Below are 57671 nucleotides of genomic sequence, written 5' to 3'. Positions count from 1 at the left end.
CTGAAGTCTACTTACAAGTTATGCATGAGGTACTAAAACAAGGCAAGCAAGTTCTCGTACTCGTTCCTGAAATCGGCTTGACGCCACAAACTGTTGCTCGATTTAAATCACGATTTCATTGTGATGTGGCCTTACTCCATTCAGGGTTAAATGACTCGAAACGATTACAAGCATGGCAACATGCACAGACCGGCAAAGCATCGATTGTGATCGGTACACGTTCCGCAATTTATACACCGATGCCAAATCTTGGCTTGATTATTTTGGATGAGGAACATGACCTCTCCTTTAAACAGCAAGAGGGCTTCCGCTATCACACGCGAGATGTCGCATTATATCGAGGACATTTACAAGGTTGCCCTGTGATTTTAGGTTCAGCAACCCCAAGCTTAGATAGCTACCATCTCGTAGAATCAGGCAAATTACATTTGCTTGAGCTGAATCAGCGTGCAGGTATTGCGGTATTACCCAAAATGCATGTGATTGATTTAAAAATCGCAAAGAAGCAGCACGGCATCAGCCAAAACTTGATTGATCAAATCAAACTGACGTTAGAAAAAAAAGAACAAGTGCTGATTTTTTTAAATCGACGTGGCTATGCGCCGATCTTGATGTGTGAAAGTTGTGGTTGGCAAGCAAACTGTCCACATTGTGATGCACATTTTACATTGCATTCTCAGCCTTATCATTATTTGCATTGCCATCATTGCGGTACAATTCATCGCCTACCTGATCATTGCCCTGAATGCCAAAAACAAACCTTAAAAAGTATCGGTGCAGGCACAGCAAAACTGGAAGAACATTTGCAGGAACTGTTTCCGCATCATGATGTGATTCGTGTGGATCGAGACAGCACCAGTCGGGTCGGCAGTTGGCAGAAGATTTACGATCGTATCCAACAAAATAAGCCGAGTATTTTATTGGGCACACAAATGCTAGCGAAAGGGCATCATTTTCCACATGTCACTTTAGTTGCGATTTTAGATATTGATGCAGGTTTACTGAGTGTTGACCCTCGCGCACCTGAACGTACAGCACAGTTAATTGTCCAGGTCGCGGGGCGTGCAGGTCGTGGAGAACATAAAGGTAATGTTTATCTACAAAGCTTACGTCCAGATCACCCGATGCTGACTACATTGATTGAGCATGATTATCGAACTGTAGCAAAGCAAATGCTGGCTGAACGTAAAATTGCCATGCTGCCGCCTTATCGATATGCAGCATTGGTGCGAGTCGAATCAAAAAATCGAGAATATAGCCAACAATTCTTGAGTGAAGCAGCACAGCAGCTGAGAACAATGGCCGCTGAAATTGTCGATATTTGGGGCCCTATCCCTGCACCAATGGAGCGTAAAGCAGGACGTTATCGTGCGCATATGGTGATTTTATCTGCCGATCGAGCAAAACTGCATTTTTATTTGCGTCAATGGTGGCAACAAGTGGTACATTTACCTCGTCAGCATCAGCTCAGGCTATCGATTGACGTTGATCCACAAGAGTTTAGTTAAATTCTCTATTTAAAAACATAAAAATTTGAGGCAATAAATGTCTTTACTGCTACAAATCATTTTTTTACTGATTGCGACTTTAATTCTTGTTCCGCTCGCAAAACGCTATAGCTCAACTACCGTTTTAGGTTATCTAATCGCAGGGCTGTTGCTTGGTTCTCAAGGATTAGGGGTCATCGACGACCAACAGCTTATTCAGCCAATCATGTATCTTGGAATGATCATGCTGATGTTTTTTGCTGGCTTTGCTTTTCGTCCACAAAAACTATGGATAGAGCGTCGTAGTATCATTAAAAATAGCGGTTTAGCACTTGCTGTTTTATCCCTCCTATTCAGTAGTTTAAGTTTTGCGCTCATCCATGATTTATTCAGCAGTATTCTGATTGGATGTATGTTGGCATTTGCCTCCACCAATATCGTCCAACAATTATTACAGCAAAAACAACAACTCAATACATCCTTTGGGCAGGCATCTTTAGCTTCGCTACAATTTCAAATATTTGTGACCGTGGTTTTGATCGCTCTGTTTCCTCTGCTTGAAGACACAGCCTCGACACGTCATGGAATCGCGTATTTTGCAGCAATTATTGCCACGATTTCAGGCTTATTTCTCGCCAGTCGCTACATTGTTCGTCCTGCATTTCGTTATTTAGTTCATCGTAAAAGCATTGAATTAATTCCTGCACTCGGCTTATTTGTGGTTTTGTCGGTGATTCTGCTCATGGAGGTTTTAAATATCCATGTGTTGATTAGTGCATTTCTTGCGGGATTACTTTTGGCTGAAACTGAGTTTAAAACCGAAGTTGCAAGGGTTATTGAACCCTTTAAAGACATTGCAATTGGCTTATTTTTTCTTGCGATTGGTTTAAGTATTTCATTAGTTCCATTGTATCAATCGCCTATTTTTATCTTCATTGCAATCCTTGTGCTGGTTTTGGTCAAAGCACTCGTGATTGGTACGATTTATTATTTCCAACATCGCCGAATGGAAAACAGTCTGCTTGTTGCCATCGCTTTGGCGCAGTGTGGTGAACTTTCACTCATTTTGTTCAAACTTGCAGAAGATGAGCAGCTTCTCTCCAAAGATCTGCTACAACCTATGTTCTTAATCGTGGTAGGTTCTATGTTGCTAACGCCACTCCTTTACTGGCTCATGCATAGCAAAATATTACCCACCATTCAGAAAAAAGCACCTATCACAGCAGCAGAAGTTCCTCAGCATCCTATAGTCATTGTTGGCTTTGGTCGATTTGGGCAAGTGATTGGGCGGGCGCTGCATGCTCAAGGTCTAAAATTTAGCGTCATTGACAGTAACCAACCTGATGCCGAATTTATTGAGCAATATGGGCATTATTTTTTAGATGCTGATGTCACTCAAGTTGAGAACTTACGCGCAGCTGGAATTGAATATTGTAAGCTTTTGATTTTAGCAATCGACGATGTCGAAGATTGCATGAATCTGGCAAGACATTTACGTCTTAACTACCCTGATCTGAATCTTTTTGTACGAGCACGTGATCGCCATCATGCTCATCTATTAGATAGCTTAGGTATTCAACATGTATGGCGAGAAACTTATGCATCATCACTTGAAATGGCAGCACAAGCTTTAATTGAAACAGGCTTATCTGCAACTGATGCACACGCACAAATTGAACGTTTTCGCACAGAAGATCAAAGGTTACTGGAGCAGCAACATGGATCACATCAAGATGATGATTCGGTTGAGACTTATCCAAATGCAATCGCTGAACTTGAGTATTTATTTGAAAATACAAAAACTTTGTCTCAGGATCGTTTGAACAGTAACCAAAACGAACAAAGTGATGCAAATTCATCCAATGAAACAACTTGAGTTTTGCTAAACAGACACCATTATTGACTGCATAACCATTCACCTTCTTATAAAGCTGAAAGAGCTTTTCAAAGCAAAGCGTTGCTTTGTTTTCCCTATACGGGGTATTGGAGAAAAATATGTCTGATTTACGCCAACGCTTTTATATCGAAGACTGCCCTGTTCGCGGTGAAGTGGTTCATTTAGAAGAAACACTACAAACTATTCTTGCACAACGAGATTATATGCCTGCGGTACAAAGCCTGTTAGGTGAAATGCTCAGTGCAACCGCATTACTCGCAAGTACGCTTAAAATTCGTGGCCGAATTAGCTTACAAATTCAAGCAAATGGCACATTCAAGTGGGCAATGGCTGAGTGTAATCATCTCGGTGAAGTTCGTGCACTTGCTGATTATGAAGAAGATCCACGGTTTTTAGAGGGTAGCGATAGCAGAACTGTACTTGCTGCACTTTCAAATCCTGTGCTGTTCATCAATATTGAACCTGAACACGGCGAACGCTACCAAGGGATCGTACCGCTTGACCAACCCACATTGGCGGGTTGTTTGATGCAATATTATGATTTGTCTGCACAAATCCCGACTCGGATTGTATTGGCAACTAATGCTCAACGTTCAGGTGGTTTACTGATTCAGCTATTGCCTCGTAATGATGAAGAAGAGCAAAAACTTGTTGATGAAGATCTATGGCCGCGTTTGACCATGCTGACTGAAACGCTAAAACCAGAAGAACTAACTGATCTTTCGGCGAATGAAATCTTGTACCGTCTCTACAATGAAGAAGAAGTCCGTCTTCCAGAGATTGAACAATTAAAGTTTGGCTGTACTTGTTCTAAAGAGCGTTGTGCCAATGCCTTGATCCAAATTGGTGTCGATGCCGTACATGAAACTTTAGAAGCACAAAATCCAATTCAAATGGACTGTCAGTTCTGTAATACCCGTTATGAATTCACTGCTGAAGAAGCATTGGGTTTATTTGGTGAACATCTGAGTTAATCAATTATGGTGGAGAAAGTACATTTTGCTTTCTCCATCGCTTCAATCCTTTATCAATATTAAAAATAATGTGCGCAATGGCATTATAAATTATCCATCTTTTTAAATTGTTCAACTAAAAAATCTATAAAAACACGAATCTTGGGTGCTAAGTGCTGTCTTGATGGATAAATTGCATATTGTGTGACCTCCGTTGTTGACCAGTCCTGTAATACCTCCTGCAAAATGCCAGTTTGTAAATCCTGTTGTACATACGGCCGAGGGATTAAACTGACTCCAAAACCCGCCCTTAACGCATCTCGAACCGCTAAACTGGAGGTCACAGAATAACGCGCTTTCACTACAACCTCTTCAATTTGCTCATTTTTACGAAATGTCCATACATCGGCTTGGTGTCCATAGGGAAAACGGATGTGTTCCAAATCCCGTAACTCCATAGGCGTTTGCGGTGTACCGTGTATTTCAAAAAAATTGGGGGTCGCACATAACACCAATGGCATAACCGTCAGCTTTCTTGCAACCAAACGAGAGTCATCCAACTGACCATAACCTCGAATTGCAAGATCAAAACCCTCCTGTACGAGATCAACTCGCCGATCATCCAAATGCATCTCAAGCTTTAAGTCAGGATAAGCAGATAAAAAATCAGGAATGGCTTCAGAAAGATAAATTAAGGTTGTAGTCATGGGAGCGCTGACTTTAAGCACGCCATGCGGTGATGCTTTGGCATTAAAAATCATCTCTTCAGCTTCAATCAAAGCATCAAGCCCACGAACTAAGTGTTCTAGATAGATTTTACCTTCCTCCGTTAAAGACATGCGACGCGTCGTTCGATGAATTAAACGAACACCTAAATGCGCTTCTAACTCGGCCACGCTTTTACTAATTGTTGGAGCGGATAGGCCTAACTGACGTCCTGCTGCTGCAAAACTCCCCTGTTCTGCAACCTGCCGAAACACTTGAAATAATGTATATCGATCCACCCTATTATTTCCAATGAGTAAATAGTGAATTTTAAAACTACCCAATTGTTCACTAATGAGCAAGTACCTATACTTTTTTTATTCTTTTGAATTGAGTAAATCACTATGCAACAAGCTCTCCAACTCATTGAACAACGTGTTTCTGTGAACCGTTTTGACCCAGACCACACCTTATCGCAGCAAGAAATTGAACAACTTGCTCGATTGGCGACTCGAGCACCGACCGCATTTAACCTACAAAATTGGCGTTTCATCGCAGTTCAAAGTACAACGCTCAAACAACAACTATTTACCTTGAGTTATGGGCAAAGAAAAGTCATGGATGCAGCTGTCACTTTTATCATTTGTGGTCAGCTTCCAAATGCGGAACATCTATCTCAACGCCTAGAGCCATTTCTAGAAACGGGCCTCATGCCTAAAACCATGGCGAATGATTGGCAAGAGAATGCCCAAGCACTTTACAGTCATCCTGAAACTGCAAGAGATGAAGCAATACGTTCAGCAACTTTAGGAACAGCAACGCTGATGTATGCGGCAGAAGCAATGGGCTGGAGTTCAGGCCCTATGATTGGATTTGATCACCAAGCAGTCAGCAACCTATTTTCACTTGGAGCAGATGAAATTCCAGTACTGATGCTCCCAGTCGGGCGCTCAGCAGACGGTAATTGGCCACAAAAACCACGCCGCCCACTCAGTGAGGTGTTAGATATCCTATGAAAACGCATCATGCCAATCTTTTAATCACAGCAATTGCCCCATTGATATGGGGCAGTACCTATATTGTTACGACAGCGACTTTAGCTAACTTCTCACCGATGGTCGTTGCTATGTTGCGTGCTTTGCCTGCTGGATTGTTGCTCCTACTACTGACTCGGCAGCTTCCAACAGGTCGTTGGTGGTTATATGCATTTATTCTCGGTGCTTTAAATATCACACTTTTTCTTAGCTTGTTATTTGTTGCTACCTATCGTTTGCCTGGTGGTGTCGCAGGTACAGTGCTCTCATCACAACCCTTGATCATTATTATGCTCTCGGCTGTTTTGCTCTCAAGCAAAATTCGACCTTTAGCCATTTTTGCTGCACTAATCGGAATGGGTGGCGTTTCACTGCTCGTTCTTACAGCAGATACCACACTTGACCCAATCGGTATTGTTGCAGGTCTTGCGGGGGCGACCTCTATGGCTCTCGGTATGATTTTAACTCAGAAATGGCAAGCGCCTGTTTCAGCCTTAACCCTCAGTGCATGGCAGCTTACCGCAGGTGGTTTACTGCTATTACCACTGATTTGGTTGTTTGATCAGCCCATTCCTATGCCTTCTTCCCTTAATCTCCTAGGATTAACATGGCTTAGTCTCATGGGAGCTGCATTTAGTTATAGTCTATGGTTTAGAGGTCTTCAATTTTTAAATGCTAATGTGATTTCCTCACTCTCACTGCTTAGTCCATTCACAGCAGTTTTACTAGGTTGGTGGTTCTTAGACCAGTCCCTTACAACATTACAGATCATCGGAATCATACTGGTTTTAGTGAGTATTTGGTTTAGCCAATACGCCAACAATCAGCATCGCTAAACAACAAGTCTTATACAATCGTAACTATTGAAATTGCTCGGATTCGTTTCATAATGAACGAAACACATAATTATCTTAATTAAATATCATGGCAAAAAATTATTATGAAGAGCTAGGTGTTTCCAGAGATGCCTCAGCAGATGAAATTAAAAAATCATATCGGAAACTGGCCCGTAAATATCATCCAGACGTGAGTAAAGAAGCCGATGCTGAAGCAAAAATGCAAGCGATTAATGTTGCCTATGACACGCTAAGCGATGCCACTAAAAAGGCTGAATATGATCAAATGCTGGATCATCCACAAGGTTTTAGTGGCTTTGGACAAGGCGCAGGAGGATTCAACCAAGGAGGAGGCGGATTTGATGGTTCTCAGTTCTATCGCCAAAGTTCTGGTGATGGTGCTGATTTCAGTGGATTTGAAGATTTATTTGGCCGTTTTGGTTCTGGCTTTGGTGGCGGTCAACAACGTTCTCAACGCCAGCAACGTAGTTACAAGGGTGAAGACCAACATGCCAGTATTCAGGTTGATTTAGACATCGCCTATCATGGTTCAACTCAACAAATCACCTTACAAATCCCAACCTATAACGTATATGGTGAACCTGAAGTCCAGCGTAAAACTTTAGAAGTTAAAATTCCAAAAGGAATGAAAGAAGGTCAGCAAATCCGCTTAAATGGACAAGGTCAAAGTGGAATCAACGGCGGTGAAAATGGTGATCTCTATATTGAAATCCAATATAAGGATACCGATCGCATCCGTGTAGAAGGCGCTGATGTTTATCAAACCATTGATGTAAGTCCATGGGAAGCAGGGCTAGGACAAAGTATTGAAGTAAATACACCTGCTGGGCATTTAAAATTGAATTTACCGAAAAATGCCAAAAATGGACAACAACTACGTTTAAAAGATAAAGGGATTCCGAATAAAACTGCTGGTCATCTCTATCTAATTATTAATATTGTTTTACCGCCAGCGCACAGTGAGCAAGAGCAGCAAGCTTATCAACAATTTGCCGATGCATTTGTTTCATTTAGACCACGTGCCTCATAAGGAGTAAGATCATGACAACCATTCAATACAAAGAAATTCAATATGACGGTCACTGCCAAGTTGAAATCATTGATGAACAATTGGCACTTGATCTTGAGCACTTCGCAGAAGCTTGCGGTCAAAGTACTGACTGGGTGTTGAAGTTAATTGATTATGATATTTTGCAGATCAAAGTTGATCCACAAAATTATCAATTCATTGGTGAAGATGTCAGTCGCGCAAGACGTGCCTATCGTTTACAACGTGACTTTGATGCGAGTTTATCTGCTGTGGCGGTGATGTTGGATTTAATTGATGAAGTACAGCAGCTCCGTAAACAACTGAAGCATTTTCATTAAACTCATATAAATGGCTAAGTGATATCTACTTCAACTTAGTCATTTTCTCCACTTCTTTTAGGGTTTGCTTAATCGGTTCATAATCTAAAAACCAAAGTAGGTTTAAATTACGCTGCTTATGTTGTTGCGCTAGCAGATCAATCACACTACGCTCTCCTCGTCCAACCAGATGTTGCTGATAAAAATAGTAAAGCAATAACACCGTACTCAGAAGCATCACAGCCAACATAATCCAAAACCCAACAGGTGATTTTAATCCGGGAATAAACTCAAAGTTCATTCCATAAATACCCGTGAGTAAAGTTAGCGGTGCAAACACAGCCGTAATAATCGCCAAGATACGCATATTCTCATTGGTTTGATTGGCGATGGCAGAAAAGTGTAAATCTATAGCAGACTGAATCGCATTTCTCAGCCGTAAAGTATGTTTTTGCACACGCTCCACATGACTCATTAAATCATTTAAACGTACCAATAAAATGTCTTGGGATTTGTGCTTATGCTCACCCACGACATGATGATAATTATCAACCAACTCATCCCGAAACTCTTGTAAGGTTTCAATTTGCTCTTCGCATAAATTTTCAATTTGTTGGAATGCCATATCCTCATGGAATAATTGATGCCATTGTTTAAAACGACGATTTCCTTGCAATAATTGTTGTTGCCAATGTTCAACACGTCGCGTCAATGGCGTGCGTAAATTCAAATAACCATCAATCATGCTATTTAGTAACCGTAGACACAAATCAGCGGGTGTATTCGGTAACTTTCTTGGTTTGTTTTGTTCAGCTGTCGGACGCTCCATAATCGTTTGGATTCGTTGAATATAATTTTCGACCGCTTTATTACCTTGTTCTCTGAGACTAATTAAAATATTTTGACTGAGTACAAAACTCATCGGCGTCGTCGCTAAACCAAAAACACTTTCATGTGACTCTACTGAATTATCATTTTCATAGATTTGGTCATCAGGACTGATCAGTTTCCTAAAAACCAATAGATCATATTCTTCTACCGTATCGAATGCACATGGGTGCTCAATATTGAGTAGATCCCGCATATGGAATTCGTTTAACGTCAAACCTGTATGTTGATAAATATTCTGCTGCCAAGTCTCATTATGATTGACAAGATCTTGCCTTAAACTATCAACCCAAAGAAACTCAAGGCTATGCTCTGTTTGTTGTTCTGCACTAATAAAAATTGTGTTTTCACTGTTATGACGATAAAAATAATAAAGCTGCATAACGATAATATTCAATGTCTTAATTAAAATAATAATGCCATAAAAAAAGCCCTGAGCAAGCCAAAGCAATTGCTTTGGCGATGCACAAGGCGGGCTTTTTTTATATCGAAACGATTAAGCTTGTTCGATATCTTTCATTGTTAACTTGATACGACCACGGTTGTCGACATCCGCAACTTGTACTTTTACTTCTTGACCTTCTTTTAATACGTCAGTCACGTTGGCAATACGCTCATTTGAGATTTGCGAAATGTGAAGTAAGCCATCAGTACCCGGTAGGATATTTACAAATGCACCGAACTCGACGATACGAATTACTTTACCTGCATAAATCGTTCCTGGCTCAACTTCAGCAGTAATCGCTTGGATTTTTGCAATTGCAGCTTTAGCCGCTGCTTTAGTTTCACCAAATACGCGAACTGTACCGTTGTCTTCGATGTCAATCGCAGCTTTAGTCTCTTCGGTAATTTGACGGATTGTTGCACCGCCTTTACCAATTACATCGCGGATCTTGTCTGGATTGATGTTGATTACTTCGAATGTTGGCGCGTGAGCACTAATTTCAGCACGAGCACGTGAAATGACTTTGTTCATTTCATTTAAGATGTGCATACGACCAGCAAATGCTTGGTTTAATGCAACTTCCATGATCTCTTCAGTAATACCTTCGATCTTGATGTCCATTTGAAGTGCAGTAATACCGTTTGCAGAACCTGCTACTTTAAAGTCCATATCACCAAGATGGTCTTCGTCACCTAAGATGTCAGAAAGAACTGCGAAACGCTCGCCTTCTTTTACAAGGCCCATCGCAATACCAGCAACTGGTGCTTTAAGTGGAACACCTGCATCCATAAGCGCAAGAGATGCACCACAAACAGACGCCATAGAAGATGAACCATTTGATTCAGTAATATCAGATACGATACGAAGTACGTAAGGGAAACGATCAACTGGTGGAAGAACCGCTTGAACACCACGACGTGCTAAACGACCATGACCGATTTCACGACGCTTAGGACCTGATTCACGACCAGTTTCGCCTACTGAGTATGCAGGGAAGTTATAGTGCAACATGAAGTTGTCAGTTTTCGTACCCGCTAAGGTATCAACCATCAATGCATCACGTGTGTTACCTAAAGTTGCAGTTACAAGTGCTTGTGTTTCGCCACGTGTAAATAATGCTGAACCGTGCGCACGACCTAATACACCCACTTGAACGTCAATACCACGAACGGTTTTAGTATCACGACCATCGATACGTGGCTTACCAGACAAGATGTTGTCACGCACGGTACGGTATTTAAGATCTTCGAATAAGAAATCAACTTCGTCTGCGATGCCATCAACATCTTCTTCAGGAACGAATTGAGTTTTTGCTTCTGTATAAAGTGCATCTAAAGCTGCATAACGATCTTGTTTTACTGCAATCGTATACGCTTCAGAAATTTTTGCTTCAAAAGCTTCTTTTAATTTTGCACGTAATTCTTCGTTGTGTGTTGGAGCAACCCACTCAGATTCTTTCGCACCAACAGCTGCAGCAAATTCTTTGATTGCTTGTACAGCAATTTGCATTTCGTCATGACCGAAAAGTACAGCACCTAACATTTGGTCTTCTGAAAGTTCTTTCGCTTCAGACTCAACCATAAGTACTGCTGATTCTGTACCAGCAACGACAAGGTCAAGGTCAGATTGTGCAAGTTGTTCAAGTGTTGGGTTAAGAACATATTCACCATTGATCAAACCAACACGTGCGCCACCAATTGGACCACGGAAAGGCGTACCTGCAATAGACAATGCAGCAGATGTACCTAGCATTGCAGCAATGTCAGCATCCATGGTTTTGTCAGAAGAAACAACAGTTGCTGTTACTTGGATTTCGTTGAAATAACCTTCTGGGAATAATGGACGGATCGGACGGTCGATCAAACGTGAAATTAAAGTCTCAGCTTCAGATGCACGACCTTCACGCTTGCCATAACCACCAGGGATACGACCAGCTGCATATTGTTTTTCTTGATAGTTAACAGTTAATGGGAAGAAGTCTTGACCCGCTTTTGCTTTTGGTTGTGCAACAACAGCAACCAGAACAGTTACACCACCCATTGTGATTAAAACTGTATTTGCTTGACGTGCAACGCGACCCGTTTCTAAAACAACTTGATGTTGACCAAATTGGAATTCTTTACGAACGATATTAAACATTGACATGTATTGTATTTTCCTAGTTTCTTTTAAAACGTTATTCTAGTGAGACCCCTAAGGTTTGGCATTCAGACTACAACAATATAGATAAATGACAAAGCTTAGAAGCCATCACACTAGACCAAATATTTTAAAAATATTAAACGCAAAGAAGGAGCGAACAAGCGCCCCTTCTAAAGTCATCTAAAGTAAATTAGATGAGACTCTCTTTTCAGCAATAAAGCATAGCAACATGCGAAATACCGAAAACAAAGTAAAATCGAATTAACGACGTAAACCTAATGCGCCGATCAAAGCAACATAACGACCGTGATCTTTACCGTTTAAGTAGTCAAGTAATTTACGACGTTGGTTAACCATACGAATCAAACCACGACGGCTGTGGTGGTCGTGTTTGTGTGCTTTAAAGTGACCTTGTAAATCATTGATTTGAGCAGTCAATAAAGCAACTTGTACTTCTGGTGAACCAGTGTCGTTTTCAGCACGAGCAAATTTAGCGATGATCTCTGCGCGATCTGCGTTAGTTAAAGCCATTCGATTTCTCCGAGATGCTTAAAAAATAAAAATGATAATAATCAGTTGAAGCCAACTGACTGCCGTGCATCACTACAGCAAGTCGCCTATTTTAAGTGATCTATCGTTATATTGCAAAAATGTTTTGTGTTTGCTGGCAATTCGGCAGCTGACAGCATTGAACAAAATAGGCACACTATCACGATTCTGTTTTCAATTTATGACAGAGACGAAAGAAAACGAAAAATATTGCGAGGGAATCGTGAAAATTTTATCAACAAATACCTGTTATGTACCACATGACCTCAATCAAGTGATTCGCTCAAAAGATGAAGTTGCGGCAGCATTAGGTGGGATGACTGAAAGACAAGTTCAAAAAATTTGGAATAGTGTGGAATGTTTATATAAAACAGGAAACTATCCACTCATCACACTATGTTTACGTCGTCAGGGGCAAGTCGTTTTAAATCGCAGTATTGGCTATGCACAAGGAAACTCTCCTGATGGCTTAGCATCTGATGCCAAAATTGCAACGCCTGACACGCCTGTATGCCTATTTTCAGCATCAAAAATGGTTACAGCGATGTTGATTCATATGCTAGATGAACGCGGTGATCTGAATTTACTTGATCCGATTAGCTATTACATTCCTGAATACGGTGTAAATGGTAAACGTCGCGCCACTATTTTCCATTTACTCTCTCATCGTGGTGGAATTCCACGTATAGAAGGCGAAGTCACGCCTGAACTTTTATTCGATCAAAATGAAATTTTAAAACGTCTTTGTGCAGCTAAACCCGTTTCTCCCTCAGGTACTCACCTTGCCTACCATGCTGTTACAGCAGGATATATCTTAGGTGAGATCGTTCATCGTGTTACAGGGCAAAGCGTTCGTGAATTTTTAGCAGAACAAATTGAAAAACCAATGGGATTGGATTATTTCAACTATGGTTTAAAACCTGAATATCGTGCAGATGTTGCAATGAATTATGCAACTGGTGTACATCCAAGTTTAGGTACAGATCAATATCTCAATCATGTACTCGGTGGTGGTTTACAACTGGCAGTTGATGTGACCAATGACAACCGTTTTATGGATACTATTTGCCCAGCAGGGAACATTTATACTAGTGCTGATCAGGTTGGTCGTTTCTTTGAAATGCTGCTCAGTGGTGGTGAATATCAAGGTAAACAAATCATGAGTGCCAAAACTGTGTTCCGCTCTACGCTGCCAACCTCTGGTATTAGTTTAGATCGCACACTCCTTGCACCGATGCGCTACGCACTTGGCCCAATGTTAGGTAGTAATCCTGTTGGTTTATTCGGACCAATGACAGGGCAAGCATTTGGTCATATTGGTTTCTCGAATATTTTATGTTGGGCAGATCCAGAGCGTGATATCAGCGTATCACTGCTGACGACAGGAAAATCAGTCGTCGGTACGCATTTACCTGCCTTAGCCAAAACGCTATATCAGATCTCAACCAACTGTCCAAAAATCCCAAAAAATCAACGTCGTTCATTGTTTGCAACAGACCGTACCGAAGCCGATTTAGTTTAATCATATTTGCAAACACGCACAAAAAAGCCCAAGTTTTCGCTTGGGCTTTTGCGCTTAGTTTTTATCGTTATAATTTTAGTTTATTTTTATTTTTTGTCTTTTTATTTAACAACACTCGAACCCTCTGGATGCTTCTCACACATCATTATCTTTTTACTTTATGTTGTTGTAGAGCTTGTTCCCCTCTCTATAGTTGCTATTCTGTCAGAATCAATTGTGGAGAAAAATAGCATTTTTCTTATCTCTGTGTAAGCAAAAACGTACAGGTCTGTATAACATTTAACTTAATAATGAAAAAAAACTGTCTAACAATAGCCTTATAACTTTTGAAGGTTCTGATACATTTCCACTGAATAGCAGATCAATACCAGTAAATCTTTGTCGAAATATGGATCAATTTTTTAAAGTGAAATCAGATTAAAATGGTTAAAATTAATATGATGAATATCAGCATGTTGTGATTAAATTTTATAACAAATAAAAAAGCCCTGTAGTCTCTCCCAAAACTACAAGGCTTAGCGGCTGTAAGTTTCCTCTTTTATCACTTACTTCACTGTAAGTTCGCTGTCTACTGACTTTATTATTATATTTTTGCGATTTACCTAACTTTCCTTGCTAGGCTCTTTGTGTGTACATAATCTCAAAAACACCTGTCTCACTCTAGCGACAATATCTCGAATCCATGTAAGCTTTTACTTACAAAACAGTGAATTTTAAAGAATAAGTTTACAATCTGTCCAAATTGATCTTTTGCACTAAACCACTGCGTCGAACAGTGCGGATTGTCAGCGCTTGTTGTAGCGCCTTTTGATCAGCCAAAAGTGTAACCACTTTTTTCGCACGCGTAATGGCGGTGTAAATTAATTCTTGGCTCAATAATTTCTCCGCATGTGCATCTAACACAATTGCGGTATGGGTAAATTCTGAACCTTGTGATTTATGAATCGTTAGTGCAAAAGCCGTTTGCATATGACGAGGCAAACGATGTGCTGCAATCCATTTATTTAGACTAGGAAAGAAAACTTCAAATTGTTGAGCTTGCGTTCTGTGCTTAAAACAAATCCCAACGTCACCATTTGAAATTCCTAACTGATAGTCGTTATACGTCATCATCACAGGACGACCAATATACCAATCCCCAACTGGGATTTGTTTGAGTTGCTGATTCAGCCACTGTTCAGCATAACGATTCAGTTGCTCTAGCCCTAACGGCCCATGTCGAACAGCCGTGAGGATTCGATAATCATCAAATGCCTGTATCACCATCATCATGTCTTGTTCAGTATCATCGGCTTTTAGATACGCCTTTAAGGCATCTACATAGCCCTGAAAACCATACATCAACTTTTGTTGATATTGTTCAGCATCGCTCTCTAGCTGTTCAGGTAAATATTCCAATTGAATCTGATCAGGCATCCCCAGCGTTAATGTGATGGCTTGGAGTACAGTTGGTGTGACGATGTCGCGTTCGAGTTTTTCCAACACCGCATGCTGCTCAGTCGAATCTTCCTGATCTTGGATAAATCTTGCAAATTGTCCAATCTTGGCATCCCCTGAAAATCGACGGCTGCTCATCAGTTGGACACGGTTTTCAGCCAAAGTCTCAACGTGTTGTAAATCTGCCAATACAGAACCCACATCCACAGAGGCTAACTGATTAGCATCCCCCAATAAAATAATTCGACAATGTTCTGGAACCGCTTCAAATAATAATGTCGCTAGATTCAAATCGAGCATTGAAGCTTCATCCACCACGATCACATCATAAGGCAACGGTTGTTTTTGATTAAAACGTGGTGTTGGCCGATTCCCGATTCCCAATAAACGATGCAAAGTCTGCGTATTTTGATGACGAAGTTCATCCGTGATCAGACCTGATTCCAAAAGCTTTGGATCATTGAATGAGTTTTGCAGCGCTTCTTGCATTCGTTGTGCAGCTTTACCTGTCGGTGCTGCCATTGCAATTCGGATATCTGGAATCGTTTGGTTGAGCGCAGCAATAATCCTTGCCAGTGTATAGGTCTTTCCAGTCCCAGGCCCGCCCGTAATAATACTAAGCCACTGCTGCATGACCATAGTTAAAGCGGCTTGTTGATGTTGATCATTGAGTAAGGTTTGAAAAATAGAAACATCAATATGAGGCACCATTTGTCGCTTTAATCGACAAATCTGATGAGCGAGGCGTTGCTCTAGCTGCCAATATCGGTATAATGCCAAGCCCTGCTGATCATAGACGCATGGAGCAACTTGGGTTGTTGCGATATCACTAGAAATCGCCAAATCACCCAGCGCTTCGAGCTGTGTTGAATCAACATCAATACAACTATTGCCTTGCAGGCTCGCTTCAACCAATTGTTGCAACACCTGTGCAGCGGTTTCTGGTTGAGCAGACTGAGTAAATGGTGCTTGTGTGAGGTAGTGACTCCACATATTTAACCAAGTCATTTGCTCCACTTGAGCATTACTTTTATTGTCCACAGAGTTATCCTCAAACTTACCCACACGCTTGTCCACAAGGTTATAAACACACTTATTCACAAGATAAGCTTTTGTTTAATTTAAAAACATCCACTTTATCTACACCACTTTTCCTGATTTATCTTCAGAGAAATATCCAAGAATTGCGTCCAAACGCAGGATAAACTCATCCTCAGGTTTCCAGTAAAAATAGCCTTGCTGGGCTTGACCATTCATACCACGTAAATAGAGATAAGATGCGCCACCCAAATGTTGCTCAATCTTATAATCTTGCAACTTAATGCTGAGATAACGATGCAACGCAACTAAATATAAAGCGGCCTGCAACCAATAACTCGAAAGCGACATGCTTTCTGCAATCTGTGTTGATTGATAATCAAGTTGCGATGCACCTAGATAATTACTTTTATAATCGGCAATGTGATAACGCTGCCCGTCAAAATAAACTAAGTCGATAGAACCATTGAGATAACGCGCAGACTTTGCCTCAAGTAACTCAGGCATTTCGATTCCATATTCCTCAAATAGCTTTTGCACCCGTTGCATCGCGAGGACACGATCGGATAACGCCAAATAGAATGGACACTCGGATAGGTATTGCCCTACACGGAGTTGCTGCAACTGAAAATCTTGATTCAATGGCGTTTGTACAACCTCAGCGATCCAGTCTGCAATCCACTGATAGAGTGGTTCACTATTTTGCTGATCTGGAAAATGTTGCTGATAGGTTTCCAACAAAGCTGTCCATAAACTTTGATAGGCATTTTTAAAACGACGACGAATTTCCTCACCCCAAGTTTGAGGTTGTTGAAAATCAATCTGTTCAAAGATTTCATGTAGAAAATTACCAGCTAAAGTCCCTTTCGGGAAATGCTGCTTAATCCATGCGATTGATTCAGTTTGGGTTATCTGTTGTTCTACAGCGGAAATATCCAGCTCATCCTCAGCCTGCTCAACCGCTGCATCCATATTTGCCAATACATCAGTACGATTGACCTTATGCTTTAAGTGCTGTGCCAAATAACTAAAACTGGTTTTGCCACGTGCATAAAAACGTTGTTCTGGTAAGGGTTGAGCATTCAATATGATTTGCTGTTGCGCTTGCTGTGTTCGAACTGCGAGAGGTCGCTCTAAAATTAAAGCTTCATCAGCACTATAGGCATGTTGAAAATGCTCACCTTGGTTTTTCCAAAAAGCGAGACCTGAGAACTTATTTTTCTCCCCTTTTTCAGGCTCAAATACTGCATAAACACGATGACTGGCACGGGTCAATGCCACATACCACAAGCGATTTTGTTCTGCTAAAGCACGTTGTTGATGCTGATCAATCTCAGTTTGCTGTAGGAAATTTTTATCCGCAATCGCAACAACACGTTGAGTTCGAATTTGCCCCGTTTCAGGCAATTGAACCTCTGTCATCGAAAAATTTAAAGTCTTTTGTATTTCTGAATAGGGTTTATTTGCGCCTAATAAAAACACAATTTTAAACTCTAAACCTTTGGACTGATGTATCGTCATGAGCTGAACACCAGCATCACTAGAGAGCTTATGTTCAAGTTCCCAATCACGATCACTCGGTGAGTGCAGTTGTTTTAAATACCAATGATAAAGGTTTTGAATGCCTTGTACGTGCTCACTATGTTGACTCAAAATATCGGTGAGATGACGTAGATTCACTACGGCTCGCTCATTGTCTCGGCTTTGTGTCGCAACTAATTGCTGCCAAATACCAAACTGATTGAGACAGCGTTGCCATGCAGATAAAAATCCCTGATTGAGCCAAATTTCACGAATCTCATCGAACTGCTGAATATAATGGCTTAAACCCTCTGCACTGTGTTCTAACTCCATCAATCGTTTTAGATCGAAGCCAAGTAGACGACTCAGTAAAGCACGTTTCAACTTCGCCTCATCATACGGATGCAGCAAGGCCGTGAGTAATGCGCCCACATCCTGCGCAATAGCGGAATCAAATACACTGCGTTTGGCAGGTCGATTGACGCGAATACCCATACGTTGCAACACATATTGCACTTCATCCAGTTGGCGATGACTGCGCGACAACACCGCAATATCATCTTCAGCGATTGCTATCGGCTGATCATTGTGTAAATACAGTTGTTTTAAATGCGCTTGATTCAATAGATGCTGAATTTGCCAAGCGACTTGCGTGGCTTGTTCATTCCCCTCTTGCAACTGCAACCAACGTAAAGGCTTTAGATTGGATTGCTGCTGTTCAATCAAAGCAGGATGGAGTCGTGAACCTGCTTGAATCGGGTCATACATGACCTGCTCACCAAAATCCATCTGACGCTGAAATAACACATCGACCACTTCCACCAGTTCTTTGACCGAACGATGATTATGAATCAGTTTATATTCATGCCCTTGCTTCGCCATAATATCTTGGTAGGCATTCAGGAAGGTCAGCATATCGCCACCACGGAAGCCATAAATCGCCTGTTTACGATCACCGACCATAATCATGCAGCCTTTCTGGAAACGCTGCGGATGTCGCCAAATACTCGCGAGCATATCATCCTGATCTTGGTTGGTATCTTGAAACTCATCGACCAAAATTAAGGGATAACGTGCTTGCACAAACACTGCAAAACGTTGCCCTTGCTCCCCTTTTAAAGCATCAGATAAGGTTTTGATTTGTTGGGCAAAGGTGGTTTCGCCTTTGTGCTGTAACACTTGCGGCAAGCGCGTTTTCACTTCAATACACAAATAAGCTTTTAAATACACATCCAACTGTTCAAACTGTTGTTGTGTTTGCAGCACAGATTGAAATAACGACTGAATCTGCAATACCGTTGCATGTTGATAAAAAGTATCGCTAATGTCTGCTGGGCATTTTTTAAAGATTTTTTGCTGTTCAAGCTTATCTAAAAACTTAAATACCGAATCTCGCGCGTTGGCAAAATACGCATCAAATACCTGCACATTTTCAGCACTTGATAATGCATCTAATAGTAATGGTAGAGATTCTACAAAGAGTTTGTGAAAGGCATGATTACGGAAAGAGGTCCCATTAATATGTGAATAATATGCGCCATCCAATGAGAAATAATCAGACAAGGTACTCAAATCAATGTGCTGTGCCTGCTGCTGCCAAGCTTGCAATTGAGTTAGCTCAATTTCAGGTAGATCAGGTAATTTAAATTGCGCCGAACTAAAGTTTAGCGAGCTTTCCACCATCCCCACAAAATGATCAACACTTTTTAAACTGCCGACACTATAAAGTGCATCAATCACTTGCTGCGGTTGCATTTGAATCCATTCACGCAATACATCATGAATCAATTGTCGTGTGTAGGTTTTCGCATCTTCTGTGATTTGTGCTCTTTCAATTTTGCCACTTTCAAAAGCAAACTCTCGCAATAACTTTTGACTAAAACTATCCAGTGTCCCAACAAATAACTCATCGAGTTGATCAATCACCAACTTGAGCCGTTCAGAGGCATAGGCAATCCGTGGCGCAAAATGCTGTAGCACATGCTGTTTCAATGGATCAGATTCTTGTGCTGCCTGAACTTGAATATCTCGCTCGAGTACATCTCGGAAAGGTTCTAAATAATCTAAAGTTTCAACGAGACGCAAGCGAATACGCGTTTTTAACTCAGCAGCAGCAGCACGAGTAAATGTGGTTGCAATCACCTGATTCGGTAAATATTTTTCTAAAAAAATGCGTACCATCAAACTGGACAAGGTATAGGTTTTACCTGTTCCTGCCGATGCCTCAATCAAATGTAACCCTTGAAACTGAATATCACGAATCGGTTGATAAGACACTGGATGTTGAGAACTCATGTCTTACTCCACACGCAAAAATTCAAACATAGGTTGATACAAGGCAAATGAATACTGATCACAAGCATAGTTCAATAAAGCAGTCGCATCTTGTTCTTGTAAAATAAACTGCCAATCTCGATGTAATTTACACGCTTCATTTTGTACCATGTCAAAACCTGAAAAATCACCTGTATCATTCCAATCTTTTAATACTTGTTTTTGACTATTTTCATCCAAAATCTGTCGAGTATCTTGCTCAATCCATTCATAGGATTTGGCTTTTTCCAAAGGTTTTAATAATAGTGCTGCTGGCAAAACCACGGGTTGTTGTTGCCCATTTTGCCAAAGCTCTAACCATGCTTGTAAATAATCTTTTGCTTGGGTTGAACTTACGCCTTCACAAATCACCGTTTGATTACTGAACACCACGATACGGCGTTTCTCAGTGGCTTCACCCTGATTTGAGACAACCAGCCAGAGCAAATATTCCAACCACACTTTAGCCAAACGTTTGGCACGCGCACTAGAAGCATCTAAGCTGACCCAATCCTGCACATCTTGCTTGGGGGTGATACAACTCATTTGCAAATGCTTAGAAACTCGCCAAATACGTTGCGTAGTTTCCGTCGGCGCGGCTGCATATTGCTGTAAACGTTCCATTAAACGTTGTTGTTCTAAACGGCTTTGCTGCCATGCACTGTGCAGTACCTTGCCGACAGGCAACTGATCTTGCAAGATGCTGGGTGAAACTTTTTCATCGTGCTGCTGTAAAAAATGTCGAATCGCATATTTGCCTAGACCATCTAATAACAAAGGCTCGGCTAGATCGACCAATTCAGTAGCACTTAAATTTTCCACCCCTAGCGTTTTTAAATATAGCCGTGCTGGAAAGGTCACATCTTGAATCCATTGCTGACTCTCCAAAATGGTCATTTCACTCTGTTCAACTGGATAGGCTGCATTCACCCATGCCTGTCGTTCACCTTTCGCTTTCTGAATCTGTGAAGCAACCTTAAACCATTGATCTTGGAAACGTACAGGTCGATCCGTGGTAAAGCCGAGCGGATCAAAAGGTTGCAAACGGTGTACATGATAGAGAGAATAAAGTTGAGGTGGACAAATCTCCCCTACCCCCTCTTTGATAAAGAGAGGAACTTCCCCACTCTCCTCCCTTTCATACATGGGTGCTGAGGGGGATTTAACAATCAACGCCAAATGATCTCGAAATCCTTGCAACACACTTGAAGGCTCTCTCACTTCACCATCATTGATATCAAAACCATTATAGAACAGCCACAATTGCTCCTGCGCTAACAATACTGCATCTAAAAATGCGCCTTGATCATCCTCTAAACGAGAGCGATCACCCAATTGCTGACGCAATTCATCCATTAAGTCAAAAGGAATATGGCTGTCTCGATTTGGGAACTTACCTGTATCTAAATTCAACAGCACAATCAAGCGATAAGGAATTGGACGGATTTGCCCAATCTGACTAAAGGTGATTTGTCCTGTCGGCTCAACCTGTGCAGACTGACTTTCTAAAGTTCGTTGGATTTCTTCAATAATATAAGGCAATGGCAATGAAATTTGGCGCAGCTCAGTTTCAGCATCTTCATAATAACTGGCCAAAGTCAGCATACGCTCTTGCTTTTGGATGATTTCACGTACAGCTTTTAACGCGACAATCTCCGCTTGCTCAAACTCCTGCACATCACCTTTCAGTCGTTTTAACCATGCCTCAACAGGCAAACGCTGACCGTGTTCATGTGCCATCAGCCAATGTCGTCGCGCGGACAAATCTTGATAAATCTGAATCAAAATTCCAATCAGCTCAAAATCACTAGACTGAACCATTGCATAACTAAGCGTCTGTTGCACCATCACATGCGCAGGTACTGCAATACCTAGCGCCAAACGATCTAAGGCGAATTTAAAACTATAACGATAGTCTTGGTCAGTTTCACTCAAACTTTGTTGCAGGTGCTCTGCATCCAAACCACGCTTAAAGCCCGCATCATTGAGTAAATCCAACATTCGTTGAGCTTGGCTATAATCCAAACCATAGCGCTGTTGCGTTGCAGATAAATTTAACCAGTCTGCGAAATCATCTTGGGTAAAGCGACCTTGTGTCAATTGCAAACGACCTAGCACCGCACGCCAAGCATTCAAAGCATCAAGCTGGGCGACACCTGCAATTTTGACAGGTAAAAAAACTTCCTGATCATTGGCAACCGCAGGAAATACACTACGAATCAATGGTTCTAGCTCAGCGAGATTTGGCGTTAAAACCAACACATCACTTGGACGACGCGGCATGACATCAGACTGAGATAGCCAATTGACCAATTGCTCTTTAAGTACCTCAAGTTGACGTAAGCTGGAATGGCAAACATGCAATTGAATCGATTGATCATCAATGGCAAGTTCATATTGCGCAGCTTGAGGTTCAGCGAGATAGAAAATATCAGACTGGATTTTCCCTAATAAAGTTTCAGGAAATTGCTCAACAAAAGCATCCACCCACTTGCCTTCCTCACCTGTTGCAAGCTGGGACAATAAAGAGAAATGGTCACGCGCCTGCTTCCCTAAGCGAGTCAGCAAAGGATGACGTGACTCGCGTGCTTGCGCATTAAAGAACAGCGTAAATTGTTCAAAAAACGCCGTGATTTCCTCATCCGTTGCTTTGGGATTTTTGGCAATAAAGCGCTCTTTCACCCCTAAATCGTAGCGTTGCTTCCACAAAGGATCGACACTATCCGCCCAATACTCTTGAGACGGGTTATAGTGCAAAATAACCACATCTAAATATTGTCCTAAGCGGCGTAAAAACTGCAATTGGCTCGGTGGTAAATCCAAAATGGTAAATACAATCACCTGATTGGGCAGTTGCGCTAACGCTTGATCACGTTTGTGCGGTTGATCAAGAATATGCCAAAAGTCAGCATCAATACTCTGCATCTCGACAAAGTCATCATGGAAATAGTTCTGCCATAGCCAACGTTGCCATGCCTCGAGCTTTTCTGTTTGCTCTAAGCTAAATGCCGAGGTTTGTTGATCTGTGATTGAGATGAGTTGTTCGATATTCAAGGCTTGGTTTCTGCCCCAAGCCGATAACCAATTACCTGAACAGGTACACTCGCCCTCACATGCACGTTGGCAAGTCCCACGATAAATCATGTAGTTGTTAAACAGTTGAGAGACTTGCTCAGCTACCCAATACAACATACTTTGTTTTTTTAGCTGTTTCTCTTTGCCATGTTGTAGTTGATCAGCACTATCGTAAATACGCTGTACGATTGAATATAAAGGATGATCTTCAGCTAGACTGATTTGATCTGCTTGAATAAAGGGTTGTAAGGCTTGATGAATGCGCCATTTTAAAATCAATCGAGGAATATTGGCTTTACGTACTTTTTCTTTATTTTCTAAGACTTGTTGATAAGCGTACCACTGAAAACCGCGAATACGTTGATGAAATTGATAATTGGCAGTCATGCCTTGTTGTTCAGCAATTTTCTGCGTGAGCCATTGCTCCTGCGCGGGACTCGGTACAATAAAATGCTGTGTTTTAAAGACTTGAAATGGCGAGTTGCTCGGCTGAGTAATTGACGCCATCACACCTTGCAATAACACATCAAGGCGTTGACTTTGAATAACATGAATCCCCATGCGTAAATACAACCTCGTCAATAAATCAGCATTGTGTTGCACGAAACCGTACACAATCATCACTATACAACTTCATCGAACTATGTCACGTTAAACACACAAGGAAATAAAAAAATTGTTTTGAAATTCACCACTCAGTACGATTGAATGTACTATCGAGGGATAGACTTTAGGTATAACTTTATGAAAATTGAAAAAATTCCTGACTCAATTGATCCGAGCTTGAACTTGGATCAAATCCGCGAAGAGTGTTTAGAGCTTACAAAAAAGCGTGCGTATTGGTCAGCAGGTGCAGCGATTGTTCCTATTCCATTTTTTGATGTTGTGGTCGATTTAGGTATGTTGACCCAGATCATTCCTTATGTGAATGCTCGCTTTGGCTTAGCACCTGAACATATCAGTGTCTATGACCCAGAAACCAAGAAAGTACATTGGGATGAATTACGTAAACGTGGCTTTGAGTTTTCAGGTTTTGTAGTAGCACGTACTGCGATGAAAAAATCGTTTAATGGTTTTTTTACCAAGATTGCGACCAAACAAGTGACCAAGTTTATTCCTCTCGGTGGTCAACTTGTGGCAGCAAGCCTTGGTTATTTCATGATGCGTAAAATTACCGAAGCACATATTCAAGATTGCTATAACTTGGCAAAACGTATTCAGCAGAAAAGCCGTAATACCATTGTGGCTTAATCACTTTTAAACGTAATGCTTTTATATCTTTCAGTTGAAAGCTTAATCCGCTTTCAACTGTTTTAAAATTGCCTTCAGCACTTCGATCCTTGCAGTATTTTTATCATCAGTCGCAATCACATACCACGGCGCGTAATCAGTATTCGTTCGTTCAAACATATCCGCAGCCGCATTTAAATAATCATCCCATTTTTCACGGTTGCGCCAATCTTCTTCAGTAATTTTAAAGCGTTTATGTGGCGTTTGTTCACGCGCTTTAAAACGCGCTGCTTGCTCATCTTTACTAATGGCGAGCCAAATTTTCACAAGTACGGTTTGGCTATCGACAACACTTTGTTCAAAACGATTAATTTCGTCATAAGCACGTTGCCATTCGACAGCACTGGCAAAGCCCTCGATTCTTTCAACTAAAACACGTCCATACCATGTACGATCGAAAATTGTGATCTTGCCACTATCATTTAACTTACTCCAAAAGCGCCATAAATAAGGACGACGTAACTCATAACGCTCAGGTGCAGCAATACTATGAATTTCATATTCACGAGGATCGAGTTTTTTTACGATGCGCTTAATCGCACCACCCTTTCCAGCCGCATCCATTCCCTCAAAAGCCACCACCACTTTACGTTCGTCATAACGCAACGCATCAGCCACTTTTTTGGTCAGTTTGTTTAGCTCTTCCTTATATTCATCTTTATCTAAACTGTCTTTGGAAGGTTCAAGTAAGGCTTTCGGAACTTTAGCTTGTTGCCACTTTTCTGTAATTTTGGTTTGGTGATCAGGTAGCTCACGCAACGTTTGCAACACATATTGTGCAAAGCATTGATCTCTTACTTTTTCATCCTCACCATCAATCACAAACCAATCATCTGTAAATTTTTGACTTAAACTCGCCAAGGTATCGTATTGTTTTTTATTGCGCCAATCTAAACCATGTAATTTATGCCAGTGCTGTTCTGAAGCATCAATTTGATCTAACCGTTTCTGTAATGATTTCCATGACAAGTCAAACCAAACTTTAATTACATGCACATTGTTGTGTTGTAAGTCATGCTCAAAAGCTCTCATCTGCTCAACATAGGCATCAAACAACTCTTCATTTAAAGGTTTTGATACATGCATCGCAGTTGAAAGTAGGTCGCTGTACCAATTACCAAACATCACCACGATCTGCCCTTCGGCAGGAATAAATCGGGTATACGGCTGCCAAAATACTTGGTTCGATGAAAGCAGCGTTGGAGCATCCGCCTTCACTTTTAAATATCGCGGATCGAGCCATTCTCGCAATTGCTTGACTGACTCGCCCTTGCCCGCCATTTCAATGCCACTGACCAAAATCAGAACACTTTTGGCATTCTTCTTATCTCGACTATCTTTTAAAGCGTATTGTGCTTCAATCAGATCTAAAGACAGTTCATCTTCATCTCGTATTTCAAATTTTGGTTGTTGTGCGCTCATCTTTAATTCTAAATGGCTAATTATTAAGAATAAGTATAATGAAATCGATTTAGAGCTTTACAGAACCCTTGTACAGTTTATGTAGAGTTAAATCAGTGAATGACAACAGTGACCAATTGTTAAACATTTTCGGTTTATGCTGTCATGGTTCTTCGTTATTATGCAGCCTATGATTTTATGGTTTTATTTTCTTTGAGTTCAAACATGTCAAAACTCGCTGCATTTGATCAACTTTTATTACAATACCAATCTTTGAACTATCACCAAAACCCAGCGATTGCCCAACGTCTGCACGAAGTACAAGCATGGATGAAAGAGCGTATTGCTCAAACGCATGAAGAATTTTTTGCCCGTCCAGAAAATCAACTTATGGCGCAATATTTTCTCAATCGTTTATACGGCGGCCCTGATTTTGATGCTATGGCTCAGCAAATCGAACGCCTATTAAAGTATGCTCATAAAGCAGAAAGCTTACTCCCTGAAAATGCAATTAAAACGGGTACCAAGTCTGTCAGCCTTGCAGTCCTCGCAACTCAACTGGATGAGCAAGTTGCAATGCAACTTTTGGAAGATTATCCATTAGAAACGGCATTGACTGATGACATCATGCGTCAGACCCTTGTGAAACTTGATCAAGGTGAGGCTCGTTATGAACAGCTTCACTTACTGGATGAACTGGGTCAAACACTTGATAAATACATGCGTTCAACCATGATGTTTGCCGCCTTTAAAATGTGTAAAGGTATTGCACATAAATATCAATTCGATCAAATGTATGAATTCATCCAAGAAGGCTTTGCCGCAATGAAACCGATGAAATCAGCCGCGGTATTTATCAAATCATTTACCGAAAAAGAGCGTGAGATAATCGACAAAGTACATGCAGGCCACCCTGATCCATTTCGTGCATAAACTCGTTACTCAAATCCCTCTTCGCTTAAGAGGGATTTTTATTTAAGAACTCAAAAAACCAAAATGAAAATACTTTTGAGATCGTGACTTTCTGTATATTATTCACAACAATGATATGCTAAGCCCTGTAAAAAATTACAAAATCTGTCATCATGCATGCTGATTCGTGCCGCTAGAGCAAAAAGTTTAGGAGAACACAATGTCTAACGAAAACCAACAGCCTACCCAAGAAGTTGAGCAAACTCAAAGTTCAGACAAAGTTAGCCCATTCCTAAGCGCACCGCTTCCTCAAGGCACACCTCAAGGTCAGCAACAATCTTTACAACAAAATATTGCGTCTACACCAACAGGTGCGATTCCAAAATACAATCTACCTCGCGGTGCGAATACAGGTAATGTTGGAGAAACTACACACTTCGGCTATCAAACTGTAAGCAGTGATGATAAAGCCCAAAAAGTTGCAGAAGTTTTCCACTCAGTTGCAAGCAAATACGACATCATGAATGATTTGATGTCATTTGGTATTCATCGCCTTTGGAAACGTTTTGCGATCAACATGTCTGGCGTTCGTCGTGGGCAACATGTCCTTGATATTGCAGGCGGTACAGGTGACCTTGCCAAAGTATTTAGCCGTGAAGTCGGTCCACAAGGACACGTTGTTCTTTCTGACATTAATGAATCAATGTTAAATGTTGGTCGTGATCGCCTGATTGATGCGGGCTGCACCAACGTTGATTTCGTTCTTGCCAACGCAGAAACATTAGAACCATTTGCAGACAATAGTTTTGATTTAGTGACTATTAGTTTTGGTCTTCGTAACGTGACGGATAAAGATGCGGCACTACAAGCGATGTATCGCGTGCTGAAGCCAGGTGGCCGTTTATTGGTACTTGAATTTTCAAAACCAGTGTTTGAACCATTTTCTAAATTGTATGACCTTTACTCATTCACGGCACTTCCGATCATGGGTAAACTCGTTGCAAATGACTCTGAAAGCTATAAATACCTTGCTGAATCGATTCGTATGCACCCAGATCAGCGTACTTTAAAAGGCATGATGGAAAATGCGGGCTTCCAAAGCTGTGACTATCACAACTTAACAGGTGGTATCGTTGCGGTTCACCGCGGATTCAAACTTTAAAGTTTTGACGTTAAGGAATTTGCAATGTGGTCGATTTTAGCACTCGGTGCGGTTGAACGACTCATTCATCATGTGATTGACTTGGATGCGATTACTCGCATTCAACTCAATCAATTACAAGGTCAACTGTTACGCGTGGTTATTGACAGTCCACAACTTTCAGTTGATGTGTTTTTTGATGAAAATAAAGTTCGTTTAGAACCAACCGTCACAGGGCAAAGCCAAAGCCCCTCTATTTTTGAACAGCGTCCATTTGATCCTCAACAGAAAATCACAGATGCAACCGCAACATTACATGTTAAAAATGTAGTGGAACTGGTCAAATTATTACTCAGTGATATGGATCAAATTGGTAATATTCCGCTGCAAGGCGATTATCACTTACTACAAGATATTCAGCGAATTATGCAGCAGGCTGAACCTGATCTCGCTGCGCATCTCTCTCCTTGGATTGGCCCTCAACTCGCACATGAGCTAGGTAAAATTCAGCTTGCACCACAGCAGCTAAAACGTTCTTTGCAAAGTCAGCTTTTTTTTGTTGAAGACGCCTTAAAAGAAGATAGCGGTCTATTTGCTCCTCGTTGGCAAATGGATGATCTCAATCGAGAGACGCGACAACTTAATCAATCATTAGATCGACTCGAAGCTCAATTGCAACAGTTACAAACTCAATTCAACCAACAAAAGCAAACCACTCAAGACTAGGTAAGATTTTATATGATTCCGCATGTTAAACGGTTACACGAACTCTGGCGTATTGCTGCACATTATCGCCTTGACACCTTGTTCCCTGCGGAAGAACTTCCTGTTAAAGCGCGTCATGCATTAAATGTTATTAAAATGCACCCCGCTGCTTGGTCGAGTCGAGAAAAGAAAAATCCACTGAAGCTCAAGGAAGCTTTGGAAGAAATGGGCCCACTTGCAATTAAGCTGGGTCAATTATTATCAACACGCCGAGATTTGATTCCACCTGAAGTCTTATCTCAGTTGGTATTATTACAAGATCGTGTCAAACCTTACGATACACAACTTGCTAAACAACGCATCCAAGAATCACTTAAGGCAGATGTCAGCACCTTATTTTCACGCTTCGATGAGCAACCATTAGCTGCCGCATCTATTGCACAAGTACATACTGCGGCTTTGCATGATGGCCGTGAAGTGGTTGTAAAAGTCACACGCCCTGATATTCGGGGGCAGATTCTGCAAGATTTTGAAATCTTGGCATGGCTGGGTGATTGGTTAGAAAATCGTGTAGAAGCTGCACGCGCCTTACATTTATCAGAGATCATCCAAGATTATCGTCAAATCATTTTAAATGAACTTGATCTGAGCTTAGAAGCAGACAATACCCGCCGTATGCGCCATTACTTTACAGGTTCAAGCATGATGTATGTGCCTGAAGTTTATATGGACAGTAAAGATGTGATGGTAGCGGAACGGATCACGGGTGTTCCTATCTCTGATACGGCAACATTTGATCGTTTAGGTATGGATCGTGCTGATCTCGCAGAAAAAGGTCTGACGATTTTCTTTACCCAAGTATTCCGTGACAACTTTTTCCATGCAGATATGCATCCAGGGAATGTTTTCGTTGAAACGATTAACCCAAGTAATCCACGCTTTATTGCGCTGGATTGTGCCATCATGGGTGAATTGTCTAAACATGATCAAATGACCGTTGCACGCATGTTGCTTGCTGTGATGAATAGCAACTTCATGCAATTGATTCAAATCGTGCATCAAGCAGGTTGGATTCCACCGGGTACAGATCAAGATACTCTGGCTCGTGAAATGCGTCGTACAGTCGGTCCTATGGTTTCAAAACCGATGGATCAACTGGATTTTGCAGGCATCTTGATTCAAGTCATGGATATTGCGCGTCGTTTCCACTTGGAAATTCCACCGCAATTGATGTTACTCCTCAAGACATTGGTGCATGTTGAAGGTTTAGGCACAGACCTTTATCCTCAGCTTGATATTTGGAAACTGGCAAAACCGATTCTGACAGAATGGGTCAAAGCCAATATGAACCCCGTTAAAAATGTCAAAGAAATCGGACAACAGATTCCTGATTTATTACTCGGTGCTCAAGACTTACCAAGCCTGATCATCGACAGTTTAAATGGATTAAAAAATCAGTCTGCATGGCATGACAAACAATTGCGAGAAATTCAACAAATGCGCCTGCAAATGCAACATCAACAACGCCGCAGTTGGATTTTTGGCAGCATCATGTTGATTTTACTTACCATTGCGATTATTACACCTTGGTTTGTATCGATTATTCTTATCGTGTTAAGTAGTCTTTTAGCGCTATGGCGTATGGCGAAATAAAGCAAAAATCCTCTGTTTTCGCAGAGGATTTTTTATATCAATTTTCAAAAATTAATTACGATCAATTAAAATCACAATTCAACCAATTTATAACGCCCTTAAAAGAATAAATAATGAAAAGAGTCCATTTTGCAATCATTGGTGCAGGTACCGCTGGATTGGCAACAGCCATTTTACTTGCCAGACAAGGTCATCAAATTACGATTTTTGAGCAAGTTAATGAGCTTTGTCCTGTAGGTGCTGGTTTACTGTTACAACCAGCAGGCTTAGCGGTTTTTGAACATCTTGGTGTTCTCGACCATACCCTGAAACTTGGCGCAAAAGTCACAGGCTTAGAGGGGCAACTTGCTGATAAAAGACTGTTAGTGAACAGCCACTACCATCAAGCTGGCTCAAATTTCTACGGCATCGGGATTCATCGTGCGACCTTATGTCACGTATTAACTGAAAAATTGGCTGAGTATGCAAATCAAATCACATGGTGTATGGGGCATAGCATTGATCAGGTCGAAGAACGTCATAATGAAGTCCGTTTGACGGGTTCATACCAACAGCAAAATTTCGATACTTGTTTTGATGCTGTACTGATTGCGAATGGTGCACGGAGTCAATTACGCCCTAAAGCATGGGTCAAAGTAGATCAAGCTTATCCTTGGGGCGCGGCATGGAGTATCGTGCCTGAGTGCACCGTATTAGACCCTAAGATTCTGCATCAATTTTATGATCGATCCAAAATTATGATGGGCGTCTTGCCTACAGGTGCAATTCCATCCGCACCACAACAACGGCTATCGAGTGTGTTTTGGAGTTTGCCGACTTCGCAGTTAAGTACGTTCCTACAAGATGAACAGGCAAAACAACATTGGTTGAAACAGGTTTCTCTTCGTTGGCCAAATGTTGCTGATTGGCTAGAGCAGCTTTTATGGAGTGAACAACATCAACCGCAATGGCTTTCTGCCCAATATCGTGATGTGGTGATGTCTCAATATGGACAAGGTCGCATTGGGGTCATTGGTGATGCGGCACATGCGATGAGTCCGCAGCTTGGCCAAGGTGCTAACATGGCACTTTTGGATGCATGGGCATTTTCTCAGTCCTTGCAAACTGCTCAGAAAAACCAGCAGATCGACTGGACGATATTATGGCAGCAGTATCACCAACACCGTCGTTCTTCGACCCAATTCTACCAATTTCTCAGTCGACTCCTCACCCCTCTTTATCAATCAGATCATTGGTGGGTAGGTGGATTACGCGACCTTGTTTTCCCTTGGCTGTATCAAATCCCGTATTTCCGTAAAGAAATGGCAATCACCATTTCAGGTTTAAAAACAGGTATGTTCCAACAAATGAGCTATCAACAGATTGCGGCATACCAACACAATCAAAATGTCTTGATTGAAAATAATCAATCATTACCTGAATATGACTAAGTGCAAAATAGGATTTGAATTAAATATGAAAATTAGTCATTTAGATCATTTAGTTCTGACCGTTGCCGATATTGAGACAACTTGTCAGTTTTACCAATCAGCCTTGAATTTTGAAGTTATCACCTTTGGCGATAATCGTAAGGCCTTAAAATTCGGCACTCAAAAAATTAATCTGCATCAAGCAGGGAAAGAGTTTGAGCCTAAAGCTCATCAACCCTCTGCTGGCTCAGCTGATTTATGCTTTATTGCAGAAACTCCTTTAAATGAAGTCATTGAGCATTTACGACTACGGAATGTCGAAATTATTGAAGGACCTATTGAAAGAACGGGTGCTGTAGGAAAAATTATTTCTGTTTATATTCGTGATCCCGATCAAAACTTGATTGAAATCTCAAACTATCAACAATTTTAGGCTATTGATAATCTATTGGGATATTTTGTAATTGTTTTTCAATATCCCAATCTTTGGGTTTCTCTTTTAATGTCCACCAATTAGTACCAGCCTCCAACCATTTCTTGCGGTACGCTTTTATAGATTCTTTAGTATAATCCTCATATCCAAATTCAACACCACAACAATCACAAATATTAAAGTTTGGGTCTTCGCCACATTCCCCCCACGGCTCTTCACCTTGTATAAGCCCACATACTCGACAAGCAAAATTTTCTATTTTGTCCAAGATTTATTTTCCTAAGTTATAACAATATGCTGAGATAATTTTATAATAGTGATGGCTTTACAAATCAAAATTAATTTAAACAACTCTTAAATTACAATTTACTAATACCTATCTTATAGACAAATCATATGACCGATTTTTTATACGACAAGCATAGCCAACCCTAGCCACAAACGCTACACTAACGGCTTTCCACCAAATGGATTTCCACTCATGTCAAACTGGTTAGATGAAGTTAAATTTGATTCCAATGGTCTTGTTCCTGCCATTGCACAACATCATCAAACTGGTCGAGTGTTAATGGTTGCGTGGATGAATCGTGAGGCTTTACAACTGACAGCTGAAAAAAATCAGGCGGTGTATTACTCGCGTTCACGTCAAAAATTGTGGCACAAAGGCGAAGAATCAGGACACTTTCAAACAGTGCATGAAATTCGTCTCGATTGTGATGCTGATGTTATTATTCTTCAAATAGAGCAACACGGCGGTATTGCTTGTCATACAGGTCGAGAGTCTTGTTTTTATCGAAAACTCACACCTCAAGGCTGGGAAATCGTTGATGCCCAACTGAAAGATCCAACTGCAATTTATGGTGCATCCGCAAAAACAGAAGCGCATGACCATAGCCACAATGAACAAATTGATGTGTTGAGCTATTTAGGTCGCTTAATGCAAGAACGTAAGAATGCTGAAGCTGATAGCTCTTATGTTGCTAGTCTATATAAAAAAGGTATCAATAAAATCTTAGAAAAAGTCGGCGAAGAAAGTGTCGAAAGCATCATCGCAGCAAAAGATTATGCGGTGCATGCTTCACTTGAAAATAAACATGACCTGATCTATGAAGTTGCTGATCTTTGGTTCCACAGCATTGTGATGCTTGGCTACTTTGATCTCGACCCTCAAGTCGTATTGGATGAACTTGCACGTCGCCAAGGCTTATCAGGTTTAGTCGAAAAAGCCAATCGTAGCAAAGAAGCGTAAGCATCGCCTGTGTCGAGTATCGAGAAACCCAAAGCGACTTATGAGCAAGCTGTTGCCATAGACAATGCTCGTTTAGGACAATCCTTTAAAGTGATTGCCTATGCTGGCACAGGTAAAACGACAACCTTACAAATGATCAGTGATGCCATGCCTGAACGGCGTGGTATGTATTTGGCATTTAACAAAGCCATCGCAACAGAAGCGCAGAGTAAATTTCATGGCAATGTAAATTGTCGAACATTCCACTCGCTCGCTTTTCGCAGTGTGCCACGCGGGGTAACGGATAAATTACGTTTACCACGTCTTAGTCCAAGTTTTATGGCCAAAGAATATCGCCTAGAACCGATTACTTTGCGTCGACTCATGGGTGGACGTTATGAAAAATACGTTTTGATGACAAGCCGTTTGGCAAGCCTAGTTGCCAATGCGGTGAGCTATTTTTGTTCGACCAGTTCACAATATCCAGCGCCTCGTCATATTCAAGCACCGAGTTGGTTGCATCAGGATGATATCGAATCTTTACAACAGCATCTTTATCCTGCGGTTGAACGTCGCTGGTTAGAATCGATTGATCCAAATCATCAAGCAGGCATTGGGCATGACATTTATCTGAAATTATGGGCATTGTCTGAACCGAATATTCCTGCGGATTATGTGCTATTTGACGAAGCACAAGATGCCGATCCCTTGATGTTAGGAATTTTGTTGCGTCAGAAAAGCACCCAAGTGATTTATGTCGGTGATGCACATCAGCAAATCTATGCTTGGCGTGGTGCAATCAATGCGATGCAACAAATGCCACTACCTGAAAGCCGTTTGACCACCTCGTTCCGTTTCGGTGATGCAATCGCAGATGTGGCAAATAGTTTACTTGGTGCACTCAATGAAACCGTCCCTCTACTCGGCAATCCAAATGTAAAATCGAGTGTGGTGAATAAACCGCACACCAAAATGCGTGATGCCATCCTGTGCCGCACCAATGCCCGCGCGATGGAGTTATTGCTTTCAGGTTTGGTACATGGCGACAAAGTCAGCTTACAAGCCGATCATCAAAAACTCAGTCGTTTCGTTGATGCGGCAAGCCTATTGAAACAAGGCAAACGCATTACCGATGTCCCTGAGCTGGCTTGGTTTAACTCATGGCATGATGTACATGAATATTGTGAGACCAATGACGGCAGCGACATTAAACCATTGGTTAAATTGGTCGATGATCACGGCACAGAACCACTTAAAAAAGCCCTTGCCAAAATCACACCGATTGAACAAGCTGATTATGTGATCTCAACGGCACATAAAGCCAAAGGACTGGAATGGAATCGTGTCCATATCGAAGATGATTACCAATTCAAAGTGAATGGACTGGAACATAAAATTACAGATGAAGAATTAAGATTACTTTACGTTGCCTGTACTCGTGCTAAAGTAAGTTTAAATATTCACCATCTTTTTGACTTAATACAACAATTAAAACGGTGCGCTCCCTCAAGTCTTCGTCAGTCAGCAGGTTAAAGCGCTTAGATTGAGGTGAGAGCCTATGCAACTTGAATCTGTTCTCTTCAAGCATGTTGGAATGTTTCGAGACTTAACTGTCGAATTTCAGGCTGAGCGTCCTGTCACACTTATTTTGGGTGATCAAGCTACAGGCAAAACCACGCTATTAAAAAATATTTACCAAACATTAACGTGGTTCTCGGCACGTTATAAAGATATACGAACAGCGGGCGTGGTCATTTCTGATCAAGACATTATGCTGACCCGACTCCAAGCAAAAATTCAAATGCAAGTTCGTATGAGTACTGAACTGACTGGTAGTTTGGCGGAGAGCAGTTCAGCCGCTGAAACGGACACTCAAAGCTGTGTTTGGAAATTATTTAAGACATTTAATAGTCAAGGTGTCGGTATCAGTCAAGTCGAGACACAGCAGCTTGATCAAATGGTTACGCTTTATCAAAAAACCAGCTTACAAGATCCTTTATTTGGCTTACCACTGATTGCTTATTATCCTGCTGAACGCTTTGTCCATGAAATCAATTTACAAAGCAAAAATGTTCCGGGAATTTTACAAGAAATCTCTGCTTATGATCTTACGGCGATTCCCTACACCACTTTTGCGCGTTTTTTTGAATGGTTACGTGAAATAAGTGATGTAGAAAATGCCCACTCAGCTCATATTGTTCGACGCTTAATGGGGAATGATTTTAGCCAACAAAATCAATTGGAAATATTAAATCAATTACAGCAAGAATTGGCTAATCATCCAAAGCAACTATCTGCCCCAAATCTGTATGCATTGAAAAAAAGCTTACATACCATTTTTCCTGACCTGACAGACCTCTACATTCAATATGTTCCAAAATTACAATTGATCGTACGTTATCGTGATCAGTTAATTCCATTTCAACAGCTCTCAGCCTCACTCAAAACATGGATTGCACTTGTCGGTGATATTACTCGTCGCATGTGCTTACTCAATCCGCATTGTTTTGATCCTTGTTTAGAGGGCGAAGGCATTTTATTAATTGATCAGATCGATCATCAGCTTGATCAAAATAATTGTGCTGAGATTCTGCAACGACTTCATCAAGCATTTCCAAGACTTCAAATTATCGCTTCAGGCAATCGAGATGAATTGCTTGAACATGCCGTGGATTATCAATGTTTACGTTTAGATGCCAAAGAAATCTACGAAATCAATGTAGAGAAGTCACAACAACAACTCTCTCAACTGTATAACGAATTGGTTTGGACTGAAGGAAATAACATCGCGCAAACACACAACTTACTGGAAACAGAAACACTGATTAGCCGAGTTGATGAATTATTTCATCAAATACAGGAGCTTAACCCTCAAGAAAAAAATGATTTATTAAGCTTATTAAAAATTGATGATACCCCCGAAGAAACACCGCTTTAATCATTTGTTTCATCGACTGAATTTTCCCGACCAAACTCAGCCTGATGTTGTTATTTTCATGTAATAACATCGGGTTTTTGTTCATATTTTATAGTAAGATAAAGCTCATTTATTTTCAAGTTGTGCAATACAACTTGCTGCCTCCGTTAACTTGATTGGGTTTCGAGATTTGAAACTTTGGCGCTCTCTTTGAATGCCTGTGAGTCTCGAAAAGAAAATTCACCCTTAGGTCGCTCCCGACCTAAATCATCGACATGGATACCAGTGTGCTACCGATTATTATCTTATTACCGCTCATACTCGGCACCACCCTTGTCGCACAATTGCAACGTATTTCGCGGGGCATGACGGCACTAGGGGCAATTGGCATCAGCCTTAGTTGTTTCATTTTACTTCTTACTCAGGCAGAAACTGTTCTTCAGGGAAATACTCTGCAACAAAGCTGGGATTGGCTTCCTCAACTTGGAATCAATCTAAGTTTTCGCCTAGATGCATTAGGTTTATTGTTTGGTCTGCTGATTAGCGGTATCGGTACACTCATTTATATTTACGCCTATTATTATCTGAGTCCGAAAAACTCTCTTAGTAAACTTTATCAATTATTAATGCTGTTCATGGCGGCAATGCTTGGTATTTCACTTTCCAATAACCTCATTATCTTATTGGTATTTTGGGAATTAACCAGTATTTCATCATTCCTTTTAGTGGGTTATTGGAGTCAATATGATGCTGCACAACGCGGTGCTCGTATGGCACTCACCATTACAGGAATGGGCGGTCTTGCAATGCTCGGTGGCTTTGTCTTACTCGGGCAAATCACAGGAACCTATCAAATCGATCAGCTTGTGCTGATGAAAGATACGATTCAACAGCATTACCTTTTTGTACCAACCTTATTATTAATTTTATTGGGTGCATTCACTAAAAGTGCACAGTTCCCATTTCACTTTTGGTTACCCAATGCGATGGCTGCACCAACGCCTGTTTCCGCTTATCTGCATTCAGCAACCATGGTTAAAGCAGGTATTTTCCTGCTCGCACGTTTAGCACCTATTTTTATTGGTGCTGCGCTGTATCACAATATCGTCACCTTTGTCGGTCTATTCACACTGTGTATGGCGGCAGGTTTTGCAATTTTCAAAGAAGATCTTAAAGGTCTGTTGGCATATTCAACAATCAGCCATTTAGGTCTTATTGTATGTTTATTGGGGATCGGTTCTCCCCTTGCCGTTGCTGCTGCGATTTTCCACATCATCAACCATGCGACATTTAAAGCTGCACTGTTCATGATTGCTGGGATCATTGACCATGAAACGGGTACGCGTGATTTACGTAAGTTAAGTGGCATTTGGCAATTACTGCCTTTTACAGGCACATTAACCATGATCACTGCTGCCTCAATGGCGGGTGTTCCATTAACCAACGGTTTTATTTCCAAAGAAATGTTCTTTACTGAACTGCTTGCAAATTTGTCAGGCCCAGTGATGATCATTTCGGCAATTGTTGCAACTTTGGCAGGGATCTTTGCGGTTAGCTACTCAATTCGCCTAGTTCACGGCGTGTTCTTTGACGGTGAAGTTGGTAAGCAAGTGCCAAATAAAGATGCGCATGAACCAGCATTAGGAATGCGTCTCCCAGCAATCATTTTGGCAACTTTGTGTATTTTAGTGGGGATCCTTCCAGCCCTTCTTGCAGGCACGATGGTCAATAGCGTGACTCGCTCAAGTTTGGCACAACCTGAATTTGAAGGTGTGCACCTTGCAATCTGGCATGGTATCAATGCACCACTACTCATGAGTGTGATTGCTTTGATTGGCGGGGCTATCTTCTATTTCGCTTTAGCAAAAGATGGGCGCATCCGCAAAATTGACCTTGATCCTTATCTTGGTAAATTTCAAGGCAAGATCATATTTGAGCTGTTCTTAAAACATTTACTGTTAAATAGCCGAAAGATTAAACAAGCAACAGAAAATGGTTCACTACAAAGCTATCTGCTATGGATCGTTTTGTTCAGTATTTTGATGGTCGGCTTACCGCTGTTCAATCAAGGTCTCACTATGGGAACTCGTGAACTGACACATGCACCGTGGGTTGCGATTGTCCTTTGGCTAACACTATTCTCTGGCTGCTGGATGATGTTGTGGTTTCACCACGAACGTATTAAGGCAGTGTTGATTAGTGGTGCAGTTGGTTTGGTTGTCACTATGACTTTTGTGACTCTATCTGCACCCGATCTAGCCCTAACGCAAATCACCGTTGATATTGTAACCACTGTCTTATTATTAATGAGTCTGTCGTTATTACCACAACTTACACCATATGAATCAAGTCGTTCACGGCGTTGGAGAGATGCAAGCTTAGCCATCGCAGGTGGCTTAGGTATTGGTTGGATTGCATGGTTATTATTAACTCGAGATCACAATTCAATTTCTTGGTTCTTCATGCAGCAAGCGATTCCACTTGGTGGTGGTTCAAATGCAGTGAACGTGATCCTCGTCGATTTCCGTGGATTCGATACCTTTGGCGAAATCGCGGTATTGGGTATTGCAGGTATTGGTGCGCTTTGCTTGATGGATGGTATGCGTGCGCATGGCACAACCATGACCCAAGGTCTTACCTATCGCTTTAATCCATCGCCACTGATGTTACGTATGACAGCTTCTTGGATCTTGCCACTGACGCTGGTAGTAAGTGTTTATATCTTCTTACGTGGTCATAACTACCCAGGTGGTGGATTTATTGCAGGTTTGATTACCTCGATGGCACTGATCATTCAGTATATTGTTCTAGGACAAGATAAAACTGAGCAGATGCTAAAAGCCAAATCAGGTCGTTTATATGAGATTTGGATTGGTTCTGGTTTAACGATTGCTGGTTTAACAGGTATTGCAGCATGGTATTGGGCACGCCCATTCTTAACCAGTGCACATATCTATGTCGAGCCACCCCTACTCGGAAAAATGCATTTAGCTTCAGCAGCAGCTTTTGACCTAGGTGTCTATATCACCGTTGTAGGTGCAACCATGTTATTGATTTCAGTCTTAGGTGACTCACGCCATTCAAGCATGTCTGGCCCAATCCCAAGTGGAGATAAATAATGGTTAGTATTGAATTTTTACTTGCATCTGGGATTGGCTTGCTGACCGCGACAGGAATTTATTTGATTCTGCGTGCGAGAACTTTTCCTGTCGTTTTGGGTTTAGCCATGATTGGCTACGCTGTCAACCTATTCCTATTCGCAATGGGTCGGTTACAAGTGAATGCTCCAGCTATCTTGACTGAAGCAACCAAAGTCACAGATCCCCTCCCTCAAGCACTTGTGTTAACTGCAATTGTAATTGGTTTTGCAACGACTGCGTTTATCGTACAACTTGCTCTCCGTAGCCGATATGAGTCTGGTACAGATCATGTCGACTCTAAAGAAGAACCCACCTTGACTTATGACCCACGTGAGGATGAGCCATAATGTTCGATTTTTACAATTTTTGGCTTACTCATACTCCTATTCTCAGTATCTTAGTTCCAGCTTTTACCAGCTTTATCCTATTGATACTTGGAAATCCAGGTTCAGGTTCTTTAAAGCAAGACTGGCGTCAACCTTGGCGTCGAGGCATTAGTTTCGTTTCAGCGTTAATCGGTTTAGGGCTGGCAATAAGTTACTTCTCAATTGCGAGTACAGGACAAATCACGGTTTATCAACTCAGTGAATGGTCTGCTCCTTTTGGTATTGTATTAGTGCTTGATCGTCTTTCAGCCTTCATGCTGCTATTGACCTATGCCGTCGCTGTACCCGTCATGTGGTATGCCAGTGAAAACTGGGATACGCGTGGTCGCTATTTCCATGCCATGTTCCATTTCCTATTAATGGGGTTATCTGGTGCATTCTTAACAGGCGATTTATTTAACTTATTTGTCTTCTTTGAAATTCTATTGATGGCATCTTATGTGCTTTTGTTGCATGGACAAGGTCGCCCACGTTTTCAGCTGGGTGTGCATTACGTCACCATCAATTTACTTGCATCAGCACTCTTTCTAATCGGCTTAGGCATGATTTACGGCAGTGTCGGTAGCTTAAATATGGCTGATGTCGGTCGCCTTATTCCAACATTAGACAATGACCAGCATAAACTTGCGATTGCAGGTGGCTTACTATTATTTGTCGTGTTTGGCATTAAAGCGGCGATGCTGCCTGTAGGCTTTTGGTTACCTAAAACCTATGCCGTTGCGAGTACACCTGTTGCTGCAATTTTTACCATCATGACCAAAGTTGGCATCTACGCCATTTTACGTGTAAATGGCACTGTGTTTGATGATGCAATGGCACAAGACATTCTTAAAAACTGTCTATTAGTCATCGGTCTAGTCACTTCCATTTACGGTGTTATTGGCGCACTCGGTGTAGATCGTTTACGTCGCTTTGTAGGTTTCATGGTGCTGTCATCTATCGGAACATTGCTAATTGCAATATCGATGTTCAATACAGCAGCATGGGCAGCAGGTCTTTACTATCTAGTTCACAGCACATTGATTGCAGCAGCATTCTATTTATTCTGTGGTTGGATTACATCACAACGTGGTGCATTCAAAGATCACCTCAAAGTCTCTCCTAAAATGAAACAGGAAAAGGCTGCGGCATTTACCTACTTTACCATTGCCTTGATGCTTGCTGGTCTACCTCCATTTAGTGGGTTCCTTGGCAAGGTGTTTATTTTACAAGCCACCGCTGAAACGGCTTATCAAGGTTGGATTATTGCTGTTATTTTAATTGTCAGCTTGCTGAGTATCATCGCACTTACCCGCGTTGGTTTCATTTTGTTCTGGCGAGCTACACCACCAGAGGAAAATCCAAACGAAGAAGCTTATGCTGTTTATCAAGCTTTACCAGAAGTAGCTCCAAAACGAAATGATAAAGCGATTTATATTCTATTGGGTACTTTAATGGCTTATGTAGTATTTGCTGCTCCAATTCAAAACTATATGGCTTTGACTGCACAGCAAATCCAAAATCACGCCCTTTATCAGCAAGCCATTTTAAAGACGGATAACCAAGGCCGTGCGATCAGCGTTCAACCTTATGATCCAAGCTATTTGCCAGAAACAAAATATGGTGGTGAAGTAGAAGATCATAATGCTTTACTTATTCCTGATGTGATTTCCAAACCAACACTGCAAGGTGAGCACATCTCTGAATATAAGCAACGCCAAATTGCAGAACAAACGTTAGAAGCACCAACGATTCCAAATACCACTCAGTTAAAACCAATGGAGGAACACTAACATGCAAAAAGTAGCTTTGCTTGACCGTTGGTTCCCCCACCCTTTCGTGTCTTTTTTGGTTTTTCTGAGTTGGTTAATGCTGTCGCATAGTCTGGACTTAACGGATATATTAGTGGCCATCCTATTGGCGATTATTATTCCACGTTTAGTTGGGCCATTTATTTCTAGAACGCCACACATTCACTGGACACCAGCAGTAAAATTATTTTTTGTTGTGTTTTGGGATATTATCGTTTCAAACTTCCGCGTGGCAAAAATGGTGTTGGGTCCAATGGATCAACTCCATCCGAGATGGTATCGCGTTCCACTAGAAACTGAGCATGAAGAAGTGAATACTCTTCTCGCGATGATCATTACTACGACACCAGGTACGGTTTCAGCAGGGATTGATCAAGAGCGTGGCGATATTCTCGTCCACGCACTTAGCTCAGATGACACTGAACTCGATATTCAAGAAATCAAAAAACGCTACGAAACACCTTTACTCGAGATCTTTGATGTAAAGATTGAAGAAGGAGCAAGCAAATGACAATTTTACCTTATGCGCTTGGCATTAGCTTAATTGCCATTACTATCTCAATGTTTCTATGCCTGATCCGATTGATTATCGGCCCATCTGTGATTGATCGCCTACTTGCTTTAGACACACTATTTCTAAATGCGACATGTCTTATTGTTGTTTTAGGTGTGTATTGGGTAAGTACCAATGTCTTTGAAGGAGCATTATTGGTTGCAATGCTAGGCTTCGTTTCGACAGCTGCGCTTGCTCGTTATTTCACAACGGGTCATGTCATTGACTAAGGAGATGAGCTATGCAGTTAATCATTGAAATCATTATTTCTTTCTTCCTTATATTCGGTGCTTTCTTCATGCTGGTCGGATCGATCGGTATGGTTCGACTACCAGACTTATTTATGCGTCTGCATGCCCCAACGAAGTCGAGTACGTTAGGGTTAGGAAGTTTTCTAATTGCAGCAATGATCTTTGGCGCAACACAGGGTCGGTTTGGTTTTGCTGAATTATTAATTACTTTATTTGTCTTTATTACTGCACCAGTATCAGCAAATTTAATGGCACAAGCTGCGATTCATTTACGCCTACGTTCAAATAGTGGCGAAGTTCCCGAAGCTTTAAATCGTCCATTACCGTGGCAGCGTTATCGTCGTGTCACAAATAAAGAAGACCAACAATAGTTGGTCTTCTTCTGTCTATGGCAGTGCTTTACGCTTCGCCAAAACTCTCTCCTTAGTCTTCATTCAAAAAGCCTTCTTTGATTTGTTCTGGCATTCCTTCATGCCACCATTGATAAATTGAGGCTTTAATTTCCTCATCATCTTCTGGATCATTGAATGGTTCATCATCTTCACGAACCAATTCATCACCATCAAATTTAAACCAAAATTCCCAAGGATCATCATCGCCCTGACCTCGTGCTTGCACATGAATATCAGGTAATAATTCTTTTAAAAATAATAAAATATTCTCAATATTTTCGTCACCGTTTGAGCCGTGAGTAAAATCAAGCACAGCAAAACCTGCAACATAAACCAAACTTTCTGGCGCAAGGTCATACTCAACAGAATCAATCTGATCAAGCAACTCTTGCGTTTTATCACCTGCTTCTGGATTAATCACTAGACTTGACTGAATAAACTTTTCTTCATCACCATGATGTGTAGTAAATAAGGCCTCTAGTTGTTTCATGACCAGATCATCTGAATGCTTATAGTAAAGACGGCTATGTAGTTCCACCTAAGTTCCCCTATGCAATATTTTTAAATAATTTTTATATTCTTAAATTTTAGAACATGGATTCACAATAACAAAAAATCATGTTTTTTTACAATATATTAGCGACTTAATCTGTCGTAATATTTTTTATTTATTACATAAAAAAAACCACCCTTAGGTGGCTTTTTTCTTTATTCTTTCTCATCTTGCCCTTGTTCAGGCAGATCCTTTACGGCTTCAGCAATCAGACCAAACATGTAGTTACCATATGCATTGGTTTTATCGTAATGAAAACGCAATCTCGGCGTAATACGTGTCTTGATACGACGACTCAATTCATGACGCAAGAAACCAGAAGCTTTATTCAATACATCTAAAGTTTCTTTATTCGCTGCTTCACTTTGCTCATCACCAAGCTCACGCCCCATTACTGTGACATAAACTTCAGCATATCCCATGTCAGCACTGACTTTCACTGCTGAGATGGTCACTAGACCACCTAAGCGAGGATCTTTAAGCTCTTGACGGATTAGCTCAGACAACTCACGTTGTACAGAATCCGCCATGCGCTTTAAGCGTTGGCTACCCGCCATTAAAGACTCCGTTTAATTAACTGAACATCATACACTTCGATCTTATCTTGTGCTTTGATGTCTTTATAACCTTTGACTGCAAGACCACATTCCATACCAGCACGAACTTCTTCAACCACTTCTTTATAGCGACGAAGAGATTCAAGCTCACCCTGGAACACAACCACGTCATCACGTAGAACGCGAATAGGCTTGTTACGGTGTAATACACCTTCAAGAACCATACAGCCCGCTGCAGCACCAAACTTACTTGAATGGAACACTTCACGCACTTCAGCAACACCTAAGATCGTTTCACGGTGTTCTGGTGCAAGCTTACCGCTCATTGCTGCTTTTACGTCATCAATTAATTGATAGATAACGCTGTAGTAACGAATATCAATGCCATCTTGATCAGATTTCTGACGCGCTGTGTTATCCGCACGTACGTTAAAGCCCAATAATACAGCTTCAGAAGACTCTGCCAAAGTTACATCAGATTCTGTGATTGCACCAACACCAGAACCAATTACGCGTACTTTAACTTCATCAGTTGAAAGCTCATCAAGCGCAACATGTAATGCTTCAAGCGTGCCACGTACGTCTGTTTTAAGCACAACGTTAACTGTTGGAATGTCTTTCTTGCCCATTGAAGCCATGATGTTTTCAAGACGCATCGAGCTTGCACGCTCAAGACGTTTTTGACGCTCGCGATCTGCACGAGCATCAGCAACTTCACGTGCTTTTTTCTCGTCATTGACAACAAGAACTTCATCACCCGCCATTGGCGCTTCAGGTAAACCAAGAATTTCCACTGGAATTGATGGGCCAGCTGAAGTGATACGTTGACCATTTTCATCAGACATCGCACGAACACGACCATAAGATGAACCAGCCAATACTAAGTCACCAATATTCAACGTACCATTTTGTACAAGAATAGAAGTTACTGCACCGCGACCTTTATCAACACGCGCTTCGATGACAACACCTTGTGCTGCACCTTCAGCAGATGCTTTAAGTTCCAACATTTCTGATTGGATCAAGATCAGATCAAGCAACTCATCAATACCAGCACCTGTATGTGCCGATACTTTAGCCACAGGAACATCACCGCCCCACTCTTCAGGAACGATTTCTTTGGTTGTTAATTCATTTAACACGCGATCTGGATCAGCTGACTCTTTATCCATCTTGTTAATCGCAACGATGATTGGCGTACCTGCAGCTCGCGCATGATCAATCGCTTCAGCTGTTTGCGGCATCACACCATCATCAGCCGCAACAACAAGAACAACAATATCAGTCGCCTTCGCACCACGAGCACGCATAGACGTAAACGCAGCATGTCCAGGTGTATCTAAGAAAGTAATAATACCTTTCTCAGTTTCAACATGGTAAGCACCGATATGCTGGGTAATACCACCCGCTTCACCTGCCGCTACTTTAGCACGACGGATACGGTCTAATAATGATGTTTTACCATGGTCAACGTGACCCATGATTGTTACAACTGGTGGACGAGTTGTTTGCTCACCACGAGCTTCTTCAGCCGCTTCAAGTAAGTTATCTTCTGCTTGTGTATCAGAAACAAGAATTGGGTTATGACCTAATTCTTCAACTACTAATACCGCTGTATCTTGATCAATTGATTGGTTCTGAGTAACAAGCTCGCCCATTTTCATAAGCATCTTGATAACTTCACGAACTTTTACAGCCATTTTTTGCGCTAGATCAGCAACAACAATGGTTGAACCAATTTCTACATCATAAATCTGTTTCTTAACAGGTTTTTCAAAACCATGCTTATTTGATTGGCTGGTCTTCAAACCACGTTTGTGATGTTGACGGCTGAAGTTTTGCTCTTCTTGATTATGACGACCACCTTTCTTCTGACCGCGTGGGTTAGTTGCACCACCACGTTTAATTTCACGGTCTTCTTGATTAAATGAGTCTTCATATGCTTGGCCAACAAGACCCGCAGCTAATGGAGAATCATCAATCACACGAATTGTTGTCGTCGCATCATCACTTGAGTATTTAGATGCCATTTTACGCATCTGCTCAAGTGTACGTTGTTGAGCTTCTTCAGCCGCTTTACGACGTACTGCTTCTTCAGTTGCTTTTAACTTCGCAGCTTCAGCTTCACGCGCTTTCTTTTGTTCAGGTGTTTCTGTTGGACGAATAACAGGTGCTTTGATTACTTTATCGCTATTACGCTTTTTCACCACAACAGCTGCTTTCGCAGTCGTTTGACCTGAACTATCAGAAGTATGCGCTGCACGCATTGCTTCTAACGTTGCATTGGCTTTTTGTTCCGCACTGTTACGCGCTTTTTGCTCAGCTTCTTCACGTACTTTTTGCTCAACACGTGCTTTCACATCCGCTTCTGCACGCGCTTTTGCTTCTGCAGCAAGTAACTCTGGATTCGGTTTCGCAAAAACTTGTTTCTTACGTACTTCTACGTTGATATTTTTTGCTTTACCCGATGTACTTGTTACTTTTGCAGTACTCGTTGTTTTACGTTTCAACGCAATTTTTCCTGTGTTACCACTTTCTTGACCATGAACTTTTTTCAAGTGATTGATCAAAGTATCTTGCTGTTCAGTGGTAATAATGTCATCTGCTTTACGCTGTGGTAGACCTGCATCACGAACCTGCTCTAGGAGTTTCTCTACAGGACGTTCTACACTGAGTGCTAACTCTTGAATCGACTTGTCCGTCATCTATTATCTCCTAGTTAAACCATGATTCACGTGCTTTCATAATTAATTGTCCAGCTTTGTCATTATCCAAGCCTTCGATATCAGAGATATCATCAGTTGCTTGATCAGCCAAATCATCAACAGTAATTACACCACGCGCCGCCAATGCATACGCAATCTCAGTTGTCATACCTTCCATACCGAGAAGTTCTGCACTTGGCTCTTGAATATTTTCTTGCTGTTTCAACGCATCTGTTAAAGCAGCTTCTTTTGCACGGCTTTGTAGCAATTCAACCAAATCTGCTTCAAGCTCAATTTCGTCAAATGTTTCAGCTGGTACGTAAGCAATCTCTTCCAATGAAGTGAAGCCCATTTCAACCAAAGCCATTGCTAAATCTTCTTCAATATCAAGACGTGTAATAAACATATCTAAATATTGCTGTGCTTCGTTTTGCTGACGAGCACGATACTCTTCTTCTAACATCATGTCGAGTTTATAACCCGTTAATTCTGATGCTAAACGAACATTTTGACCTTGCGAACCAATTGCACGCGCTAACTGATCATTGGTCGCAAAGATGATATCCGCACTACGTGCATCTTCATCAAGTACAATTCCAGATACATCAGCTGGCTCTAATGCACTTGCGATATACTGTGCTGGGTCATCAGACCACACCACAACATCAATACGCTCACCATTTAACTCTTGTTGCACTGCTTGAATACGTGTACCACGCATACCAATACAAGCACCAACAGGGTCAATGCGATGATCATTCGTTTTCACTGCAATTTTAGCACGAACACCCGGTTGACGAGCTGCCGCTTTAATTTCAATGATTTCTTCAGAAATTTCTGGAATTTCTTTCTTCATTAAAGCGATTAACATTTCAGGACGAGCACGAGACAATAATAACTGTGCACCACGACCTTCACGGTTTACGTTATATAAAATTGCATTGATACGCTGTTTCGGACGTAACATTTCTTTGTGAATCGTTTCTTCACGCGCCAAATAAGCTTCAGCATTATCACCAAGATCAATGATGAAACCATCTTTAGTTTGCTTTTTCACTTCACCGTAAATCAGCTCACCGACTTTAGACTCATAAGCATCGGCAACCAATGCACGCTCTGCTTCACGAATCTTTTGTACGATCACTTGTTTTGCGATCTGAGCAGCGATACGACCGAACTCAATCGACTCAACCTCTAACTCACGCACATCGCCGATTGACCATTGTGATGGATCTACATCAGAGATCGCATCTTGGCATGCTGGCATTTCGTGATCTTCGTCAGCAACGACAGTCCATTGACGGAAAGTACGGTAATCACCTGTTTTACGATCAATCTCAACACGCAGTTGAGCTTCTTCAGAGTGTGTACCTTCGTAAAACTTTTTCTTCGTCGCGGCAACAAGGGCTTGTTCTAACGCTTCGAAGATCGCTTCACGACTAACACCTTTTTCATTACTAACCGTTTCTGCAACGGTAAGAATTTCGCGGCCCATAAGTCACCTACCGATTTCTTATAAAATTAAGTTAATATTAGTCTTGATAGATTAAATTTGCTTTATCAATATTATTACTATCAATTTCAAGCACATGCTTACCTTCCACTTCAACTTGGATGATTTCATTTTCTAAGTCTACAGAAAGTAATTTTGCTTGGAATTTTCGACGATTTTCGACAGCAGCAATTAATCGTAAAGCTACTTGTTGCCCAATGTATGCAGGCAATTGATCTAATTGGAAAAATGGACGATCCCAGCCTGGCGATGATACTTCTAATGCATATTCACCAGAAATAGGATCATGAACATCCAACATTGCACCGACTTGTTGCGTTACTAGAACACAATCTTGAACGCCAATACCACGCCCTTGTTCAACTTCACCATCTTCATTAATAACAGGTTCAGCGCTCTCATCAACGGCTTTATCAATATAAATGCGCAGTAAAGAACGTTTACCTTGTGGCAGGAATTCGATCCCCCACAGATCTACACCACAAGCCGCAACAGCGGGTGCGATAAGATCATGCAATGCTTGAGATTTATTTGATAATTTCATTTACTCTCGTCGCTCTTCTACGAGCCAATCAATCTTAACCGTATAGTGAAGCACGACTATTTGACCAATTGATGTCGAACACTACACGATAGTTAAACAACCAATAAAAAAGGGCGATAATCGCCCCTATACTGCACAGAAAAGCATAGCCCACTGTGCAAAAAGGCCCACCTTATTGTGAGCCTCTTTTTAGAAACTTGGTAGCGGGAGCTGGATTTGAACCAACGACCTTCGGGTTATGAGCCCGACGAGCTACCAGACTGCTCCATCCCGCATCAACGTGCAAAAATTATATACAAATATGAAAAAAAGTCAATCTAAGTTTTCATATTCGCTTGATTAAGTTGCACCTTAATCAAATGGTAGCGGGAGCTGGATTTGAACCAACGACCTTCGGGTTATGAGCCCGACGAGCTACCAGACTGCTCCATCCCGCATCAACAATCACTGCATACACCAAACTTACTGGTTATTAAGTTTGGTGCGGAAGGGGGGACTTGAACCCCCACGCCCGAAAGCACTACCACCTCAAGGTAGCGTGTCTACCAATTCCACCACCACCGCAGCTTTGTGGGACGCATTCTATTCCTTTAAAACTAAAAAGGAAAGTCTTAATTCAACTTATTCAGTCGTTTTAGGTGCGTTTGATGAAGTTTCAGACGATGTAGCTGGTGCTTCCGTTGTGGTTTGTACAGATTTTAGACTATACGCATCTGTCGTTTGCTTTTTTGCAAAAACAGCTAAAGTTAAACTTGTTGCAAAAAATAAAGCGGTAAAAATTGCAGTTAAACGCGTTAAAAAGTTTCCAGCGCCCGAAGCACCAAAAACTGTTGCCGCACCGCCGCCGCCAAATGATGCACCTGCTTCTGCACCTTTACCTTGTTGTACTAGAACCAAAGCAATGATCAAGATTGCTAAAATGATATGTACAACGAGTATAAAACTATACATCTCTATTCCTCGTTATTTGCTTTGAGCAAATGCTTTTGCGATTTGGTAAAAAGATTCTGCATTCAATGATGCACCACCAACCAAAGCACCATTAATATCTGGGCAGGCTGCTAATTCAACTGCATTTTCAGCTTTTACGCTCCCCCCATAAAGGATCGCCATATCCGCTCCGAATGCCGTAATTTGTTTTAGGCCTTCACGAATTTTTGCATGCATCGCCTGAACATCTGCGGGTGACGCGGTTTTACCCGTCCCGATAGCCCAAATCGGTTCATACGCTACCACAATATTTTGCCATTGTTCAGCTTTTACCACCGCTGCAATATCACAAATTTGTTGTAATACGACTTGCTCTGCTGCCCCCTGCTCACGTTGCTCCAAACTTTCACCGATGCAATAAATCACGGTTAAACCAGCGCTTAAGGCATTTTGCAGCTTTGCTTTTAATATTTCGACATTGTCACCGAATAATTCACGGCGCTCTGAATGACCAATTAAAACGAATTCAATTTGGCTATCTTTTAACAGCTCAGCACTCACCTCACCAGTATAAGCACCTGTTCCAGCTATTCTAGAGACGTCTTGAGCAACGGTATAAATTTTTCGGTTCGCATCATCTAACTGAGCTTTTACCTCTGTCAATGCGATTGCAGTTGGTGCCACGCCAATATGACAGTGCTCAGGAGAAATCGACTGCTGTTGTAACAAAGCTTTAAATTCTTCTATTAATTGGAGAGCGTCAGCACGCATTGGATTTAATTTCCAATTACCAACGACCCAAGGGGTAATCGTCGAACTCGACATACTTCGCCCACCTACTGTTAATTTCTAAAAAATGCTGCATATTTTACACGTATTTTTAGAAAATTCAGTTTTTTTATAATGCATAAAGTTAAAGCCTCGTAAAAAATATTTATAAGCTACGAAATGACAAAAAAAATAAGATAGCTATATGAAAAAAAATAAATTTCCTAACCATAACTTTTTTAAATTTTTTTATGATTGCTTTTATTATAAAAATTAATTCCCAAAAGACTCGATTAGTTCAAAGTTTTCAGCATGAACCAAGTCAAAAACAACACTTTCACTAGTAGTATTTTTGCATAACAAAAGTATAATTTTGTTCTATAGCTATTATAACCATATTGTCATAAGGCGGACAGATGTCAGGATTACATACGTCTCCAAAATTTTCGGGGTTTATTCGACGTTTAGTCGATGATGGTCATTTGACAGCAGCAAATATGCAAACCGCAATTGATGCTGCAAAAAAGGCTAAACAAGATATTGTTGCTCATCTGATTGAGCAACAACGAATATCACCTCTAATAATTGCGGAAAGCATTTCACTCGAGTTTGGTGAACCACTATTTGATTTAGCTGTTTACGATACAGCTATTCTTCCTCGCGAAATTACAGATCAAAAATTAATCCAGAGACATCGAATTGTACCTTTGGTACAGCGTGGTCAAATCTTATATGTAGCAACCAGTAATCCCACCAATATTGATGCCTTAGATGCAATTCGCTTCAATACTAAGCTTAACATTGAACCGATTATTGTTGAACACAACAAATTAGAAAAACTGATTGAACAACAGTTTGGTGATACTGGTAGCTTTGATTTTGGTGATGGTGAAGAGTTTGACTTAGAAGGTATTGATGTTGAGAGTGATACATCTCAAGATGAAGATGACGTCGCCCAAAGTGATGAATCACCAATTGTTAAATACATCAATAAATTATTAATTGATGCAATTCGCATGGGTGCATCTGATTTACACTTTGAACCTTATGAAAAAATGTATCGTGTTCGTTATCGTGTTGATGGAGTCCTTAGGCAAATTGCGAACCCACCATTACAAATGGCGAATCGATTAGCTTCACGTTTGAAAGTAATGTCACAAATGGATATTTCTGAGAAACGAATGCCACAAGATGGCCGGATTAAACTCAAACTATCCAAAACTAAGGCGATTGACTTCCGTGTCAACTCTCTTCCAACCTTATTCGGTGAAAAACTCGTTCTGCGTATCCTTGACCCATCGAGCGCGATGCTAGGTATTGAAGCACTGGGCTATGAAGATGAACAGAAAGCGTTATTCTTAGAAGCATTAGAAAAACCGCAAGGGATGCTCCTCATTACTGGTCCTACAGGGTCTGGTAAAACAGTCTCATTATATACAGGCCTCAATATTCTCAATACCGAAGATACCAATATTTCTACCGCGGAAGATCCCGTAGAGATTAACTTAGAAGGTATTAATCAGGTTAACGTCAACCCAAAAACAGGTTTAACCTTTTCTGCTGCACTAAAAGCGTTCTTACGTCAAGACCCTGATGTCATTATGGTGGGTGAGATTCGTGACCTTGAGACTGCTGAAATTGCTATTAAAGCAGCGCAAACTGGTCATATGGTAATGTCTACTTTACATACAAACAGTGCGCCAGAAACATTGACTCGTTTACGTAATATGGGAGTTCCATCTTTCAATATTGCGACATCAGTCAATCTAGTTATTGCACAGCGACTAGCGCGCCGCCTATGCCGACAATGTAAAATACCTGTCGATATCCCTAAACAGAGCCTTTTAGAATTAGGGTTTACCGAACACGACCTTGCTGATCCAGAATTAAAACTATTTCAACCAGTAGGTTGTTCAGAGTGTAGAGAAGGCTATAAGGGTCGTGTTGGTATTTATGAGGTTATGAAAGTGACGCCTGAAATTTCTAAAATTATTATGGAAGATGGCAACGCCCTACAAATTGCAGCAGCTTCGGAAAAAGCAGGCTTTAACAACTTACGTCGTTCTGGGTTAAAAAAAGTGATGCAAGGAATTACTTCCTTACAGGAAGTAAATCGAGTAACTAGTGAATAAAATTAATAACAAGGATTAATGGTCATGGCAGCTAAAAAAGCGCAAATGATGCCTACTTTTGCTTATGAAGGGGTTGATCGCAAAGGGGTAAAGATCAAAGGGGAATTACCTGCTCGCAATATGGCTTTAGCTAAAGTCACTTTACGTAAGCAAGGCGTTACCATCAAGAATATTCGAGAGAAACGCAAGAATATTCTTGATGGATTCATGAAAAAGAAAGTTACGACACTAGACATTACAATTTTCACTCGTCAGTTAGCGACTATGATGAAAGCAGGTGTCCCTCTAGTCCAAGGTTTTGAAATTGTTGCAGAAGGCTTAGAAAACCCAGCAATGCGAGAAGTTGTACTTGGTATTAAAAATGAAGTTGAAGGTGGCAATACCTTTGCTGGAGCGCTGAAAAAATACCCACAATATTTCGATAATTTGTTTTGTTCTTTAGTTGAATCTGGTGAGCAATCTGGCGCGTTAGAAACGATGTTAGATCGTGTAGCTGTTTATAAAGAAAAAAGTGAATTATTAAAGCAAAAAATCAAAAAAGCAATGAAATACCCCGCGACTGTAATTGTAGTTGCAGTCATCGTAACCATTATCTTAATGGTCAAAGTTGTACCCGTTTTCCAAGACTTATTTAGTTCTTTCGGTGCCGATCTCCCAGCTTTTACAAAAATGGTTGTTAATATGTCGAACTGGATGCAAGAATATTGGTTTATTCTCATAATAGTAATCGGCATAATAATTGCTGCTTTCTTAGAAGCAAAAAAACGTAGCAAAAAATTTCGAGATTTTTTAGATAAAATGGCCCTTAAAGCCCCTATCTTTGGTGATCTAGTCTATAAAGCAATCATCGCACGATATAGCCGGACACTCGCAACTACTTTCGCAGCAGGTGTACCACTAATTGATGCGCTTGAATCCACAGCTGGTGCAACGAATAATGTAATCTTTGAAGAAGCTGTAATGAAAATACGTGAAGATGTTGCGACTGGTCAGCAACTGCAATTCGCAATGCGTGTATCAAATCGTTTTCCATCTATGGCTATTCAAATGGTCGCAATTGGAGAAGAATCTGGTGCTTTAGATAGCATGCTCGATAAAGTCGCAACTCATTATGAAAATGAAGTCGATAATGCAGTTGATGGTTTGACTTCCATGATGGAACCATTAATTATGGCAATTTTAGGTATTCTTGTAGGTGGTTTAGTCGTTGCTATGTATTTACCAATTTTCCAAATGGGTTCAGTTGTCGGTTAATAAGGTTATTAGATGCAACAGCTTATTTCTTATCTAGTACAAGACCCAACTGCGCTCTATATTGCAGTTGGGCTTCTTAGTTTATGTATCGGCAGTTTTCTCAACGTCGTTATTTTTCGAACACCAAAAATGATGGAACAGGAATGGCATCAAGAATGTCAAATGCTTTTACATCCTGAGCAACCTATCATTGATGAAGACAAACTAACGCTGAGTAAACCTGCGTCAACTTGCCCAAAATGCCACAGCCAAATTCGTTGGTATCAAAATATTCCAGTCATCAGTTGGCTTATATTGCGTGGCAAATGCGGTACTTGCCAGAATCCGATTAGTATTCGATACCCTTTTATTGAATTACTGACAATGGTCTGCTCATTAATCGTTGTCCTTGTATTTGGTGCAACGATTCAAATGCTGTTGGGTCTATTATTGACGTGGGTATTGATCACCTTAACGTTTATAGATTTTGATACTCAACTGCTACCCGACAGATTTACGCTGCCACTCGCAGCAATAGGTTTAGGGATTAATACTTTTGCAATTTACACATCACCAAGTGCTGCAATTTGGGGCTATTTAGTTGGCTTCTTGTGCTTATGGATTGTTTACTATCTGTTTAAACTTATCACAGGCAAAGAAGGCATGGGTTACGGTGACTTTAAGTTACTTGCAGCCTTAGGAGCTTGGATGGGGCCAATGATGTTACCGCTCATCATCCTACTTTCCTCAGCAGTTGGTGTCATTATCGGTATTATTTTAATGAAAATGCGCGGTGAAAATCAGCCTTTTGCATTTGGTCCCTATATTGCAATTGCGGGTTGGATTGCCTTCTTATGGGGTGATCAAATTATGAAAGTATATTTAGGTGGATAATATGGGTTTTATTTTGGGCGTCACTGGTGGCATTGGTAGTGGTAAATCAGCTGCAACACAATGGTTTGAGTCCCAAGGTATAACCGTGGTTGATGCCGATATCGTTGCTCGTGAAGTAGTTGAACTTGGGCAGCCTGCATTGAATGCCATTCAAAAGGCATTTGGAGATTGGGTAATTTCTAATGATGGCTCGCTTAATAGACGTGCATTACGTGAGCACATCTTTCAATTCCCAGAAGCACGTCACACCTTAGAGCAAATCACCCACCCTGCTATTCGCCAATCAATTGTTAAACAACTTCAACAAGCACAAAGCCCTTATGTCATTTTAGTTTCTCCGCTACTCTTTGAAACGAACCAGCACGAACTCGTTCAGCACACTTTACTTATTGATGCAGATGAACAAACTCAACTAGATCGTGCAAGTCAGAGGGATGGTCAAAGTGAAGAGCAAATTCGTAAAATTATTGCAGCACAAATGTCTCGCTCAGAGAAACAAAAACGAGCGAATGACATTATTCTCAATGATGGTCTACTAGAGCATCTACATGCTCAACTAAAGCCCTTACATTTAGAATATTTACAGAAAGCAGAACATTGTTTTTAGTCTTGCTTTTGCTGAGCTAATTGGGTAGCCAAGGTGTCTTTTCTAAACCATCGCCAAGGCTGCAATGCTCCTATTGCCATACCTACTAGTCCACAAGCAATTGCTGCATTTAATGGTTCATTGAGTAGTGGCACAGCAATCAATGCAGCAATAAAAGGTGCTAGCGTCACGATACTACCTGTTTTAAATGCACCTAAGCGCTCAATAGCAGCCACATAAGTAAGTGTCGCAACAATCACAACCAACACCCCGTGAAAAAGCCCTTGAATTAATAAATGTACTGGTGCTGCATCATGAAAATGTTTAGGAATAAACAAAAGATAGATCGGTAGGTAAATGATAGCCGACCAGATCACAACACCGACTGTCGAATGCCAAGCAGACAATTTCCACTGTTTCAATAAAACTGTAAAAATGCCCCACCACACTGCACTTATGAATAGCAGTAGATCCCCCCATCCTAATGCTGAAGCTTGATCATGTAACATTAGATAGCTCATCAGTACTAATGCGCTGATCATAATCACAAGACTTAGCCAAGTATGCTTATCAAAGGGCTGTTTAAATAAAAAATAAGCTGCGACGGCGGTACATAATGGAATACAGCCATTTAGGAAAATTGCAGCATGTGCAGCGGGCGCATGTAGAAAAGCGGTATAGACCGTGAAGCAGTATGCTAAGCCACCGATACAAGCCAATATAATAGGCTTTGGATCCCATAGAAAAGCAAAGTCTTTTTTATAAATGAGAACTGGAAGTAAAATAATCGAGGCAATCGCAAAGCGCATTGCAACCAGATCCCAAACACTCACATGCCAATGCGCATTCAACCGAGAAAAAATTGTAAACCCGCCCCAAATACACATTGTAATCAGAATAAATAAATAGCCTTGTGAGCGAGCAGTCATTTTAAATTAGGTGAAACGAAGATTAGGTGAATTATACACTATTGCGTTGACGACAAGCTTCATAAAGTGCCATACCAGTTGCCACACTGACATTCAAGCTTTGCAAATCACCCATCATTGGAATATAAACCGTCTGATCACATTGTGACTGAGTAATTGGTCTTAAGCCCGTATCTTCAGCACCCATGACAATCACGATTGAGCCATTAAAATCGCACTGTTGAATTGGTAAAGCCTTTTCGTCCAACATTGTGCCAATGACACGAGTATGAGTTGTATCTTTTAAATGCGCTAGCGTACGGGCAAGATTGGTGACCTGAATGAATTTAACTTTCTCAGCACCACCAGCTGCAACTTTACGCGCAGTTGGCGTTAAACTTGCTGATCGATCACGAGGCACAATGACTGCTTGAACACCCATTGCCGCAGCTGTACGGATACATGCACCTAAATTATGTGGATCTGTGACTTGATCCAATGCCAATAACAATGGATTAGTATGTTGTTGCATTAACTGATCTAAGTCTTTTTCATTTAAAGTTGGATGCGGTCTTACTGCAGCTACCACCCCCTGATGAAAAGGTAAACCAGCGAGTTTTTCTAAACTATCGCGACTCGCCTTTTGAACACTAATTCCAAATGGCTCTGCGAGTTGTAATATTTTTTGTAAACGTTGATCGTCACGACCTTTTAAAGTGAATAAAGTTAAAACACGTTCAGGCTCTAATTCCAACAATGACTCAACCGAATGAACGCCATAATAATATTCAGGTTTTGCCATGAACGACCTCTAACAATTTCATCTCAACAAAAAATAAAAGTCCTGCAAAGTGACTTTACAGGCGAGGAGCGATTATAGCTCCGCAAAAGTATTTAATAAAAAAATCCTGCAAAATGACTTTACAGGATTTCTATCGACTCTAGTGTACTAGATTTAGCAGGAAATAGGTTAACCTTCTAAATGGCAAACATAATCGAGCACTTCATCAGCTTCGATTAGGAAAGTACTATTGCCTGGAACATAGAATGATTGTCCAGCACGAAATAGTTCACTCTCAGTACTATCTGCAATCTTTACACGACATTCGCCAGAAATAATTTCCATACGCTCTGGGACATGTGTTTCAAACGTTAAAGGTTGCTCAGTAGGTAAAATCACACCTAAAGTCTTTTTTGTACCATCTTCAAATTGTACTGTATGGCTGATGCATGCCCCACCAAAATACACATTCGATTTCTTGATGACCGTTACATGATCAAACTGTACTGAACTCATGCGTACTCTCCAAATAATGCCGCATTTATATTAAGTTATGCTGGACGTAGTTTAATTGTGCCGTGACAACTAATCAATCCATTTTCTGGGCTAAACATAGCAATTTTCATACCTGAGCGAAGATAAGCAAAGTGAAACTTTGCCTGAGCGCAAGACGAGTAGCTATGCTACGAGTGGCGAGAATTAACAAAGCAAAGCTTTGTCCGAGCGCAAGACGAGTAGCTATGCTACGAGTGGCGA

The 57671-nt window shown here is 41.1% G+C and carries 47 protein-coding genes and 3 tRNA genes (1 of these 50 only partly in view); 28 read left to right on the top strand and 22 right to left on the bottom strand.

Annotation, left to right across the window (positions count from 1 at the left end; translation table 11 throughout):
* The 3 genes from F959_RS00940 to hslO form a co-directional block, all read left to right on the top strand.
* Positions 1–1508, top strand: the 3' portion of a protein-coding gene (locus tag F959_RS00940; RefSeq protein WP_373278705.1) for a primosomal protein N'. It extends 718 nt beyond the left edge of the window; only the last 1508 of its 2226 coding nucleotides appear in the window; the start codon falls outside the window, past its left edge; its stop codon occupies positions 1506–1508.
* A gap of 37 nt (positions 1509–1545) precedes the next feature.
* Positions 1546–3363, top strand: a complete 1818-nt coding sequence (locus F959_RS00935) for a cation:proton antiporter domain-containing protein (RefSeq protein ID WP_004876553.1) — start codon at positions 1546–1548, stop codon at positions 3361–3363.
* Between the two features lie 119 nt (positions 3364–3482).
* Positions 3483–4358: an Hsp33 family molecular chaperone HslO gene (gene hslO, locus F959_RS00930; protein ID WP_004876552.1), complete on the top strand. Its 876-nt coding sequence runs from the start codon at positions 3483–3485 to the stop codon at positions 4356–4358.
* Between the two features lie 83 nt (positions 4359–4441).
* On the opposite strand, the gene F959_RS00925 is transcribed toward hslO, so the two are convergent.
* On the bottom strand, positions 4442–5341 hold the full coding sequence (locus F959_RS00925) for a LysR family transcriptional regulator (RefSeq protein ID WP_004876550.1): 900 nt from the start codon (positions 5339–5341) through the stop codon (positions 4442–4444).
* 105 nt (positions 5342–5446) lie between these two features.
* On the opposite strand from F959_RS00925, the gene F959_RS00920 reads away from it, so the two are divergent.
* The 4 genes from F959_RS00920 to F959_RS00905 all read left to right on the top strand — a co-directional run bounded on the left by F959_RS00920 (position 5447) and on the right by F959_RS00905 (position 8301).
* Positions 5447–6058, top strand: coding sequence for a nitroreductase family protein (locus F959_RS00920; protein WP_004876548.1), 612 nt, complete (start codon positions 5447–5449; stop codon positions 6056–6058).
* Entirely contained in the window at positions 6055–6912 is an 858-nt protein-coding gene (locus F959_RS00915; protein WP_004876546.1) for a DMT family transporter, read from the top strand. Before F959_RS00920 ends, F959_RS00915 begins: the two co-directional genes overlap by 4 nt.
* 88 nt (positions 6913–7000) lie before the next feature.
* Positions 7001–7963: a DnaJ C-terminal domain-containing protein gene (locus F959_RS00910; RefSeq protein ID WP_004876544.1), complete on the top strand. Its 963-nt coding sequence runs from the start codon at positions 7001–7003 to the stop codon at positions 7961–7963.
* An 11-nt stretch (positions 7964–7974) separates the two neighbouring features.
* The gene (locus F959_RS00905) at positions 7975–8301 is read left to right on the top strand and encodes a chaperone modulator CbpM (RefSeq protein ID WP_004876542.1); all 327 of its coding nucleotides are present in this window, start codon (positions 7975–7977) and stop codon (positions 8299–8301) included.
* A gap of 25 nt (positions 8302–8326) precedes the next feature.
* On the opposite strand, the gene F959_RS00900 is transcribed toward F959_RS00905, so the two are convergent.
* From F959_RS00900 to rpsO, 3 genes are all read right to left on the bottom strand, one after another.
* The gene (locus F959_RS00900; protein WP_004876541.1) at positions 8327–9550 is read right to left on the bottom strand and encodes a magnesium transporter CorA family protein; all 1224 of its coding nucleotides are present in this window, start codon (positions 9548–9550) and stop codon (positions 8327–8329) included.
* 114 nt (positions 9551–9664) lie between these two features.
* Entirely contained in the window at positions 9665–11752 is a 2088-nt protein-coding gene (pnp, locus tag F959_RS00895; protein ID WP_171054773.1) for a polyribonucleotide nucleotidyltransferase, read from the bottom strand.
* A 264-nt stretch (positions 11753–12016) separates the two neighbouring features.
* Positions 12017–12286, bottom strand: coding sequence for a 30S ribosomal protein S15 (gene rpsO, locus F959_RS00890; RefSeq protein WP_004876536.1), 270 nt, complete (start codon positions 12284–12286; stop codon positions 12017–12019).
* Positions 12287–12527: 241 nt separating this feature from the next.
* Between rpsO and F959_RS00885 the strand changes: the two genes are divergently transcribed.
* The gene (locus F959_RS00885; protein WP_004876534.1) at positions 12528–13826 is read left to right on the top strand and encodes a serine hydrolase domain-containing protein; all 1299 of its coding nucleotides are present in this window, start codon (positions 12528–12530) and stop codon (positions 13824–13826) included.
* Between the two features lie 726 nt (positions 13827–14552).
* Here the strand turns inward: F959_RS00885 and recD are convergent.
* From recD to F959_RS00870, 3 genes are all read right to left on the bottom strand, one after another.
* Entirely contained in the window at positions 14553–16271 is a 1719-nt protein-coding gene (gene recD / locus F959_RS00880; RefSeq protein WP_373278706.1) for an exodeoxyribonuclease V subunit alpha, read from the bottom strand.
* Positions 16272–16403: 132 nt separating this feature from the next.
* Positions 16404–20117 carry a UvrD-helicase domain-containing protein gene (locus F959_RS00875; protein ID WP_004876532.1) on the bottom strand — a complete coding sequence of 1238 codons (3714 nt, stop codon included), beginning with the start codon at positions 20115–20117 and terminating at the stop codon, positions 16404–16406.
* 3 nt (positions 20118–20120) lie between these two features.
* Positions 20121–23771: an exodeoxyribonuclease V subunit gamma gene (locus tag F959_RS00870; RefSeq protein WP_004876531.1), complete on the bottom strand. Its 3651-nt coding sequence runs from the start codon at positions 23769–23771 to the stop codon at positions 20121–20123.
* 183 nt (positions 23772–23954) lie between these two features.
* On the opposite strand from F959_RS00870, the gene F959_RS00865 reads away from it, so the two are divergent.
* Positions 23955–24461, top strand: a complete 507-nt coding sequence (locus F959_RS00865) for a hypothetical protein (RefSeq protein ID WP_004876530.1) — start codon at positions 23955–23957, stop codon at positions 24459–24461.
* Between the two features lie 42 nt (positions 24462–24503).
* On the opposite strand, the gene pap is transcribed toward F959_RS00865, so the two are convergent.
* Positions 24504–25922, bottom strand: a complete 1419-nt coding sequence (gene pap / locus F959_RS00860; RefSeq protein ID WP_004876529.1) for a polyphosphate:AMP phosphotransferase — start codon at positions 25920–25922, stop codon at positions 24504–24506.
* A 204-nt stretch (positions 25923–26126) separates the two neighbouring features.
* Between pap and F959_RS00855 the strand changes: the two genes are divergently transcribed.
* The 6 genes from F959_RS00855 (at position 26127) to F959_RS00830 (ending at position 32154) form a co-directional block, all read left to right on the top strand.
* On the top strand, positions 26127–26834 hold the full coding sequence (locus tag F959_RS00855) for a DUF8198 family protein (RefSeq protein ID WP_193760043.1): 708 nt from the start codon (positions 26127–26129) through the stop codon (positions 26832–26834).
* Positions 26835–27033: 199 nt separating this feature from the next.
* Positions 27034–27975 (top strand): bifunctional demethylmenaquinone methyltransferase/2-methoxy-6-polyprenyl-1,4-benzoquinol methylase UbiE, encoded by a 942-nt coding sequence (gene ubiE, locus F959_RS00850; protein ID WP_004876527.1) that lies wholly within the window; start codon positions 27034–27036, stop codon positions 27973–27975.
* Positions 27976–27999: 24 nt separating this feature from the next.
* Complete coding sequence (locus F959_RS00845; protein WP_004876526.1) at positions 28000–28680, top strand: ubiquinone biosynthesis accessory factor UbiJ; 681 nt, start codon at positions 28000–28002, stop codon at positions 28678–28680.
* 12 nt (positions 28681–28692) lie between these two features.
* Entirely contained in the window at positions 28693–30312 is a 1620-nt protein-coding gene (locus F959_RS00840) for an ABC1 kinase family protein (RefSeq protein ID WP_004876525.1), read from the top strand.
* Between the two features lie 113 nt (positions 30313–30425).
* Positions 30426–31742, top strand: coding sequence for an FAD-dependent oxidoreductase (locus tag F959_RS00835; protein ID WP_004876523.1), 1317 nt, complete (start codon positions 30426–30428; stop codon positions 31740–31742).
* A gap of 25 nt (positions 31743–31767) precedes the next feature.
* Positions 31768–32154: a VOC family protein gene (locus tag F959_RS00830; RefSeq protein WP_004876521.1), complete on the top strand. Its 387-nt coding sequence runs from the start codon at positions 31768–31770 to the stop codon at positions 32152–32154.
* A gap of 1 nt (position 32155) precedes the next feature.
* Here the strand turns inward: F959_RS00830 and F959_RS00825 are convergent, their stop codons facing one another.
* Positions 32156–32422 (bottom strand): hypothetical protein, encoded by a 267-nt coding sequence (locus F959_RS00825; RefSeq protein ID WP_004876518.1) that lies wholly within the window; start codon positions 32420–32422, stop codon positions 32156–32158.
* Positions 32423–32635: 213 nt separating this feature from the next.
* On the opposite strand from F959_RS00825, the gene hisIE reads away from it, so the two are divergent.
* The 9 genes from hisIE (at position 32636) to F959_RS00780 (ending at position 42790) form a co-directional block, all read left to right on the top strand.
* Positions 32636–33403, top strand: coding sequence for a bifunctional phosphoribosyl-AMP cyclohydrolase/phosphoribosyl-ATP diphosphatase HisIE (gene hisIE, locus F959_RS00820; protein WP_004876516.1), 768 nt, complete (start codon positions 32636–32638; stop codon positions 33401–33403).
* Between the two features lie 9 nt (positions 33404–33412).
* A complete protein-coding gene (locus F959_RS00815) occupies positions 33413–34915 on the top strand; it encodes a UvrD-helicase domain-containing protein (protein ID WP_004876514.1) in 1503 nt (500 codons plus the stop codon).
* Positions 34916–34940: 25 nt separating this feature from the next.
* Positions 34941–36320 carry an ATP-binding protein gene (locus tag F959_RS00810; RefSeq protein WP_004876512.1) on the top strand — a complete coding sequence of 460 codons (1380 nt, stop codon included), beginning with the start codon at positions 34941–34943 and terminating at the stop codon, positions 36318–36320.
* 254 nt (positions 36321–36574) lie between these two features.
* A complete protein-coding gene (locus tag F959_RS00805; protein WP_017196809.1) occupies positions 36575–39418 on the top strand; it encodes a monovalent cation/H+ antiporter subunit A in 2844 nt (947 codons plus the stop codon).
* Positions 39418–39786, top strand: a complete 369-nt coding sequence (locus F959_RS00800; protein ID WP_004876507.1) for a Na+/H+ antiporter subunit C — start codon at positions 39418–39420, stop codon at positions 39784–39786. Before F959_RS00805 ends, F959_RS00800 begins: the two co-directional genes overlap by 1 nt.
* Positions 39786–41597 carry a monovalent cation/H+ antiporter subunit D gene (locus tag F959_RS00795; protein WP_004876504.1) on the top strand — a complete coding sequence of 604 codons (1812 nt, stop codon included), beginning with the start codon at positions 39786–39788 and terminating at the stop codon, positions 41595–41597. The genes F959_RS00800 and F959_RS00795 overlap by 1 nt, the downstream gene beginning before the upstream one ends.
* A gap of 1 nt (position 41598) precedes the next feature.
* Positions 41599–42126 (top strand): Na+/H+ antiporter subunit E, encoded by a 528-nt coding sequence (locus F959_RS00790; RefSeq protein WP_004876503.1) that lies wholly within the window; start codon positions 41599–41601, stop codon positions 42124–42126.
* On the top strand, positions 42123–42398 hold the full coding sequence (locus F959_RS00785) for a monovalent cation/H+ antiporter subunit F (RefSeq protein WP_004876501.1): 276 nt from the start codon (positions 42123–42125) through the stop codon (positions 42396–42398). Before F959_RS00790 ends, F959_RS00785 begins: the two co-directional genes overlap by 4 nt.
* 11 nt (positions 42399–42409) lie before the next feature.
* Positions 42410–42790: a Na+/H+ antiporter subunit G gene (locus tag F959_RS00780; RefSeq protein WP_004876500.1), complete on the top strand. Its 381-nt coding sequence runs from the start codon at positions 42410–42412 to the stop codon at positions 42788–42790.
* A gap of 52 nt (positions 42791–42842) precedes the next feature.
* Here F959_RS00780 and F959_RS00775 read toward each other — a convergent pair whose 3' ends face one another.
* The 10 genes from F959_RS00775 to tpiA all read right to left on the bottom strand — a co-directional run bounded on the left by F959_RS00775 (position 42843) and on the right by tpiA (position 50438).
* Positions 42843–43349 carry a hypothetical protein gene (locus F959_RS00775; protein ID WP_004876499.1) on the bottom strand — a complete coding sequence of 169 codons (507 nt, stop codon included), beginning with the start codon at positions 43347–43349 and terminating at the stop codon, positions 42843–42845.
* Positions 43350–43519: 170 nt separating this feature from the next.
* Positions 43520–43921 (bottom strand): ribosome-binding factor A, encoded by a 402-nt coding sequence (locus tag F959_RS00770; protein WP_004876497.1) that lies wholly within the window; start codon positions 43919–43921, stop codon positions 43520–43522.
* Entirely contained in the window at positions 43921–46626 is a 2706-nt protein-coding gene (gene infB, locus F959_RS00765; RefSeq protein ID WP_004876496.1) for a translation initiation factor IF-2, read from the bottom strand. The genes F959_RS00770 and infB overlap by 1 nt, the downstream gene beginning before the upstream one ends.
* Before the next feature lie 10 nt (positions 46627–46636).
* Complete coding sequence (gene nusA, locus F959_RS00760) at positions 46637–48121, bottom strand: transcription termination factor NusA (RefSeq protein ID WP_004876494.1); 1485 nt, start codon at positions 48119–48121, stop codon at positions 46637–46639.
* Positions 48122–48158: 37 nt separating this feature from the next.
* Positions 48159–48683, bottom strand: a complete 525-nt coding sequence (gene rimP / locus F959_RS00755) for a ribosome maturation factor RimP (RefSeq protein WP_004876492.1) — start codon at positions 48681–48683, stop codon at positions 48159–48161.
* Positions 48684–48881: 198 nt separating this feature from the next.
* Positions 48882–48958 (bottom strand) — tRNA-Met (locus tag F959_RS00750).
* 85 nt (positions 48959–49043) lie between these two features.
* Positions 49044–49120 (bottom strand) — tRNA-Met (locus F959_RS00745).
* A 42-nt stretch (positions 49121–49162) separates the two neighbouring features.
* Positions 49163–49247: transfer RNA gene (locus F959_RS00740), tRNA-Leu, on the bottom strand.
* 57 nt (positions 49248–49304) lie between these two features.
* Positions 49305–49634: a preprotein translocase subunit SecG gene (gene secG, locus F959_RS00735; RefSeq protein WP_004876490.1), complete on the bottom strand. Its 330-nt coding sequence runs from the start codon at positions 49632–49634 to the stop codon at positions 49305–49307.
* 12 nt (positions 49635–49646) lie between these two features.
* On the bottom strand, positions 49647–50438 hold the full coding sequence (tpiA, locus tag F959_RS00730; protein ID WP_004876487.1) for a triose-phosphate isomerase: 792 nt from the start codon (positions 50436–50438) through the stop codon (positions 49647–49649).
* Between the two features lie 359 nt (positions 50439–50797).
* Between tpiA and pilB the strand changes: the two genes are divergently transcribed.
* Genes pilB through coaE form a run of 4 tightly spaced genes read left to right on the top strand, consistent with a single transcriptional unit; the run spans position 50798 to position 55247 of the window.
* Complete coding sequence (gene pilB, locus F959_RS00725; RefSeq protein ID WP_004876485.1) at positions 50798–52513, top strand: type IV-A pilus assembly ATPase PilB; 1716 nt, start codon at positions 50798–50800, stop codon at positions 52511–52513.
* Positions 52514–52537: 24 nt separating this feature from the next.
* Positions 52538–53767: a type II secretion system F family protein gene (locus F959_RS00720; protein ID WP_004876482.1), complete on the top strand. Its 1230-nt coding sequence runs from the start codon at positions 52538–52540 to the stop codon at positions 53765–53767.
* 12 nt (positions 53768–53779) lie between these two features.
* Entirely contained in the window at positions 53780–54640 is an 861-nt protein-coding gene (locus F959_RS16950; protein ID WP_004876481.1) for a prepilin peptidase, read from the top strand.
* A 1-nt stretch (position 54641) separates the two neighbouring features.
* On the top strand, positions 54642–55247 hold the full coding sequence (coaE, locus tag F959_RS00710) for a dephospho-CoA kinase (RefSeq protein ID WP_004876480.1): 606 nt from the start codon (positions 54642–54644) through the stop codon (positions 55245–55247).
* On the opposite strand, the gene F959_RS00705 is transcribed toward coaE, so the two are convergent.
* The 3 genes from F959_RS00705 to ppnP form a co-directional block, all read right to left on the bottom strand.
* Positions 55244–56155 (bottom strand): DMT family transporter, encoded by a 912-nt coding sequence (locus F959_RS00705; RefSeq protein WP_004876478.1) that lies wholly within the window; start codon positions 56153–56155, stop codon positions 55244–55246. The genes coaE and F959_RS00705 overlap by 4 nt on opposite strands.
* Before the next feature lie 31 nt (positions 56156–56186).
* On the bottom strand, positions 56187–56936 hold the full coding sequence (gene rlmB / locus F959_RS00700; protein ID WP_004876476.1) for a 23S rRNA (guanosine(2251)-2'-O)-methyltransferase RlmB: 750 nt from the start codon (positions 56934–56936) through the stop codon (positions 56187–56189).
* Between the two features lie 168 nt (positions 56937–57104).
* Complete coding sequence (gene ppnP / locus F959_RS00695) at positions 57105–57431, bottom strand: pyrimidine/purine nucleoside phosphorylase (RefSeq protein WP_004876475.1); 327 nt, start codon at positions 57429–57431, stop codon at positions 57105–57107.
* Positions 57432–57671: the final 240 nt, after the last annotated feature.

Origin of the sequence: Acinetobacter venetianus RAG-1 = CIP 110063 (assembly GCF_000368585.1) — a bacterium.
Classification (GTDB): domain Bacteria; phylum Pseudomonadota; class Gammaproteobacteria; order Pseudomonadales; family Moraxellaceae; genus Acinetobacter; species Acinetobacter venetianus.
Note: the sequence above shows the minus strand (reverse complement) of the source record. Positions and strands in the feature narration are given on the sequence as shown.

Coding starts and splice junctions, on each gene's coding strand:
- F959_RS00935 (WP_004876553.1), top strand. CDS start 1,546: ATGTCTTTACTGCTACAAATCATTTTTTTACTGATTGCGACTTTAATT.
- hslO (WP_004876552.1), top strand. CDS start 3,483: ATGTCTGATTTACGCCAACGCTTTTATATCGAAGACTGCCCTGTTCGC.
- F959_RS00920 (WP_004876548.1), top strand. CDS start 5,447: ATGCAACAAGCTCTCCAACTCATTGAACAACGTGTTTCTGTGAACCGT.
- F959_RS00915 (WP_004876546.1), top strand. CDS start 6,055: ATGAAAACGCATCATGCCAATCTTTTAATCACAGCAATTGCCCCATTG.
- F959_RS00910 (WP_004876544.1), top strand. CDS start 7,001: ATGGCAAAAAATTATTATGAAGAGCTAGGTGTTTCCAGAGATGCCTCA.
- F959_RS00905 (WP_004876542.1), top strand. CDS start 7,975: ATGACAACCATTCAATACAAAGAAATTCAATATGACGGTCACTGCCAA.
- F959_RS00900 (WP_004876541.1), bottom strand. CDS start 9,550: ATGCAGCTTTATTATTTTTATCGTCATAACAGTGAAAACACAATTTTT.
- pnp (WP_171054773.1), bottom strand. CDS start 11,752: ATGTTTAATATCGTTCGTAAAGAATTCCAATTTGGTCAACATCAAGTT.
- rpsO (WP_004876536.1), bottom strand. CDS start 12,286: ATGGCTTTAACTAACGCAGATCGCGCAGAGATCATCGCTAAATTTGCT.
- recD (WP_373278706.1), bottom strand. CDS start 16,271: ATGACTTGGTTAAATATGTGGAGTCACTACCTCACACAAGCACCATTT.
- F959_RS00875 (WP_004876532.1), bottom strand. CDS start 20,117: ATGAGTTCTCAACATCCAGTGTCTTATCAACCGATTCGTGATATTCAG.
- F959_RS00870 (WP_004876531.1), bottom strand. CDS start 23,771: ATGGGGATTCATGTTATTCAAAGTCAACGCCTTGATGTGTTATTGCAA.
- F959_RS00865 (WP_004876530.1), top strand. CDS start 23,955: ATGAAAATTGAAAAAATTCCTGACTCAATTGATCCGAGCTTGAACTTG.
- pap (WP_004876529.1), bottom strand. CDS start 25,922: ATGAGCGCACAACAACCAAAATTTGAAATACGAGATGAAGATGAACTG.
- F959_RS00855 (WP_193760043.1), top strand. CDS start 26,127: ATGTCAAAACTCGCTGCATTTGATCAACTTTTATTACAATACCAATCT.
- ubiE (WP_004876527.1), top strand. CDS start 27,034: ATGTCTAACGAAAACCAACAGCCTACCCAAGAAGTTGAGCAAACTCAA.
- F959_RS00845 (WP_004876526.1), top strand. CDS start 28,000: ATGTGGTCGATTTTAGCACTCGGTGCGGTTGAACGACTCATTCATCAT.
- F959_RS00840 (WP_004876525.1), top strand. CDS start 28,693: ATGATTCCGCATGTTAAACGGTTACACGAACTCTGGCGTATTGCTGCA.
- F959_RS00835 (WP_004876523.1), top strand. CDS start 30,426: ATGAAAAGAGTCCATTTTGCAATCATTGGTGCAGGTACCGCTGGATTG.
- F959_RS00830 (WP_004876521.1), top strand. CDS start 31,768: ATGAAAATTAGTCATTTAGATCATTTAGTTCTGACCGTTGCCGATATT.
- hisIE (WP_004876516.1), top strand. CDS start 32,636: ATGTCAAACTGGTTAGATGAAGTTAAATTTGATTCCAATGGTCTTGTT.
- F959_RS00810 (WP_004876512.1), top strand. CDS start 34,941: ATGCAACTTGAATCTGTTCTCTTCAAGCATGTTGGAATGTTTCGAGAC.
- F959_RS00805 (WP_017196809.1), top strand. CDS start 36,575: ATGGATACCAGTGTGCTACCGATTATTATCTTATTACCGCTCATACTC.
- F959_RS00800 (WP_004876507.1), top strand. CDS start 39,418: ATGGTTAGTATTGAATTTTTACTTGCATCTGGGATTGGCTTGCTGACC.
- F959_RS00795 (WP_004876504.1), top strand. CDS start 39,786: ATGTTCGATTTTTACAATTTTTGGCTTACTCATACTCCTATTCTCAGT.
- F959_RS00790 (WP_004876503.1), top strand. CDS start 41,599: ATGCAAAAAGTAGCTTTGCTTGACCGTTGGTTCCCCCACCCTTTCGTG.
- F959_RS00785 (WP_004876501.1), top strand. CDS start 42,123: ATGACAATTTTACCTTATGCGCTTGGCATTAGCTTAATTGCCATTACT.
- F959_RS00780 (WP_004876500.1), top strand. CDS start 42,410: ATGCAGTTAATCATTGAAATCATTATTTCTTTCTTCCTTATATTCGGT.
- F959_RS00770 (WP_004876497.1), bottom strand. CDS start 43,921: ATGGCGGGTAGCCAACGCTTAAAGCGCATGGCGGATTCTGTACAACGT.
- infB (WP_004876496.1), bottom strand. CDS start 46,626: ATGACGGACAAGTCGATTCAAGAGTTAGCACTCAGTGTAGAACGTCCT.
- nusA (WP_004876494.1), bottom strand. CDS start 48,121: ATGGGCCGCGAAATTCTTACCGTTGCAGAAACGGTTAGTAATGAAAAA.
- rimP (WP_004876492.1), bottom strand. CDS start 48,683: ATGAAATTATCAAATAAATCTCAAGCATTGCATGATCTTATCGCACCC.
- secG (WP_004876490.1), bottom strand. CDS start 49,634: ATGTATAGTTTTATACTCGTTGTACATATCATTTTAGCAATCTTGATC.
- tpiA (WP_004876487.1), bottom strand. CDS start 50,438: ATGTCGAGTTCGACGATTACCCCTTGGGTCGTTGGTAATTGGAAATTA.
- pilB (WP_004876485.1), top strand. CDS start 50,798: ATGTCAGGATTACATACGTCTCCAAAATTTTCGGGGTTTATTCGACGT.
- F959_RS00720 (WP_004876482.1), top strand. CDS start 52,538: ATGGCAGCTAAAAAAGCGCAAATGATGCCTACTTTTGCTTATGAAGGG.
- F959_RS16950 (WP_004876481.1), top strand. CDS start 53,780: ATGCAACAGCTTATTTCTTATCTAGTACAAGACCCAACTGCGCTCTAT.
- coaE (WP_004876480.1), top strand. CDS start 54,642: ATGGGTTTTATTTTGGGCGTCACTGGTGGCATTGGTAGTGGTAAATCA.
- F959_RS00705 (WP_004876478.1), bottom strand. CDS start 56,155: ATGACTGCTCGCTCACAAGGCTATTTATTTATTCTGATTACAATGTGT.
- rlmB (WP_004876476.1), bottom strand. CDS start 56,936: ATGGCAAAACCTGAATATTATTATGGCGTTCATTCGGTTGAGTCATTG.
- ppnP (WP_004876475.1), bottom strand. CDS start 57,431: ATGAGTTCAGTACAGTTTGATCATGTAACGGTCATCAAGAAATCGAAT.